Source organism: Amycolatopsis ruanii (assembly GCF_003385175.1).
Taxonomy (GTDB): Bacteria; Actinomycetota; Actinomycetes; order Mycobacteriales; family Pseudonocardiaceae; genus Amycolatopsis_E; species Amycolatopsis_E thermalba.
On the sequence record NZ_PQHY01000051.1, the window covers coordinates 1 to 50,391 of the forward strand.

A 50,391-nucleotide genomic window follows, 5' to 3' on the forward strand; every position below is an offset into this window, starting at 1 on the left:
TTGTGTCACCCGACGACCAACCAGCGACACGAAGTCTCACAACTCCGATTACACTGTGGTTTCGTCCGGCGGCGGTCACCCACTCTACCACCATCGGTGGGAGCTTGGTTCGTGACCCCCCGCCCGGTACCCCGTGCTCCTGGGCCTCTCGGCTCCGGCCCGGTCTCCCTGGCGACGAAGAGAAGATTACATGGTCGGAAACCCCCCTTGCACAGGGGGGTCCCTTAACCGCGTTTCCCCTGGTCAGGCCAGCAATTTGACCCCGGCGGTGTTCCGCTTGCCGCGGCGCACCACGAGCCACGTGCCGTGCAGGGCGTCCGTGCGCTCCGGCCGCCACTCCTCGTCGGCGATCTTCGCGTTGTTCACATACGCGCCGCCCTCCTTCACGGTGCGCCGCGCCGCGCCCTTGCTGTCGACGAGACCGGTGGCCACGAGGAGGTCGACGATCGTCGGCTCGTCCGCGAGCCGCACCTCGCCGACCGGCACCTCGGCCATGACCGCCTCGAGCGTGCGCGTGTCCAGCTCCGCCAGCTCACCACGGCCGAACAGGGCCTGGCTCGCGGCAATCACCTGACGCGTCTGCTCTTCGCCGTGCACCAGCGTGGTCAGCTCTTCGGCGAGCCGGCGCTGCCCGGCCCGCAGATGCGGCTTCTCCTCGGTCAGGCGGGCGATCTCGTCGATCTCCTCGCGCGGGACGAACGTCAGCATGCGCAGGTAGGGCAGGACGTCGGAGTCCGTGACGTTGACGAAGTACTGGAACCACGCGTACGGCGAGGTCATCTCCGGGTCGAGCCAGAGGTTGCCGCCCCCGGTGGACTTGCCGAACTTGCGTCCCTCCGAGTCGGTCACCAGCGGTGTCGTCAGCGCGTGCACGCTCGCGCCGTCCACCTTGCGGATGTAGTCCACCCCGCCGACGATGTTGCCCCACTGGTCCGAGCCGCCGATCTGCAGCTTCGTCCCGTACTTCCGGAACAGCGTCAGGTAGTCGTAGGACTGCAGGAGCAGGTAGCTGAACTCGGTGTAGGAGATGCCGTCGGAGGCCAGGCGCCGCTTCACCGTCTCCCGCGCCAGCATCACGTTCACCGAGAAGTGCTTGCCCACGTCGCGCAGGAAGTCCAGCGCCGAGACGTCCTTGAACCAGTTCAGGTTGTTCTCCACGATCGCCCCGGTCGGCGAGTCGTCGAAGGTCACGAACTTCTCCAGCTGCACCCGGATCTTCTCCAGCCGGGCGGCGGTCACCTCGGGCGTGACCAGCGAACGCTCACCGACGTCGCGCGGGTCGCCGATCTGGCCGGTGGCTCCCCCGCCGAGCACGATCGGCCGGTGCCCGGCCTGCTGGAACCGCGCGAGCGTCAGCAACTGGACGAGGTGGCCGGCGTGCAGGCTGTCCGCGGTCGGGTCGAAGCCGCCATAGAGGGTGAGCGGACCGGCGTCCAGATCCTTCCGCAGCGCATCGAGGTCGGTGGACTGCGCGATCAGCCCGCGCCAGGACAGTTCGTCGAGGATGTGTTCGCTCACGGCTCGATACTCTCCTACGAGGTCAACCGACTATTTCGCGGGGCGCACCCGCCCGCCGCGCCGGTAGAGCGACACGGCCGGGGAGTCGTCGATCCAGAACCGCCACGGCGTGTCCATCGCCGCCGCCACCCCGACCCGTGGGCCCGACCGGACGCGCTCGGCGGGGATCTCCTCACCCGTCAGCAGGCGCACCGGCGACTCCGGGTCGACCAGGTCGGCGCCGTTGTGCTGGGGGCCGATGCCGAGCGCGGAGGTCAGCCGGGCCGGCCCGCGGGCCAGTTCGACGTCCTTGCGCGCGGCCTTGCGGCGGGACCGCGCCAGGTCGGCACCCTCGGTGATCTCCGCGGCGCGCAACAGCACCGCTCCCGCCTCGCCGTCCTCCCGGCCGACCACGTTGGCGCAGAAGTGCATGCCGTAGACGAAGTACACGTACAGGTGACCCGCCGGGCCCCACATGACGGTGTTGCGCGGGGTGCGTCCGCGGTAGCAGTGCGACGCCGGGTCGTCCTCCCCGCGGTAGGCCTCCACCTCGACCAGCCGGGCGCGCACGGTGCCCTCGGGGCCCGTCGCCTCCAGCACCGAGCCGAGCAGCACGTACGCCAGGTCGACCGGGTCGATCGCCAGCTCCTCGCGCTTGAACAGACGCCCGGTCATCGCAGCACCACCTCGCCACCGGGGGTGGCGAGCACCGCCTCCAGCCGCGGGCCGGGACCGGTGACGACCGTCAGCGCGGCCCCGAGCGCGGCGAGCGGGCCGGCGACCAGGCCCGGATCCGGGTGAACGCCGGTCAGCGACACGAGCGTGACGCCGCCGGGCAGGCTCTCGGCCGGGTGCGGCGACTCCTGCCAGTCGATGAGGAACGGCACCACTCCCCCGTCCTGGCGCGGGAAGGCCAGCGACCAGCTCAGCAGCGCCCCGTCGGGTCGCCGGCGCGACATCGGCAGCTCGTCGCCGAACGGGTAGCCGGCCGCGCCCGACCGCTCCCGTGCCGCGCCCAGGTCCGGCACCCGGATCGCCCAGGTGACCAGCCGCGGGGCGGTCAGGTCGTCGATGCCGAACCAGCGCGGCCCGTCCGGCGCGTCCTGCTCCGGGTCCGGGCCGATGACCTCCAGGTACGCCCCGTCGCCGAGGCCGGCCAGGTGGTTGCGGGTGCCGCGACCGGGGTGCGCGCCGCCGGGCACGAGGCCGATCCCGCGCCCGCGCAGCTCCGCCACCGTCCCGGCGAGGTCCGGTGTCGCGTAGACGAGGTGGTCGAGGTTCACCCGATCCACTGCCGGTGGTCGGCGGCCCGACCGACGAGCCGGTCGAGCTGCTCGGCCACGCGAGCCGGGGCGGTGCCGCCGCGGGCGTCCCGGGAGGCCACCGAGCCCTCGACGGTCAGCACCTCCCGCACCCGTGGCGTGAGCGCCGGGCTGATCTTCTCCAGTTCCTCGTCGGTGAGCTCGTCGAGGCCGGCCCCGCGCGCCTCCGCGACCCGCACGCACTCCCCCGCGGCCTCGTGCGCGACGCGGAACGGCACGCCCTGCCGCACCAGCCATTCGGCGATGTCGGTGGCCAGGGTGAAGCCGGCCGGGGCGAGTTCGGCGAGCCGCTCGGTGTGGAAGGTCAGGGTGCCGACCATCCCGGCGATGGCCGGGAACAGCAGCTCCAGCTGCTCGACCGAGTCGAAGACCGGTTCCTTGTCCTCCTGCAGGTCCCGGTTGTAGGCCAGCGGCATGCCCTTGAGCGTGGCGAGGAGCCCGGTCAGGTTGCCGATCAGCCGTCCGGACTTGCCGCGGGTCAGCTCGGCGACGTCCGGGTTCTTCTTCTGCGGCATGATCGAGCTGCCGGTGGCCCACGCGTCGTCGAGCGTGACGTAGCCGAACTCGGCCGTGTTCCAGATGATGACCTCTTCGGCGATGCGGGAGAGGTTCACGCCGAGCATGGCCAGCACGAACGCGAACTCGGCGGCGAAGTCGCGGGAGGCAGTGCCGTCGATGGAGTTCTCCACGCTGGTGGCGAACCCCAGCTCGGCGGCCACGGCCTCCGGGTCGAGTCCGAGGGACGACCCGGCCAGCGCGCCCGAGCCGTAGGGCGATTCCGCGGTGCGGGCGTCCCAGTCCCGCAGCCGGCTCACGTCCCGCAGCAGCGACTGCGCGTGCGCCAGCAGGTGGTGCGCCAGCAGGACCGGCTGCGCGTGCTGGAGGTGGGTGCGGCCCGGCAGGATCGCGTCCGGGTGCCGCCGCGCCTGCGCGACCAGGGCGTCGACGACGTCCAGCGTGCCCGCGGCGACCCGCTTGCCCGCGTCGCGCAGCCACATCCGGAACAGCGTGGCGACCTGGTCGTTGCGGGAGCGTCCGGCGCGCAGCTTGCCGCCCAGCTCGGCGCCCGCGCGCTCGATGAGGCCCCGCTCCAGCGCGGTGTGCACGTCCTCGTCGGCGACCGTCGGCGTGAACGCGCCGGAGGAGACGTCCGCGGCGAGCGTGTCCAGGGCCGCGAGCATGCGGGTCAGCTCGTCCGAGGTCAGGAGACCGGCCTGGTGCAGCACCCGGGCGTGGGCGCGGGAGCCGGCGATGTCGTAGGGCGCCAGCCGCCAGTCGAAGTGCGTCGACGCGCTCAGCGCCGCCATCGCCTCGGCCGGGCCGCTGCTGAAGCGCCCGCCCCAGAGCGCGATCCCCGGTTGGCCGTTGTCTGCCATGTGTTCGTCTCAGCCTTCGCTCATTCGTGGTCGTCCAAGTCCAAAGTAGAGGAACGCCGCGCCAGCGCCGAGAACCGGTCGGCCAGGTCCCGGCCGGTGAGCGGCTCGCGCGCGATCACCGCCACCGTGTCGTCCCCGGCGATCGACCCGACCACCTCCTCCAGCGCGGCCCGGTCGATCGCGCTGGCCAGGAACTGCGCCGCGCCCGGGGGCGTGCGCAGCACCGTCAGGTTGCCCGAGGAATCCACCGACACCATCAGCTCGGCCAGCAGCCGGGACAACCGCGACGTGCCGCCCTGGACCCCCCGCACCGGGCTGCCGTCCTCCGGGATCACGTACACCGGCGCACCGGAGTCCGCGCCCCGCAGCTTGACCGCGCCCAGCTCGTCGAGGTCCCTGGACAACGTAGCCTGCGTGACGTCGACGCCCTCGGCGGCCAGCAGCTTCGCCAGCTCCGTCTGGCTGCGGATGGCCATCGACGAGACCAGCTCGACGATGCGGGCCTGCCGGGCGGCGCGGTTCATCGTCGTTCGTTCATGAGCCATACCAACAGCGCCTTCTGCGCGTGCAGACGGTTTTCGGCCTCGTCCCACACCGCGCTGGCCGGGCCGTCGATCACCTCGTCGGTGATCTCCCAGCCGCGGTGGGCGGGCAGGCAGTGCAGCACGATCGCGTCGTCCCCGGCCTCGGCCAGCAGCTCGGCGTTGACCTGCAGCTTCTTGAAGGGCGTGACGCGGTCCATGCCGTCGTTCTCCTGGCCCATCGAGGTCCAGGTGTCGGTGACCAGGACGTCGGCGCCCTCGACCGCGGCGTGCGGCTCGGTGAACACGCCGACGCTGCCGCCGGTCTCCGCCGCGCGCTTCTTCGCGTCGGTCACCACGTCCGCGTCCGGCTGGAAGCCCTCCGGCGCGACGACCCGGACGTGCAGGCCCGCGGTCACCCCGCCCAGCAGCAGCGAGTGGGCCATGTTGTTGGCGCCGTCGCCGAGGTAGGTCAGCGTCAGCCCGGCCAGCTTGCCCTTGCGCTCGCGGATGGTCTGCAGGTCCGCCAGCACCTGGCACGGGTGGAACTCGTCGGTCAGCGCGTTGACCACCGGGACCGTGGCGGCCGAGGCCATCGCGACGATGCGCTGCTGGGCGAAGGTGCGCCAGACGACGGCGTCGACGTAGCGCGAGAGCACGCGCGCGGTGTCCTCGATCGTCTCCTCGCGGCCGAGCTGCATCGAGCGGCCGTCCACGATGATCGGGTGGCCACCCAGCTGGGCGATGCCGACCTCGAACGACAGCCGCGTGCGGGTCGAGTTCTTCTCGAACAGCACGGCGACCGACTTGGGGCCGGCCAGGGCCCGGTTGGACAGCGGGTCCTGCTTCAGCTCGGCGGCCAGGTCGAGGACGGCCAGCTGTTCGTCCGGGGTCAGGTCGTCGTCGCGCAGGAAGTGGCGGAGCATCGGGCAGTCAGTCCTTCGTGGTGGTGGTGTCGAGCGCGCCGGGCAGCGCGGCGAGGAAGCCCTCGGCCTGCTCCTGGCTCAGGATCAGGGGCGGGGCCAGCCGGATCGTGTCCGGAGCGACCGGGTTCACCAGATAACCCGCGGCCTGGGCGGCCTGCGCGACGGCGGGCGAGACGGGCTCGTTGAGCATGATGCCGATCAGCAGCCCGGCGCCGCGCACGCCCTTGACCAGCGGGTGGGCCATGTCCTCGACGCCGGCGGCGATGTCCTTGCCGACCCGGGACACGTGGTCGATCAGGCCGTCGCGGGAGATGGCGCGCAGCACCGCGAGCCCGGCCGCGCAGCACACCGGGTTGCCGCCGAAGGTGGTGCCGTGCTGGCCGGGCTTGAGCAACTCGCCCGCCTCGCCGACGCCGATCACCGCGCCCAGCGGCAGCCCGCCACCCAGCCCCTTGGCGAGGGTGATGAGGTCCGGGACGATGCCGGCCCGCTGGAAGGCGAACCAGTCGCCGGTGCGGCCGATGCCGGTCTGCACCTCGTCGAGCACCAGCAGGGTGCCGGTCGCCTTGGTGATCTCGCGGGCGGCCTGCAGGTAGCCGTCGGGCGCGGGGATGACGCCGCCCTCGCCGAGGATCGGCTCGAGGAACACCGCGGCCGTGTCGGTGTCGACCGCCGCGCGCAGGGCGTCGGCGTCGCCGAACGGGACGTGCACGACGCCGGGGACCAGCGGCTCGAACGGCTGCTTCTTGCCGGGCTGACCGGTCAGCGACAGCGAGCCCATGGTGCGGCCGTGGAAGGCGCCCTCGCAGGCGACCACCTTGGTGCGGCCGGTGAGCCTGCTGATCTTCAGCGCCGCCTCGTTGGCCTCCGCGCCCGAGTTGACGAACAGGACCTTGCCCTGCGCGGCCAGGCCGGCGACGTCGAGCAGCGCCTCGGCCAGCTCGACGGTGACCGGGTTGACGTAGAGGTTGGAGGTGTGGCCGAGCTTGGTGATCTGCTCGGTCACGGCGGCCACGATGTCCGGGTGGGCGTGCCCCAGTGCGTTGACCGCGATACCGCCGACCAGGTCGACGTACTCGGCGCCGTCGGCGTCCCAGACGCGGGCGCCCTCGCCGCGCACCAGCGTCAGGCCGGGGGTGCCGTAGTTGTCCATGAGGGCGGACTGCCAGTGCTGCCGTCCGTCGGCGTTGGAGGAGAGCGCGTCCATCAGGACTCCTGTTCGGGGAGGACCATGGTGCCGATCCCGCGGGAGGTGAAGACCTCCAGCAGGACCGAGTGGGCGATGCGGCCGTCGATGACGTGGGCGCGGCGGGTGCCGCCGCGCACCGCGCGCACGCAGGCCTCCATCTTCGGGATCATGCCGCTGGCCAGGGTCGGCAGCAGTTCCTCGAGCCGGTCCACGCGGATCCGGTCGATGAGCGACGAGCGGTCCGGCCAGTTCGCGTAGAGGCCCTCGACGTCGGTGAGCACGACCAGCTTCTCGGCGTCCAGCGCGGCGGCGAGCGCGCCGGCCGCGGTGTCGGCGTTGACGTTGTGCACCACGCCGTCGGCGTCCGGGGCCACCGTGGACACCACGGGGATGCGGCCGGCGTTGACGATGTCCAGCACCGCGTCCGGGTTGACCGAGGCGACCTCGCCGACCAGGCCGACGTCGACGGGCTCGCCGTTCACGGTCGCCTGCTTGCGTTCGGCGGTGAACAGCTGGGCGTCCTCGCCGGAGATGCCGACCGCGTACGGGCCGTGGGCGTTGATGAGCCCGACCAGCTCGCGGCTGACCTGGCCGACCAGGACCATGCGGACGATGTCCATGGTCTCCGGGGTGGTGACGCGCAAGCCGCCGCGGAACTCGCCTTCGATGCCGAGCCTCGCCAGCATCGCGGTGATCTGCGGGCCGCCGCCGTGCACGACGACCGGGCGCAGGCCGGCCAGCCGCAGGAACACCATGTCCTGGGCGAAGGCGCGTTTGAGCTCGTCGTCGATCATCGCGTTGCCGCCGTACTTGACGACGACGGTGGCGCCGTGGAACCGCTGCAGCCACGGCAGGGCTTCGATCAGCACGCCGGCCTTCTCGGCCGCGGTGGGCACCCGGTCGTCGGCCGCGACCAGTTCGGGAGGAGTCATGAGGAGTAGGCGCTGTTCTCTTCGACGTAGGCGTGCGACAGGTCGGTGGTGAAGATCGTGGCCTCGCTGGCGCCGATGCCCAGGTCGATCACGATCTCGATGGCGCGGCCGGACAGGTCGGCCGCGGACCGGTCGGCCGCCGTGGTGCCGTTGGCGAACAGGGTGACGCCGTTGATGCTGATCGACAGCGTGCCCGGGTCGATCTCGGCCTGGGCGCGGCCGACCGCCATCGCGACGCGGCCCCAGTTCGGGTCCGAGCCGAACAGCGCGGTCTTGACCAGGTTGTCCTCGGCGACGGTGCGGCCGACGTTGATCGCGTCCTGCTCGCTGGCGGCACCGCGTACGACGACGTCGACCTCCTTGGTGACGCCCTCGGAGTCGGCGCGCAGCTGCTGGACCAGGTCCATGCAGGCGGCGGTGAGGACGTCGGTGAACTCGTCCAGGCCCGGGGTGATGCCGCTGGCGCCCGAGGCGAGCACGAGAACGGTGTCGTTGGTGGACGTGCCGCCGTCCACGTCGAGGCGGTCGAAGGTGACGCGGGTGGCAGCGCGGAGCGCGGCGAAGCGCGCGTCCGGGTCGACGACCGCGTCCGTGGTGAGGACCGCCAGCATCGTCGCCAGGTTCGGCGCGAGCATGCCCGCGCCCTTGGCGAAACCGCCGACGCTCCAGCCGCCGTCGTGGCCGCGCAGTGTCTGCTTCGGCTTGCTGTCGGTGGTCATCACGGCGGTCGCGGCGGCCAGGGCCGACTCGGCGGTGGTGTCCAGGGCCTTGACCGCGGCGTCCACACCGGACAGCACGGCCGGCATCGGCAGCCGCTCCCCGATCAGGCCGGTCGAGCACACCGCCACGTCGATCGCGCCGACCTCGAGCAGCTCGGCGACCTTCTCGGCGGTGGCGTGCGTGTCCTGGAACCCGCCGGGGCCGGTGGCCGCGTTCGCGCCGCCGGAGTTGAGGACGACCGCACGCAACCGCTTGTGCCGCAGCACTTCCTGGGACCACAGCACCGGCGCCGCCTTGACGACGTTGCGGGTGAACACGCCCGCCGCCGCCTGCTCGGGCCCGTCGTTGACGACGAGCGCGAGGTCCAGGGCGCCGGATACCTTGATCCCGGCGGCCACGCCTGCGGCGCGGAACCCCTTCGGTCCGGTCACGGTCACGGTGCGACTCCTACTGTCGGAAGGCCGGTGGTCTCGGGGAGACCGAGTGCGATGTTCATGGACTGGATGGCGCCGCCCGCGGTGCCCTTGGTCAGGTTGTCGATCGCGGCCACGACGACCAGCCTGCCCGCGTCGGCGTCCACCGCGACCTGCAGCTGCACGTTGTTCGAGCCCAGCGTCGCCGACGTGACCGGCCAGCTGCCCTCGGGCAGGACCTGCACGAACGGCTCGGCCTGGTAGGCCTTCTCGTACACCGCGCGCGCCGCCGCCGTGTCGGTCTCGCCCGCCAGCGGCGCGCTCGCCGTGGTGAGGATGCCGCGCGGCATCGGCGCGAGGACCGGCGTGAACGACACGGTCACCGGCACCCCGGCGACCGAGCTGAGGTTCTGCGCGAACTCCGGCGTGTGCCGGTGCGCGCCACCGACCCCGTACGCGCTCGCCGAGCCCATCACCTCCGAGCCCAGCAGGTGCGGCTTGAGGCTCTTGCCCGCGCCGGAGGTGCCCGTGACCGCCGTGATGGTCACCTCCGGCCGCACCAGGCCGGCCGCCAGTGCCGGGGCCAGCGCGAGCGTGCCGCCGGTCGGGAAACAGCCCGGCACGGCGATGCGCTTGGTGCCGGCGAGCTTCTCCCGGGCGCCCGGCAGCTCGGGCAGGCCGTAGGGCCAGGTCCCGGCGTGGTCACCGCCGTACCAGCGCTGCCAGTCGGCCGCGCTGGTCAGCCGGTGGTCGGCGCCCAGGTCGACGACCAGCACGTCCGGCCCGAGCTGGGCCGCGATCTCCGCTGAATGACCATGCGGCAGCGCGAGGAAGACCACGTCGTGGCCGCCCAGCGTGTCCACGGTGGTTTCCTGCAGGATGCGCCCGGCCAGCGGGACCAGGTGGGGGTGATGCTGACCCAGCGGGGTGCCGGCACTGCTCGCCGCCGTCACCGCACCGATTTCGACCTCGGGGTGCGCCAGCAGCAGGCGGAGGGCTTCCCCGCCCGCGTACCCGCTCGCCCCGGCCACCGCGACCTTCACCGTCATACGAATGATTATGCATTGCGACGGAAGATCAATCAAACGAGTTCCGGCGGGGTCACAGTCGGCCGGGGCTGGGGCGGGCGTCAGCGCTCAGCTGCCACAGTCACCTCCGGCGGGCGGGGTGGTGCCGGTCGAGTGGGTCCGACATTCCGCGAGCGGTTCCGCCCCGAGGCGCGGGCCTGCCGTTGGCCGACGCTGCGCGAGCCGCCCGGCCTGAGCCACGGGCCTGTCCTTGGCCGGCATAGCGCGAGCAGCCCCGCCCGAAGTGCGGGCCTGTCCTTGGCCGACATTCCGGGAGGGGCCCCGGCCTCAGGCGCGGGCCTGCCGTTGACCGGCACTGCGCGAGCAGCTCAGACGCGAGCCTGTCCTTGACCGGCACTGCGCGAGCGGCCCCCGCCCGACGTGCGTGCCTGTCCCTGGTCGGCACTGCGCGAGCGGCCCGCCCGAAGCGCGTGCCTGCCGTTGACCGGCACTGCGCGAGCGGCCCCGGCGGCGCGAGGTGTGCGTCAGGCGGCATCGCCACTCCCCTCCGGTGCGGTTCGCATGCTCGGCGGGTCGGGCAAGTACTCCCCGCGGCGCTCGGGATCGCAACCCACCCGCGGCAGCCGTGCCCGGATGCCGCCAGGGCTGCGGCCGAGGTCGCGGGCGATGTCCGCCACGCTCTCGCCCGCGATCCACCGCCGCTCGAGTTCGGCGTCGAGTTCCGGCGTCCACGGTCGGCCCTGGCTGGCCGGCCGGTCGCGCCCTCTTCGCCCGCCCGGATCGGCCAGGGCGGCGTGATGTCGCAGTGTCTCCGACAGCACCGAGCCGAGTGTCTCCGCCGCACCGGCGGCGACTTCGATCTGCCCGTCGGCGACGGGCTCGCCCTCGGCTCCGGCGGCGCCGACCCGGATCACGAGGCGGTCGGCGAGCAGGTCACGGTCACCGCCCGGCAGCACGGTGACCTCGATGGAAAACGTGGTGTTGCCGGCCCGGAGGGTGCTCCGGTGCTCTTCGATGATGTTCATGCCCGGCACGCTAGCGACCCCCACCGACAATTCCGGATCACCGTCCGTCGCGCGGCGGTCGCGGACCGAAATTGTCGTACCCCCCGCCTAACGTTGTTCACCTCATCACGCACCACTGGGGGAGACATGAGGGAACACCAGTTCTGGCGGCTCGTCACCGGACGGCCGGTCGCGGAGATCGGCGAGCTTCTGCGAGGACGATCGGCGCTGGACATCATCCGGTTCCACCACCACTTCAGGCGCCTCCACCTGCGCGCCTGCCGGTGGGACGTGTGGACGGCGTTCGGCCTGGTCCTCGGGGGCGCCGGAGCCGGTCAGCTGCGCGACGGCGTGTGCTGGCTGATCCTGCGGGGCCGCCGCACCTACCACCGGGCGCTGGTGAACCCGGACGTGCTCGCGGAATTCCGGATCGACCCGCTGGAGATCACTCGATCCGGTGATCTTGCCGGCCTGGCACTGCGGTTGCTGACGCCGCCCGGTCGGGGCGAAGTGGCCACGGCGTGCGGCGAGGCGCTCGCAGCCGTCCTGGGCGAAGCCGGTCCACACGGATTGCCGCCAGGTGAGCGTCCCTCGCTCGACGCCGACACGCTGGCACGCTGCTACCCGCGGCTGACGGCGCGGTACGGGCTCGTCGCCGAGCCGATCACCGTCCTCACCGCGGTGAGGACGAGCCGATGAACAGCCACCAGCCGCCGACGCACGGCGACGCGACGAGCACCAGCCGGAGCTACCGACCGGGCACCCACCCGACGGGGACCGCCGCTTGCCTCCGGCTCGGACGCCGAATCGCCACCTCGCTCCGCAGCATCGCCAGCCCGGCACCGACGAACAGCGACGAACCGCCGAACCGCGGCGCCCCGACCGCCAGCCGAGGCGACCGCCGACCGGGCACCCACACGACGCGCACCGCCACTCACCTCCGGCTCGGACGCCGAATCACCACCACGCTGCACCGCAGCGCCAGCCCGGCACCGACGAACAGCGACGAACCGCCGAACCGCGGCGCCCCAACCGCCGGCCGCAGCTACCGCCGACCGGGCACGCGCATGCCGGGGACTGCCACCCGCCGCCGAATCGCCTCTACGCTCCGTAGCATCGCCTGCCCGGCACCAATGAACAGCCACGAACCGCAGGCGCACCGCAGCGCGCCGACCGCCAGCCGAGGCAGCCACCGACCGGGCACTGACGGGGCGGAAACCCCCACCCGGCGCACCACCCGCCGCCTGGTCCTGCGCCGCATCGCCTCCGCGCTTCGCGCCGCTGCCCGCCTGGCGCCGATGAGCAGCCGCGAACGGCTAACGCGCCGCGGCCCGCAAAGCCTCGGTCAGCTCCTCCGGCTGCCCCGTGCCCGCACGGTCCGCACGCGTGCCCGGCGCACCGTCCGGCACCGGTTCGGGCAGTGGGTCGCACACCGCGTCCGGGCCGGTGCCCCGCAGCCGCGGCGGCAGCGCGCCGGTCGCGAGGTAGTCCGCGATCCGGTCGTCCACACACGCGTTGCCGGACAGCGAGCCGGCGTGGGTGGTGCCGCCCGGCTGGCCGATCAGGCTCGCCTGCGGAAACCGCCGGCGCACCTCCAGGTTCCCGGCGAACGGGGTGGCCGCGTCCAGCTCCTCCCCGATCAGCAAGGCGCCCACACCACGACCGTCGACGTCGACCGGCTTGCCCGCGGGCACCGGCCAGGTGCGGCACGGCGCGTTGTACCAGGCGTTGCCCCACGTCTCGAACGGCGCCTTCGCGTAGGTGATCCAGTTGTCCACCTTCCACGTGGCCCAGTTCCGCGGCCACGGCGCGTCGGTGCACTGCACGGCGTTGTAGACGGCGAACCCGTTGTCGTCGCCGGGCGAGTTCGTCCTGTCGTAGCGGGTCTTGAGCGTCTGCCAGTCACCGCGGTGCACCCACCCGGCGAAGGCCTCGGCCAGGTCCACCCACGTCGACTGGTAGTACCCGGCCTGCAGGAAGATGTCGGTCCACTCGTCCGGCCCGATCACGCCGCCCGCCGGCGCGCGGGTCAGCTCGCGTTGCCGGGCGTACCACAGGTCCTCGACGGCCTTGCCCGTCGCACCCAGGTGGTACACGGCGTCGTGGCGGGCGATCCAGTCGAAGTAGATCTTGATGTTGCGGTCGAAGGCGACGTCCTGGTCCAGGTTGGCCTGGTAGAAGACCTTCCGCGGATCGACGTTGCTGTCCAGCACCATCCGCCGCACCCGCTGCGGGTACAGCGTCGCGTACACCTGGCCGAGGTAGGTGCCGTAGGAGAAGCCGTAGTAGTTGATCTGCTCCGCGCCCAGCGCCTCGCGCAGGCTGTCCAGGTCCCGCGCGACGTCGGTGGTGCGCATGTGCCGCAGCAGCGGGCCGTTCTTCTCGCAGGCCGCCGCGTAGTCGCGGGAGGTCTGCAGCCACGTCCGTTCCAGCTCCGGCGTGGTCGGCACGTAGGCGGGCCGGTTGTAGCGGAAGTGACCGGGGTCGCACGACAACGCCGGACGGCTCGCCCCCACGCCCCGCGGGTCGAAGCCGATCCAGTCGTAGGAGTCGCCGGCGTCCTTCGGCACGGCCCGGCCGAGCGCGGACAACCCGAGACCGGAGCCGCCGGGGCCACCGGGGTTGACGAGCATCACGCCCTGGTAGTCGGTGCTCGTGTGGCGCACCCGCGAGACGGCGAGCGAGATCCTCGCGCCGCCGGGATCCTGGTAGTCCAGCGGCACCTCGAGGAAACCGCATTCGGCGCCGGCGCGCGCCAGGCCGGCCGAACCACACGGTCCCCAGCTGATCGGGGCCGGGGTGAACCGCGGCGGGGCCGCGGCGGCCGCGGGCACGGCCACCAGGCAACTCGCCAGCGCACCGGCCGCGAGGATCGCGGGCACGAGCTTGCTCACAGTGCTCCTTCTCGTCGACTGTGCGGTCAGAACCTCACCACAAGATCGTGGATCACGGCGCTTCCCGCCAGCCGACGCGCGGCGGAACCCGGGATGCCACCCGACGGGGAAAGGAGCTCGGATGGACGAAGCGGACGAACTGGTCCAGGCGGCGCGGTCGGGACTGGCGGAGCTGGCCGATCCCGTGAAGGCACCGGAGATGCGCCGGTACATGAAGTCCGAGATGGACTTCCGGGGTGTGCCGAAACCGGAGCGGGCCAAACTGGCGCGGCGCGTCTTCGGCGAGCATCCCCTGCCGGACCGGGAGGCGTTCGTCGCGGCGGTCCGGACCCTGTGGCGGGAGGCCGCCTTCCGGGAGGAGCGCTATCTGGCGATCGACCTGACCGGGCACCGGGCGTACGCGCGGTGGCAGGACCACGAACTGGTGCCGCTCTACGAAGAGATGATCGTCACCGGAGCCTGGTGGGACTACGTGGACGAGATCGCCATCCGCCGCATCGGGCCGATCCTGCGGGCCGACCGAGACCGGGTGACGCCGGTGCTGCGGCAGTGGGCGCGCGACGCGGACAGGTGGCGGCGCCGGGCCGCGGTGATCTGCCAGGTGACCGCCAAGGCGGACACCGACCGCGACCTGCTGACCGCGGCGATCGAGGCCAACCAGGACGACCGGGACTTCTTCCTGCGCAAGGGGATCGGCTGGGCGTTGCGCGACTACGCGCGCACGGAGCCGGACTGGGTGCGTGCCTTCGTCGAGGCGCATCCCGCACTGTCGCCGTTGTCAGTGCGGGAAGCGCTCAAACACCTCGGCGGTGGAACTCGCTAGGCGCGGAGCTCCGCGCCGTAGCGCGAGCCGGCTTCGGCGACGGCGGCGTCGCGCGCCTGCGTCGCCTCGTCCACGGTGAGCGTGCGGTCCGGAGCGCGGAAGCGCAGCTTGTAGGCCAGCGACCGCTTCCCGTCACCGACCTGGTCGCCGGTGTAGACGTCGAACAGCGACGTGTCCTCGAGCAGGTCGCCGCCCCCGGCCACCAGGGCCTCGGCCAGGTCGCTGGCGGGCACCTTCGCGTCGACGACCAGCGCGACGTCGAGCAGCACCGGCGGGTACGGCGAGATCACCGGGGCCGGCCTGCGCTCCCTCAGCGGGATCGCGTCCAGGTCGAGTTCCATCGCGACGGTCCGCTTGGGCAGGCCGAGCGCCTCGATCACCTTGGGATGCAGCTCACCGGCGTGCCCCACCGGCCAGTCGCCGACGAGCAGCTCGGCGCACCGGCCGGGGTGCCACGGCGCCAGCTCGGCGTTGCGCACCCGCAGTTCGACACCGGCGGCCTGACCGACCAGGCGCGCGGCCTGGACGGCGTCCGCCCAGCCGGCCTGCTCGCCCTTGCCCCACCAGCCGGCCTGCTCGCGCTGACCGGCGAGCACCACCGCGACGTGCTGCGGCTGGGCCGGCACCGCGGCCATCAGCTGCGCCAGGTCCTCGTCCGACGGGCGTCCCGCGACACCCAGTTCCGGCATCGGGACGGGGCTCGCGCCGGGCAGGACGACCTGTCCGATGTGGAACAACGCGAGGTCCTTGAAACCACGGGAAGCGTTGCGCTGCAACGTGTCCAGCAGACCGGGCAGCAGGGTCGTCGCCAGCCGGTCCTTGTCCGCCTCCAGCGGGTTCTGCACCCGCACCGTCTTGCGGCGCACGTCGTCGGCGGGCAGGCCGAACGCGTCCCACACCGGCTCGCCGACGAACGGGAACGGCTGGACCTCGACGTACCCCGCCTCCGCCAGAGCACGCGACACGGTGCGGCGGCGGCGCTGCGCGGCGGTCAGGCCGGTCCCGGCCGGGGCGGTGGGCAGCACCGACGGGATGCTGTCGTAGCCCTCGAGCCGCAGCACCTCCTCGACGAGGTCGGCGGGCTGCTTCAGGTCGGCACGCCAGCTCGGCGGGGTCGCGGTCACCGTCGCGACGCCGTCGTCCCCGGCGCCGACCGTGACCTTGCACCCGACCTGGTTCAGCCGCCGGACGGTCACCCCACGGTCGTAGCGCACGCCGGCGATCCGGTCGGGCAGGCTGATCGGCATGGTGATGGGCGACAGCGGCTCGACGGAGCCGACGTCGGTGCGGCCGGGCTGGATGCTGCCGTCGCCGTAGGTGCGCAGCAGCCGGGAGGCCCGCTCCACCGCCGCCGCGCAGACCTGCGGGTCGGTGAACCGCTCGAACCGCTTGGCGGCCTCGGAGAACAGCTTGTGCCGCCGCGCCGTGCGGCTGATCGACGGCGGGTCCCAGTGGGCGCCCTCGATCAGGACGTCGGTGCTCTCGATGCTGATCTCGGTGCTCGCGCCGCCCATGGTGCCGGCCAGCGACACCGGGCCGCGCTCGTCGGCGATCACGACGTCGTCGGCGTCGAGCGTGCGCTCCACGTCGTCGAGCGTGGTGAGCTTCTCCCCCGGCTTCGCGCGCCGGACGACCAGGCCGCCCTGCAGGGACGCGGTGTCCCACGCGTGCAGCGGCTGGCCGAGCTCGAGCATCACGTAGTTGGTGACGTCCACGGCCAGCGAGATCGACCGGATCCCGGCCAGCAGCAGGCGGCGGCGCATCCACCACGGGGTCGGGGCGCCGGCGTCGAGACCGGTCACCCGGCGCACGACGAACCGGTCGCAGCCGGTGGGGTCCTCGATCTCGACCGGCCACGCCTCGCCCTCGGCGGCGGGCAGGTCGAGCGCGGCCGGGTCGCCGAAGGGCACGTCGAGCGCGGCGGCCAGCTCACGCGCCAGCCCGCGCACCGACAGGGCGTAGCCGCGGTCGGGGGTCGGCGTCACCTCCAGCACGGTGTCGGCGAGGCCGAGGACCTCGTGGCCGGAGTCGCCGGGGCTCGCCGTGGACGGCGGCAGCACCAGGATGCCGCTGTGGTCCTCGCCCAGGCCCAGCTCGCGGGCCGAGCAGATCATGCCGTCGCTGACGCGGCCGTAAGTCGTGCGCGAGGAGATCTCGAACGGCCCGGGCAGCACGGTGCCCGGCAGCGCCACGACGACCAGGTCGCCCTCGACGAAGTTCGTGGCCCCGCAGACGATGCCGCGGGTGCGGATGCCGGACGGGCCCTCGTTGTCCGCGGGCTCGTCCTCGGACGCCTCCTCACCGACGTCGACGCGGCAGAACCGGATCGGCTTCTTGAAGCCGGTCAGCTCCTCGATCTCGGCGACGCGGCCGACCACGAGCGGCCCGGTGACCTGGTCGAGCGGGCGGACCTCGTCGACCTCGATGCCGATGCGGACGAAGGCCTCGGCCAGCTCCTGCGGTCCGACCTCGCCGGCATCCAGATGCTCGAGCAGCCAGCTGACGGGGACTCGCACTTAGGCCTCCGTTCCGAAGGGAAGGGTGAAGCGCACATCGCCCTCGACGATGTCGCGCATGTCCGGGATGCCGTTGCGGAACTGCAGGGTCCGCTCGATGCCCATGCCGAACGCGAAGCCGGAGTGGACGTCCGGGTCGACGCCGCACGCGCGCAGCACGTTCGGGTGCACCATGCCGCACCCGCCCCATTCGACCCAGCCCGGGCCGCCGGCCTTCTCCTCGAACCACACGTCGACCTCGGCCGAGGGTTCGGTGAAGGGGAAGAAGTGCGGGCGCAGCCGTGTCCGGGACTTCTCACCGAACATGGCGCGGGCGAACGCGTCCAGGGTGCCCTTGAGGTGGGCCATGGTGAGACCCTTGTCCACCGCGAGCCCCTCGACCTGGGAGAACACCGGGGTGTGGGTGGCGTCCAGCTCGTCGGTGCGGTAGGTGCGGCCGGGGCAGACGACGTACACCGGCACGTCGCGATGCAGCAGCGTGCGGGCCTGCACCGGCGAGGTGTGCGTGCGCAGCACCAGTCCGGAGCCGGGCTCGCCGGCGTAGAAGGTGTCCTGCATCTGCCGCGCCGGGTGGTCCTTGGCGAAGTTGAGCGCGTCGAAGTTGAACCACTCGGCTTCCAGCTCGGGGCCCTCGGCGACCTCCCAGCCCATGGCGACGAAGACGTCGGCGATCCGCTCGCTCACCGTGGTGAGCGGGTGCCGCGCGCCACGCGGGATCCGGTCCCACGGCAGCGTGACGTCGACGGCCTCCTCGCGCAGGACGCGCTCGTCGCGCTCGGCCAGCAGCGTGGCCCGCCGGGCGTCGAAGGCGGCCTGGATGGACTGGCGCGCCTCGTTGACCCGCTTGCCGACCTCGGCCTTCTCCTGCTTGGACAGGGAGCCGATGGCGCGGCGGGCGAGCATCAGCGGCGAGTGGTCACCCAGGTGGGCCGGCTTCACCGCGGCCAGGGCGTCCAGGTCGCCGGCGGCCTGGAACTCGGCCTCGGCGTGCTTCACCGCCGCCCCCAGGGTCTCGGGCGAGGTGGCCTCGGCCGGGGTCAGGTCCTGCTTCTCGGTGGCTCCGGACATAACTCCTCGGTGTCCGCTGGACGGGATCCGCCGTGCGAGGTGCACACGTGACGATTACCGGTGGATTCTAGGCGATCGCGATCCGGCGCCGGCGCGTCACCCGGCCGGACGACGGGCCGCCATCGCGCTGGTGTAGAGGCACACGGCGGCCGCCGTGGCCAGGTTGAGGCTCTCCGCCGCGCCGTAGAGCGGAATCCGCACCGGCAGGTCCACCGCGGCGAGGACCTCGGCCGAGAGCCCGTGGGCCTCGTTGCCGAAGACCCAGGCGGCCGGGGCGGCGGCGTCGATCGAGCCCAGCTCGGTCTCGGCGTAGCCGTGGGCGCCGAGCAGGCGCAGCCCGGCCGCGCGGCAGGCGGCGAGCGCGGCGGCGGTGTCCCGCACGCGCGTGAGAGGGAGGTGGAAGACGCTGCCCGCGGAGGCGCGGACGCATTTGCCGTTGTGCGGGTCGACGCTGTCACCGGTGAGGATGACCGCGTCGGCGCCGGCCGCGTCGGCGACCCGGATGACGGTGCCGGCGTTGCCGGGGTCGGCCACGCCGTCGAGCACCGCCACCAGCCGGGCGGTGCCGTCGAGCAGGCCCTCCAGGGGCCGGTCGAGCAGCGAGCAGACCGCGACGATGCCCTGCGGGGTCACGGTTTCCGACAGCCCGGCGGCGGCGCGGTCGGTGATCGGTGAGACGCGCACGCCCGCCTCACCGGCCGCGGCGACCAGCTCCGGGTGGGCCTGCGCGGCGCGTTCGGTGACGAACAGCTCGTGCACGGCGCCGGGATCGCGGGCCAGGGCCGCGCCGGCGGCGTTGGCGCCCTCGGCGAGGAACCGGCCGGTCTTGTCGCGCTCGGCGCGGCGGGTGAGGCGCCGCGCAGCAACGACCCGGGGGGTCCGTTCGGTGAACGGAGCCGCCCCGGGCCGGGTCAGATCAGCGTGCTTGCTCAGGCCGACTTCTTCTCGTCGCTCGGCCCGGTCGTCACGTTCTGCTTGGCCAGCTCGGCCAGCGCGGTGAACGCCGCGGGGTCGTTGACGGCGAGGTCGGCGAGGATCTTGCGGTCGACCTCGACACCAGCGGCCTTGAGGCCCTGGATGAAGCGGTTGTAGGTCACGCCGTTCTGCCGCGCGGCCGCGTTGATGCGGGTGATCCACAGCTGGCGGAAGTCACCCTTGCGGGCACGGCGGTCCCGGTAGGCGTAGTTGAGCGAGTGGAGCATCTGCTCCTTCGCCTTGCGGTACAGCCGCGAGCGCTGGCCGCGGTAACCGCTGGCCAGTTCGAGAGTTGCGCGACGCTTCTTCTGGGCGTTGACCGCCCGCTTGACGCGTGCCACGGGTCCGTCCTGTCGATCTCAGGGGGCGCGATCGGCGCCCCGGGGGTTTACGGCGGAAGAGGAGAGCTTCAGCGGCCGAGCAGCCGCTTGATCCGGCCGACGTCGTTCTTGGCGACCTCGCCGGTGCCCTCCAGGCGACGGGTGACCCGGCTGGACTTCTTCTCCATCAGGTGGCGGCGGCCGGCCTTCTGGCGGCGAAGCTTGCCGGAGCCGGTGACCCGAATCCGCTTCGAGGTCCCGCTGTGCGTCTTCATCTTCGGCATTGAGTGCTCTCTTTCATGGTGCAGCACACCGGAGTTCCGGTGTGCTGCGAACTGCGTCGGTCGCGGCGCCCGTCAGGAGTCGACGGGTTCCTTGGCGGCCTTCTGCTTGGGCTTGGCGTTCTTGTGCGGCGCCAGCACCATGATCATGTTGCGGCCGTCCTGCTTCGGGGACGCCTCCACGTAACCGAGCTCGGCCACGTCTTCGGAGAGCTTCTGCAGCAGCCGGAAACCCAGCTCCGGCCTCGACTGCTCACGACCGCGGAACATGATGGTCACCTTGACCTTGTTCCCCGCGGCGAGGAAGCGGGACACGTGCCCCTTCTTCGTCTCGTAGTCGTGCTGGTCGATCTTCGGGCGCAGCTTCTGCTCTTTGATGACGGTGAGCTGCTGGTTACGGCGTGACTCGCGGGCCTTCTGCGCGCTCTCGTACTTGAACTTGCCGAAGTCCATGAGCTTGCAGACCGGCGGGCGCGCCTGCGGGGCGACCTCGACGAGGTCGAGATCCGCTTCCTGGGCGAGCCTGAGCGCATCCTCGATGCGGACGATGCCGACCTGTTCCCCGTTCGGTCCGACGAGCCGGACCTCGGGAACGCGGATGCGTTCGTTGATGCGTGTCTCGGAGCTGATGTGGCCTCCTTGGTCCGAGGTGTGTTGTCTAGCCTGCTCGACCTGGTGCCCACATACCACGGGCCCCGTCCCTGGCGTACCTGCCCGGGATGCGGGGCCCAGCTTTTCCGATCACATCCGGCAACGAATGCCGAACGTTCCGCCGCCATCGGCCAACGCCGGTGACGGGACCGGACCCGGCCGCCTCGTGCGGCGACTCGGGTGGGAGCGGGGCTCCACTTGCCGCCCCCGATTCCTCGGGGACTGGTCGCACGTGGAAGGGTACCAGACGTGCTTGACGATGGTTCCAACGCGCCCGACCCGGGCGATATTTCCCCGCCCGTCCGCGACCTGCAGGACATCCCCAGCGTCGAGGTCATCAGCCGGGCCGCGGTGATGCTGCTGTCCGCGGCGGCCGAGCGGCTCGGGCTCGCCGACGAGGACCCGGACACCAGCCCGCACCGCGACCTCGACGAGGCCCGGCGGCTGATCACCGCGCTGGCCGGGCTGGTCACCGCCTCCGCCGAGTACCTCGGTGTGCACGCCGCTCCGCTGCGTGACGGGCTGCAGTCACTGCAGAAGGCGTTCCGGGAGGCCTCGGCGGTGCCGGACGCGCCCGGGCAGGGGCCCGGCGAGAAGTACACCGGGCCGGTGATCTGAGGATCCCCGGTCAGCGGGCCGGCCGGGGGCGGATGAGTTCGGGAGGAACGCCCCGCGCGGGGGTGCCCTGCCGGGCGTTCAAGTGCGCGGCGGGGCCCGCTAGTGCCAGGTAGGCAGGCCCGACGAACCACGACAGGCCCAGCCCGGTCCAGCTGCGCTGTGTCGGCCGGCCGACGAGCCGTGCTGCGACGGCCAGCCGCGCAGGCACTCTGAGCCAGCGCGCAGGCGCTCTCAGCCAGACGGCAGGCTCGGCCGGCCACGACAGGCCCGGCCGGGCGAGCCGCGCTGGGCCGGCCGGCCCGGCTGGGCTCCGCCGGCCCGGCTGGGCTCCGCCGGACCGGCTGGGCTCGGGCGGGCGGGCTCGGCCGAGCCCCGGCTCCACTCCACCCGCCGGGCGCGCCGGGTCAGTCCACGACCGCCAGCAGGTCGATCTCCACCAGCAGGCCCTTCGGCAGCCCGACGTACACCGTGGTGCGGGCGGGGTACGGCTCGGGGATCAGCTGGTTGTAGACCTCGTTGAACTCGGCGAAGTGGCCGGTGGCCGTCAGGTACGCGCGCACCATCACGACGTCCTCCCAGCCCGCGCCCGCCTCGGTGAGCACCGCCTCCAGGTTCTTGAACACCTGGCGCGTCTGCTCGCCCACGGAGGCGCCCACCACCTCACCGGTCTTCGGGTCGAACGCGACCTGCCCGGCCAGCTGGAGGATGTTGCCCTTGCGCACCGCCGGCGAGTAGTTCGCCGCCGGTTTCGGGGCGTTCTCCGTGCTGATCGCGACCTTCGCCATGTAGGGGTTCCTTCCTCACCTGCTCCATCCATTGTGGATGGACGCGTCCTCGGCGGCGGCCCGCAGGTCCGGCAGCAGCGCCAGCAGGCCGTCGCGGTCCAGCAACACCTTCGGCACCGACAGCGACACCGCCGCCAGCACCGCACCACCCGGTCCGCGCACCGGCGCGGCGATGCAGTGGATGAAGTCCTCGTGCTCGGCGTCGTCCACCGCGTACCCGCGCTCGGCGACCGCAGCCAGCTCGGCCAGGTACGCCTCCGCCGTGGTGATCGTGTTCGCGGTCAGCCGCGGGTAGTCCAGCCCGCGCGCGATCTTCTCCCGCTGCGCCGGCGGCAGCGCGGCGACCAGGACCTTGCCGACCGCCGTGCAGTGCAGCGGCGCGCGTTTGCCCACGCGGGAGTACATCCGCACGCTGTGCCGGCCCTCGTACTTGTCGACGTAGACGACCTCGCCGTCCTCGTAGGTGGCCAGGTGCACGGTGTGCCCGGTGCGCTCGTTGAGCGCGGCCAGCGCGGGCGCGGACTCGCGCCGCACGTCGCGGCCCTCCAGCGCCCGGCTGGCCAGGTCGAACAGGGCGCTGCCGAGCCGGTAGTGCCGCGCCCCCTCGCGCCGCACGAAGTGCTGCGTCTCCAGGGTGCGCAGCAGCCGCAACACCGTCGACTTGTGCACCCCGAGCTCACCGGCCAGCTCGTCGAGCGTGCTCGCGCCGCCGGCGAGCGCGGTCAGCAGGCTCAGCCCGCGATCAAGACTCTGGCTCACGCTCACTCCATTGACCCGCCACGAACCGGATGCTACACCTATCGCATTCATTCTGCGCAACGTACGTTGCACAACACGCAACGGAGCTCGAATGGCTTCCTCCGACTGCACCCTCGATCCGGACGCGCTGGCGGCGATCGCCGGCGAACGGCTCGACTGGCGGTTCAAGTCCGTGCCCGCCGACCTGTGGGGCGCCACGCTCGCCGAAGCCGCCGCACGGCGGCCCGGCCTGTTCACCGGCGGATTCGTCGGGCCGGTCGTGGTGCTGGAGGCGGACGCGCTGGAGCACAACCTGCGGACCATGGCGGACTGGTGCGCCCGCGCCGGCGTGCGGCTCGCGCCGCACGGCAAGACCACCATGGCGCCACAGCTGTTCGCGCGGCAGGCCGAGCACGGCGCGTGGGGCATCACCGCGGCCAACGCGAGCCAGCTGCGGGTCTACCGCGCCTTCGGCGTGTCCCGGATCCTGCTGGCCAACCAGCTCGTCGACCCCGCGGCCCTGCGCTGGCTCGGCGCCGAACTCGACGCGCACCCGGAGTTCGAGTTCAGCTGCTGGGTCGACTCGGTCGCCTCGGTCGAGCTGATGACCGGGGCGCTGCGTGGCACGCGCCGCCAGGTCGACGTGCTGGTCGAACTCGGCGGCGACGGCGGGCGCACCGGCGCACGCGGCCTCGACACGGCGCTGAAGATCGCCGAGGCCGCGCACGCCAGCCCGGCCCGGCGCATGGCCGGCACCGGCGGCTACGAGGGCGCGCTGGCCCACGACCCGAGCCCGGCGTCCCGGCAGACGGTCGACGGCTACCTGGCGCGCCTGCGTGACCTCACCGTCGCGATCGCCCGGCGCGGCCTGTTCGCGGGCCTGGACCAGGTGATCGTCACCGCGGGCGGCAGCGCCTACTTCGACCAGGCCGCCGCCGCGCTCGCCGGGGACTGGGACGGCCTGCCGGTCGTGCCGGTCCTGCGCAGCGGCGCCTACCTGACCCACGACGACGGCTTCTACCGGGGCATCTCCCCGCTCGGCGAGCAGCCGCGCATCGCCGGGACCCCGCGGTTCCGCTCCGCGCTGCGCGCCTGGGCGCAGGTCACCTCGCGCCCCACCGGCGACCTCGCCCTGCTGACGCTCGGCAAGCGGGACGCCTCCTTCGACGAGGGCCTGCCCGAACCGCAGTGGCACCGGCGTCCCGGCGAACCACCCGCGCAGCTGACCGGCCACACCGTCACCGCGCTCAACGACCAGCACGCCTTCGTCGCGCTGCCCCCGGATTCGCCGCTGCGGGTGGGCGACTGGGTCGGGCTGGGCCTGTCCCACCCGTGCACGGTGTTCGACAAGTGGCCGCTGCTGCCCGTGGTCGACGGCGACACCGTCGTGGACTTCGTCCGCACCTACTTCTAGGAGGCCGGAATGGACCTCGTCCTGCGGGGCGCGCGGATCGCCGACGGCACCGGCGCTGCCCTGTTCCGGGCCGACGTCGGCGTCGCGCGCGGCCGGATCGCGGAGATCGGCCCGGGCCTGACGGGCAGGCGGGTGATCGACGCGGACGGGCTCGTGCTCGCGCCCGGGTTCGTCGACATGCACTCGCACTCCGACCTGCAGCTGCTCGCCGCGCCGGACCACCTGGCGAAGGTCTCCCAGGGCGTGACCACCGAGGTGCTCGGCCAGGACGGCCTGTCCTACGCCCCGGTCGACGACACCACCCTGGCGGCGCTGCGTGAACAGCTCGCCGGCTGGAACGACGACCCGCCCGGGTTCGACTGGAACTGGCGCTCGGTCGGCGAGTACCTGGACCGGCTCGACCGCGGCATCGCCGTCAACGCCGCCTACCTGGTCCCGCAGGGCACCGTCCGGATGCTCGCCGTCGGGTTCGGCGACCGGCCGCCGTCGGAGTCCGAACTGGACCGGATGCGCGAGCTGGTCGCGACCGGTCTCGACGAAGGCGCGGTCGGCATGTCCTCGGGCCTGACCTACACCCCGGGCATGTACGCCGACGACGACGAACTGGTCGCGTTGTGCGAGGTGGTCGGCGCGCGCGGCGGCTACTACAGCCCGCACCACCGCAGCTACGGCGCCGGCGCGCTGGAGGCGTTCGCGGAGATGGTCGAGGTGTGCCGCCGCGCGAAGTGCCCGCTGCACCTGGCCCACGCCACGATGAACTTCTCCGTCAACAAGGGGAAGGCACCGGATCTGCTGCGGCTGCTGGACGCCGCGCTCGACGACGGCGTGGACATCACCCTCGACACCTACCCGTACCTGCCCGGCGCGACCTACCTGGCCGCGCTGCTGCCGAGCTGGGCGGCCGAGGGCGGGATCGCCGCGACCCTGGAGCGCCTGGCCGATCCGGGCACGCGCGAGCGGATCCGGGCCGAGATCGAGGAAACCGGCTCCGACGGCGCCCACGGGGTACCGATCGACTGGGAGTGCATCGAGATCAACGGCGTCCGCAGGTCCGAAAACGCCCATCTCGTCGGGCATTCGGTGGCCGAGTCCGCGCGGCGCGCCGGGGTGCCCGCCGCGCAGCTGTACTTCGACGTGCTGCTCTCCGAGCGGCTCGGCACGTCGTGCCTGATGCACGTCGGGCACGAGGAGAACGTGCGGGCGATCATGCGGCACCGCACGCACACCGGCGGCAGCGACGGGCTGCTGGTGGGCGACCGCCCGCACCCGCGCGCCTGGGGCACCTTCCCCCGCTACCTCGCCCGGTACGTGCGGGAACTGGGCGTGCTGGACCTGGCCGAGTGCGTCGCGCACCTGACCGGTCGTGCCGCCCGGCGGCTGCGGCTGGCCGATCGCGGGCTGGTCAAGCCGGGGTACGCGGCCGACCTCGTGCTGTTCGACCCGGACACGGTCGCCGACACGGCCACCTTCGACGACCCGCGGCAGCAGGCCGCGGGCATCCCCTACGTCTTCGTCAACGGCGTCGCGGCCATCGACGACGGCAGGCCCACCGGCGCGCTCGCCGGTCACTCCCTCAGGAGGTCCGCTTGATCGACTGGCTGCAGCACTCGACTCCAGGGCTGCTCACGCTCGCGGCGGTGTCGATCGCCGTCCTGCTGGTCATGATCATCCGGTTCAAGACCGAACCGTTCATCGCCCTGATCATCGTCGGGCTGCTCACCGCGCTGGCCGCCGGGCTGCCGGTGGGCACGATCGTCGGCACCGCGCAGAAGACGTCGGACTCGTTGCTGGAGAAGGGTTTCGGCGGCATCCTCGGGCACATCGCCGCGATCATCGGGCTGGGCACGCTGCTCGGCGCGATCCTGGAGAAGTCGGGCGGGGCGCGGGTGCTGACCGGCGCGCTGCTGCGTGCGTTCGGCGAGAAGCGGGCGCCGCTGGCGATGGGCCTGGCCGGGTTGATCTTCGGGGTTCCGGTGTTCTTCGACATCGGCATCTTCGTGCTCGCGCCGCTGGTCTACGTCGCCGCGCGGCAGGGCGGCCGGTCGCTGCTGCTGTACTGCCTGCCGCTGCTGGCCGGGCTGTCGATGACGCACGCGTTCATCCCGCCGCACCCGGGACCGGTGGCGGCGGCCGGCCTGCTGCACGTCGACCTCGGCTGGATCATCCTGATGGGCGCGGTCTGCGGTCTGCCGGCGTGGTTCCTCGCCGGGGTGGTGTTCCCGTCGTGGATCGGCAAGCGGATGCACATCGAGGTGCCGGCCGAGATGATCGTCGAGGAGGACGGCGACGAGGGCCCCGGGCCGTCGCTGGCGCTGGTGTCGGCGATCATCGCGGTGCCGCTGGTGCTGATCCTGGCCGGCACGTTCGGCAGCATCTGGCTGCCGAAGAACTCGGCGCCCGCGGGTGTGGCGGCCTTCGTCGGCACGCCCGCGGTGGCGCTCACGATCGCCGTGCTGCTGGCGTCCTGGCTGCTGGGCGCGCGCCGCGGGATGACCGGCAAGGAGCTGTCGGCGCTGTCCGCGGCCGCGCTGCGTCCGGTGGCGATGCTGCTGCTGGTGGTCGGCGCGGGCGCGTTCTTCGGCGCGGTGCTGTCGGCGACCGGGATCGGCAAGGCGGTCGCCGACTCGCTGCAGGCCGGTGGCCTGCCGGTGATCGCGGCCGCCTACGTGATCAGCTGCGGGCTGCGGCTCGCGCAGGGCTCGGCGACGGTGGCGATCGTGACCACCGGTGGCATCGTCGCGCCGACCGTGGCCGGACTCGGGTACTCGCAGGCGCAGCTGGCGCTGATCGTGGTCTCGATCGCCGCCGGGTCGATCATCGCCTCGCACGTCAACGACGGCGGGTTCTGGATCGTGTCGCGGTACTTCGGCCTGACCGTCGGCGAGACGCTCAAGACCTGGACGGTGCTGGAAACCATCCTGTCCGTGTCCGGGTTCGCCATGGCCGCGATCCTCATGGCCGTCGTGTAGACCGCGGGCTCGCCGCCCCGGGGCGGCGAGCCCGCGTCCGTCACTGCTGCGGGAACTGGCCCTGCGGCTGCTGCTGGTACTGCTGCTGCGCGGCCTGCTGGGCGTTGGGGTCGACGCCGTCGGGCACCACGTACACCGCGGTGCCGTAGGCGGCGATCTCGCTCGCGGTCTGGGCGATCTCGTTGCAGTCGAAGCGCATGCTCAGCACCGCGTTCGCGCCGAAGGACATCGCCTCCTGGCAGAGCCGCCCCAGCGCCTCGTACCGGGAGTCGGACAGCAGCTTAGACAGGCCCTTCAGCTCACCACCCGCCATCGCCTTGAACCCGGCGCCCAGGTTGGAGAACATGTTGCGGCTGCGCACGGTCAGCCCGAACACCTCGCCGTACACGCGCACGACCCGGTAGCCCGGCAAATCGTTCATGGTGGACAGCAGGATCGGAAACCGCGGCTGCTGCTGGTAAGGCTGGCTCATGCCGCGGATCGTAGCGCCCGTCACGTGACGGCCCGGTACCAAACCTCGGGGCGCCCGACCTGTCCGTATCGCGGCTCTCGTCGCGCGAGTCCGTTGTCGGCCAGGTATTCCAGATAGCGCCGCGCGGTCACCCGGGACACGCCGGTCGCGGTGGCGGCCGCGCCCGCGGACAGCCCGTCCGGTTCCTCCCGCAACGCCGAGACCACCGCGTCCAGGGTCTGGCCGCTCATCCCCTTCGGCAGGGCCGTCGCCACCGGTGAGCGCAACGCGGCGAACGCCCGGTCCACCTCGGACTGCCCCACCTCGCCGGTTTCCCCGAAGCTGTCCCGGAACTTCGCGTACCGGTCGAGCTTGTCCCGCAGCGAGGCGAACGTGAACGGCTTGATCAGGTACTGCACGATGCCCACCGACACCGCGGCCTTGACCACCGCCAGGTCCCGGGCGGAGGTCACCGCGATCACGTCCACCGGGTCGCCGGCGGCCCGCAGCGCCCGGCACACCGCGAGGCCGTGCGTGTCGGGCAGGTAGAAGTCGAGCAGCACCAGGTCGGCGGTGTCACGCTCGAAGAACCGCAACGCCTCCGCCCCGGAGTGGACGACCGCGGCGACCGTGAACCCGGCGACCCGCTCCACGTAGGTGCGGTGCGCCTCGGCGGCGACCGGATCGTCCTCGACCACGAGCACCCGGATCACCGCGGCACCTCCTGCCGCACCGGCAGCCGCACGGTGAACACCGCGCCTTCCCCAGTCGTCACGTCCACACTCCCGCCGTTGCGCCGGACCACCTGCCCGACCAGCGCCAGCCCCAGGCCGTGACCGTCCGGTTTGGTCGTCCAGCCCCGCTCGAACACGCGCCGCCGCACCTCGTCCGGCACACCCCGGCCGGTGTCGGCGACGCGCAGCAGCAACTCCGGCCCCTCGATCTTCGCGGTCACCGTGACCCGCGGCCGCCCGGGGCGCTCCCCCGCGGTTTCGATGGCCGCGTCGATCGCGTTGTCGATCAGGTTGCCCAGCACGGTGATCAGGTCGCGGGGCTCGATGCCGGTGTCGGTGTCCTCGATCGCGGTGTCCTCGGTCAGCACCAGCTCCGCGCCGCGCTCGCTGGCCTCGGCGGTCTTGCCGAGCAGCAGCGCCGTCAGCACCGGTTCGGACACCGCGCCCACCACCCGGTCGGTGAGCCGCTGCGCGATCTCCAGCTCGGCGGTGGCGAACTCGATCGCCTCCTGCGTGCGGCCCATCTCCACCAGGGACACCACCGTGTGCAGGCGGTTGGCCGCCTCGTGCGCCTGCGACCGCAGCGACTCGGCCAGCCCGCGGGCGGTGGTCAGCTCGCCGGTGAGCAGCTGCAGGTCGGTGTGATCGCGCAGGGTGACGACCGTGCCGTGGTCGTTGGCGCGGGCGCGGGACCGCACCGGCGCGGTGCTCACGACCAGCACCCGCACGTCGGTCAGGTGGATCTCGTCGCGCCGCGGCTCCTGCCCGCGCAGCGCCTCGACCAGGCTCGGCGGCAGGCCGAGCCCGGTGACCGGGGCGCCGGTGGGATCGGTGTCCAGCCCGAGCAGCTCGCGGGCGGCGTCGTTGCACAGCACCACCCGCTCGTCCGCGCCGACCAGCACCAGCCCCTCGCGCACCGCGTGCAGGGTCGCCTCGTAGTAGGCGAAGACGCTGCTCAGCTCGGCCGGGGCGAGACCGCGGGTCTGCCGGCGCAGGCGGCTGCTCACCAGGTAGCTGCCCGCGATCCCGACCGCCAGCGCGGCGCCGGCCACCGCGGCGAGCGTCCAGATCCGCTGCGCCAGCGCCGCCGAGATCGCGTCGACCTTGATGCCGACCGAGACCAGCGCGACCACCCGGCGCTCGCCGTCGAACACCGGTACCACCGCGCGCATCGACGGGCCGAGCGTGCCGGTGTAGGTCTCGGTGTAGATCCGGCCCTGCCGGGCGACGTCGATCGTGCCGAGGAACCGCTGGCCGATCAGCTCGGGATTGGGGTGGGTGTAGCGGATGCCGCCGGGGTCCATGATCGTGATGAAGTCGACCCCGGTGTCGCGCCGCACCTGCTCGGCGAAGGGTTGCAGCTCGGTGCCGGGCGCGGGCAGCCGCACCGCGGACAGCACCGTCGGCGAATCGGCGAGGGTGCTCGCGATGGCGACGACCTTGTCCCGGGCGCGGGCCTCCACCGCGCGGGCGGCGTCGAAGTAGGCCAGCAGCGCGCCCACCGCGACCAGCACGGCCACTCCCGCCACCTGCAGCAGGAGCAGCTGCCGCGCGAGGCTCCAGCGCCTGCTCGTGAACCGCATCCCGCCATCCCAGCACACGGAACGTGCGGCCGGACGCGCGAACTCTATGAACACAACGGTGACCGCGGTCATAGCGGTGACTGATAGTCACTCGCAAGCTGCGCCGGACAGGGCGCGCCTCGTCCCCACAGGAGGCAACGTTGCCTACGGCACAACCGGCCGGCGCGAAACCGCGCCGCGACCGGATGCACTACCTCTACCTCGCGGTCGTCGCCGCGGTCGTGCTCGGTGTCGCGGTCGGGATCCTCTTCCCCGACTTCGGCAAGAGCCTGGCCTGGCTCGGCACCGGGTTCGTCAACCTGATCAAGATGATGATCTCGCCGATCATCTTCTGCACGATCGTGCTCGGCATCGGGTCGGTCGCCAAGGCGGCCAAGGTCGGCAAGGTCGGCCTGATGGCCATCGGCTACTTCCTGGTGATGTCCACGTTCGCCCTGGCGATCGGGCTGATCGTGGGCAACCTGCTGCACCCGGGCAGCGGCCTGCACCTGGACCCGTCGTCGATCGCGAAGGCGCAGGAACAGGCCAGCAAGGGCAGCGAGGGCACCACGGACTTCGTGCTCGGCATCATCCCGACCTCGCTGGTGTCGTCGTTCACCGAGGGCTCGGTGCTGCAGACCCTGCTGGTCGCGCTGCTCGCCGGGTTCGCGCTGCAGAAGATGGGCGACGCGGGCAAGCCGATCCTGCGCGGCATCGAGCACATCCAGAAGCTCGTGTTCCGGATCCTGGCGATGATCATGTGGGCCGCGCCGGTGGGCGCGTTCGGCGCGATCGCCGCCGTCGTCGGCGCGACCGGGTGGAACGCGTTGAAGAGCCTCGCGGTCGTGATGGTCGGGTTCTACGTGACGTGCGCGTTGTTCGTGGCGATCGTGCTCGGCGCGATCCTGTGGCTCGGCGCGCGGATCAGCATCTTCAGCCTGCTGCGTTACCTGGCCCGCGAGTTCATCCTGATCGTGTCGACGTCCTCGTCGGAGTCGGCGCTGCCGCGGCTGATCGCGAAGATGGAGCACCTGGGCGTGTCCAAGCCGGTGGTCGGCATCACGGTGCCCACCGGGTACTCGTTCAACCTGGACGGCACCGCGATCTACCTGACGATGGCGACGTTGTTCATCGCCACCGCGCAGGGCAGCCCGCTGTCGGTCGGTGAGCAGATCTCCCTGCTGGTGTTCATGATCATCGCGTCGAAGGGCGCGGCCGGCGTGAGCGGCGCGGGCCTGGCGACCCTGGCCGGCGGTCTGCAGTCGCACCGGCCGGACCTGGTCGGCGGCGTCGGGTTCATCCTCGGCATCGACCGGTTCATGTCCGAGGCGCGCGCGGTGACCAACTTCGCCGGCAACGCGGTGGCTACCGTCGTCATCGGGTCGTGGACCAGGGAATTCGACCGGTCGCGGGCCCAGCGGGTGCTGTCCGGGCAGGACCCGTTCAACGAGACCACGCTGGTGGACGACCATCCGGCCGCCGAACCGGAACGGGAGCCCGTGAAGGCCGGCGTCTGACGCGCGCGGCTGGTGATCGCGATCACCAGCCGCCGGGATCACCGGCTTCCCCGTGCCCTCCGCCGGCTGCGGTCACCCGTGCCGGCGGGGCAGAGCGTGACCCCGCGCCGTCACCTCGGGGCGGGCTCACGCGCAGCTACCGGTGGGTCCGGCCCGACCGGCCGGATCCACCGGTTCTGTCCTGCGCCGGGGCGCGGGCCGCCGTCCACTCCGGACTGACCGGCGAGCTGGGCCGCGCGGGGTTCGTCAGCGCGCCCCCGCCGCGCTGAGGTGGGATTCCAGTCCGCGCCGGCCGCGCCGCATCATGAGGGCGTGGTTGGCGCGGAACACCGGCCGGGCCAGCGGCGAGAGCGTGCGCAGCAACGGTTTCGTGGCGATGACCCGTTGCGTGATCTCCAGGCGGGTGCCGCCGGGGAGCTGGAGCGCGGTGGCGGCCAGCGAACCCTCCAGGTCGCCGGTGAGGTGGACCCGCATGCGGCCGGTGTCGCGGTCCTCCTCGGCGCGCCGCATCCGGATGACGAGCGCGTACGGCAGAACCGCGCGGCAGACGAGCTGGGCCGTGTTGTCGTCGACCCGGGTCACCTCGCGCACGTCCGGCCACCAGCGCGGATACCCGGCGACATCGGTGACCGCGTCGAAGACGGTGCGCGCGGGTGAGGACAGCAGCCAGGTGTCCCGGAAGTGATAGGCGTTGACCCGCATGGACCAAGTATGCGAAGAAACGGCGCCCGCCGCTGATCTTGCACGCAGGCAGTGGCTCACGGACGTACCCGTGCGGGAGGCCGCCGCGGGACTTGCGACGGCCCTCCGCCGGGCTCGTCTCAGTTGAGCAGGTCCCGCAGGAACTTGCCCGTGTAGCTCTCGCCGACCTTGGCGACGTCTTCGGGCGTGCCCTCGGCGACGATCGTGCCGCCGCCGGAACCGCCCTCGGGGCCGAGGTCGACGACCCAGTCCGAGGTCTTGATCACGTCGAGGTTGTGCTCGATCACGATCACCGTGTTGCCCTTGTCGACCAGCCCGTTGATGACGCCGAGCAGCTTGCGGATGTCCTCGAAGTGCAGGCCGGTGGTCGGCTCGTCGAGGATGTACACCGTCTTGCCGGTCGAACGCTTCTGCAGCTCGCTGGCGAGCTTCACGCGCTGCGCCTCACCACCGGACAGCGTCGGCGCGGGCTGGCCCAGCCGGACGTAGCCCAGGCCCACGTCCACCAGCGTCTGCAGGTGCCGGTGGATCGCCTTGATCGGCTCGAAGAACTCGGCGGCCTCCTCGATCGGCATGTCGAGGACGTCGGAGACCGTCTTGCCCTTGTAGTGCACCTCGAGCGTCTCCCGGTTGTACCGGGCGCCCTTGCAGACCTCGCAGGGCACGTACACGTCGGGCAGGAAGTTCATCTCGATCTTGATCGTGCCGTCGCCGGCGCACGCCTCGCAGCGGCCGCCCTTGACGTTGAACGAGAACCGGCCCGGCTGGTAGCCGCGCACCTTCGCCTCGGTGGTGGCCGCGAACAGCTTGCGCACGTGGTCCCACACGCCGGTGTAGGTGGCCGGGTTGGACCGCGGGGTGCGGCCGATCGGCGACTGGTCGACCCGTACCAGCTTGTCCACCTGGTCGAGGCCGCGGACGCGGGTGTGCCGTCCGGGCACCTGGCGGGCGCCGTTGAGCTTGTTCGCCAGCACGGTCGCGAGGATGTCGTTGACCAGCGTCGACTTGCCCGAACCGGACACGCCGGTGACCGACACCAGGCAGCCCAGCGGGAACGACACGTCCACGCCGCGCAGGTTGTGCTCCCGCGCGCCCACCACGGTCAGCTGCCGCTTCTTGTTCACCGGGCGCCGGATCGCCGGCACCGGGATGACCTCCTGCCCGGACAGGTACGCGCCGGTCAGCGACTTCTTGTTCTTCAGCAGCTTCGTGAACGGTCCGCTGTGGACGATGTGCCCGCCGTGCTCGCCCGCGCCCGGCCCGATGTCGACCACCCAGTCGCTGGCGCGGATGGTGTCCTCGTCGTGCTCGACGACGATCAGCGTGTTGCCCAGGTCACGCAGCCGGGTCAGCGTGTCGATCAGGCGGCGGTTGTCCCGCTGGTGCAGGCCGATCGACGGCTCGTCCAGCACGTAGAGCACGCCCACCAGGCCGGACCCGATCTGGGTGGCCAGCCGGATGCGCTGGGCCTCGCCGCCGGACAGCGTGGCCGAGGCCCGGTCCAGCGACAGGTAGTTCAGGCCCACGTCGAGCAGGAAGCGCAGCCGCGCCTGGATCTCCTTGAGCACCGCGCCGGCGATCATCGCCTCGCGCTGCCCCAGCTTGAGGCCGTCGAGGAACTCCGAGGCCTCCTCGATGGACAGGGCGCACACCTCGGCGATGGACCGCTCGCCGCGCTCGGCGTGCTCGAGGGTGACCGCGAGGATCTCCGGCTTGAGCCGGCTGCCCTGGCACGCGGGGCACGGCACCTCGCGCATGTAGCCCTCGTACCGCTCGCGCATGTACTCGGACTCGGTCTGGTCCAGCCGCCGCTCCAGGAACGGGATGACGCCCTCGAAGCTCGCGTAGTAGCTGCGCTGGCGGCCGTACCGGTTGCGGTAGCGGACGTGGACCTGCTCGTCGACGCCGTGCAGGACCGCCTTCTGCGCCTTGGCCGGCAGCTTGCGCCACGGCGTGTCCATGCGGAACCCGATGGTCTCCGACAGCGACTCCAGCAGCCGCTGGAAGTACTCGGCGCTCTGCCCGCCCGACCACGGCGCGATCGCGCCCTCGGCCAGCGACAGCTCGTCGTCGGGCACCACCAGCTCCGGGTCGACCTCCTTGCGGATGCCGATGCCGGTGCACTCCGGGCACGCGCCGTAGGGCGAGTTGAACGAGAACGAGCGCGGTTCGAGGTCCTCGATCGCCAGCGGGTGGCCGTTCGGGCAGGCCAGGTTCTCGGAGAACCCGCGGATGCGGTGCGGGTCACCCTCCGGCAGGTCGACGAACTCCAGCTCGACCAGGCCGTCGGCCAGGCGCAGCGCGGTCTCCACCGAGTCGGTCAGGCGCTGCTTCGCCGAGGCCTTGACGGTGAGCCGGTCGACCACGACCCCGATGTGGTGCTTCTCCTGCTTCTTCAGCTTCGGCGGGTCGGTGAGCTGGTACACCTGCCCGTCGATGCGCGCCCGCGAGTAACCCTGCTGCTGGAGGTTGCTGAACAGGTCGAGGTACTCGCCCTTGCGGCCGCGCACGACCGGCGCGAGCACCTGGAACCGGGTGCCCTGCTCCATGGCCAGCACCTGGTCGACGATCTGCTGCGGGGTCTGCTTGCTGATCGGCTCACCGCACTGCGGGCAGTGCGCCTTGCCGGCGCGCGCGTAGAGCAGCCGGAGGTAGTCGTAGACCTCGGTGATGGTGCCCACGGTGGAGCGCGGGTTGCGCGAGGTGGACTTCTGGTCGATCGACACCGCGGGCGAGAGGCCCTCGATGAAGTCGACGTCCGGCTTGTCCATCTGCCCCAGGAACTGCCGGGCGTAGGCCGACAGCGACTCCACGTACCGCCGCTGCCCCTCGGCGAAGATCGTGTCGAAGGCCAGGCTCGACTTGCCCGACCCGGACAGGCCGGTGAACACGATCAGGCTGTCCCGGGGCAGGTCGAGGTCGACGCCGCGGAGGTTGTGCTCGCGCGCACCGCGAACAACGAGGCGATCAGCCACGGATGAGGTCCCTTCCCTGGAATGTGACGGCCGGATCAGCCAGCCGCATCCATGCTAGGACGACCCACCGACAGAAACCGGAGCCGGACCGGTCGGCTCCTCGCGGACGAGGTCGTCCGGAGCCGTCCGGGGTGGCGGTGCGGTGGCACCGCGCGGCGTGGTCAGCCAGCGGTGGGCCGGCCGTTCGACGAGTTTCGTGAGCAGCCACCCGGCGCCGATCGCCGCCCCCAGCACCAGCGGCAGCCGCGCCCAGCCCGGCAGTCCCGCGAGCTGCAGCGCCTTGGCCAGGATGTAGCCCAGCTCCTGGTGCAACAGGTACACGCCGTAGGAAATTCCGGCGAACCAGGTGATCACCGGGGTCAGCGGGCGCAGGAACGTCCAGTCCGGGCCCTTGGCCGCCGCGCACACGAGAACCAGCACGAGCGCGAACCCGACGTCGGAGGGCACCCGCGCGGGGTCGGTGGGCAACGCCACGTGGAACGGGTAGAGGTGCAGGTCCTGGGCGACGGGCACGGCGACGAGCAGCAGCGCCAGGTGCGGGGTGGACAGCCGGTTCCGCGACCACAGCCAGACCGCGATACCGGCCGCGAACGCGTGCAGCCGGTGCAGCCCGAACCCGAACACCACCGCGAACGCCCAGGGGGCGGGGTTGGTGACGCCGAACACCCAGAACCGCAGGACGAGCGGGACGACGATCATCGCCCACGTCAGCACCTTCGCGTGCCGGGCCGCGTGCGGCGAGCGGAACCAGCGGGTGCGCGACCACAGCAGCGCGGCGCCGGCGAAGACCATCAGCTGGACGGGCAGCGTCCAGTAGGAGCCGTCGAGCCAGATGAACCCCTGGTGCCAGCCCTGGATCATGGTCAGGTTGACCAGGAGGTCCCAGCCGACGGGCACGTACCAGCTGCTGACCCAGGCGAGGCCGTCGGTGGTCGGGCCGAACAGCTTGTCCCACCAGTGGCCGCCGAACTCCTGGCCGTTGAACGAGGCGTCCGCGCAGCGCATCACGAAGTAGGTGAGCAGCACCGCGACCAGGTACGGCGGGACGAGCCGGGCCGCCTTCTTCCACATCCACCGGCGGGGGTCGCCGCGCCGGATCGTCTGGCAGACGAAGAACGCCGAGACGACCATCAGGATCGCGGCGCCGAACTGGGCGGTGACCTTGACCGGGTAGTCGTCCAGCTCGGTGTGGGCGAGCGGGCCCTGGTGGGTGATGTGACCGAGCATCACGGACAGGACCGCCAGGACGCGCACGGCGTCCCAGCTGATCCGCCGGGTGCTGGTGCGGGGGGTTTCGGGGAGGAAGCTCGGCACTGTCTCGGGGCGTCTCACAAGATCGGGTCGGGGACGCAGCGGAGCCTACGTTACCGATCTGAGATCAACCTGAACGGGTGGAACGGTGCGTGGCGCGGCGGCTACGGTTGGCGGCGTGAACGTCGTAGAGGACTACACCGGCCACGTCGAGCCGGGCGGGGACGCGGCCCGGCGCGTGCTGGACCGGCTGACCATCACCAAGCTGTCGGTCGGCCCGATGGACAACAACGCCTACCTGCTGGTTTGCCGTCGGCAGAACGAGGCGCTGCTGATCGACGCCGCGGCCGACCCGGAGCGGATCTCGGATCTCATCGGCCACGGGCCGGACCGCCCGGCGCTGCGCACGATCGTGACCACCCACCAGCACGCCGACCACTGGCAGGCGCTGGGCGCGGTGGCCGGCGCGTACGGAGCGAACACGGCGGCTCACCCGTTGGACGCTTCGGTGCTGCCGGTCCCGCCGGACTTCCTGGTCGAGGACGGCGACACGCTCACGGTGGGTGACTGCACCCTGGAGGTGATTCACCTGAGGGGGCACACTCCGGGCTCGATCGCGTTGTTGTACCGCGACGCGGACGGCAGCACACACCTCTTCACGGGCGATTCGCTCTTCCCGGGCGGCGTCGGGAAGACGACCTCGCCGGAGGACTTCCAGTCGCTCCTGGGCGATGTCGAGACGCGGGTGTTCGACCGGCTCCCGGACGAGACGTGGTTCTACCCGGGCCACGGCGACGACTCGACGCTGGGCGCGGAGCGCCCGAAGCTCCCGGAGTGGCGCGAGCGGGGCTGGTGACGTGCCGGACGGGCTGCTGTCGACGTGACGGACAGCCCGTCCGCTCCGCAGATCGACCCTGCGCCGAGCTCACCGATGGCACGTCGTCACACAAGGCAACCGCGGCACGGCGGTCAACTAGGCCGTCCGAATGAGCACCCGATGAAATGAGCTCTCTTCTCCCCGAGCAATTGGAGCAGGCATTACGCCGGAAAGCGTAATCAGCCGGATTCCACTACGCCATTCTGCTGAGCCGCGATCCGAATTGGCGCACTACTTGACGCGCCACCCAGTCCACGACGAATCTCGAAAGAGGTTCGCACAGGGAACTGGGAGGCGTAATGACGGTCCCCCGCGCCGGGTCACGACGGTTATCACGGAGCGAGGGCCGTTTCCTCGACATCATCAGCCAGTTCGGCAGGGAGCTCGCACCGAGGATGCGGGGTGACGGACGGAGCGAGGATCGCCTCCGGACCCCCGTCGCGGGGCTCATCCAGCGCCTCGGCGACACCTACGGCATCAGCCTCGTCGTTCACGACGAAGTGGTGCTGACTGAACTCGATTCACGCCCCGACATGGCCGTGGATGCCCCGAGCGGGCGCATCGGCTACCTGGAACTCAAAGCACCCGGAAAGGGAACACCCGAAACCTGGCGCCCGAACCAGCACGACCGGCGGCAATGGGAAAACCTGAAATCGCTGCCCAACCTGATTTACACCGACGGGACCTCCTGGGCGCTGTATCGGAAAGGAAACCTGGTCGGCAGGGTCGGCACCCTTGACGGGGACCTGGCCCGCGCGGGAGGGCGCCTCAAGCCGGCGGACGCGTCACTCGAACGACTACTCAAGGATTTCCTCGAGTGGCGACCCGAACAGCCGCGGTCCCTGCGTGCAGTGGTCAACGAGGTCGCGCCACTGTGCCGCCTGCTCCGGGAGCAGGTTCTGGAGACTCTGACACTGGAGAGAACGTCCCCGGAGCAGCCCTTCACGATCCTGGCCCTGGAGTGGCGCAGCATCCTGTTCCCGGCAGCGGGCGACAAGAAGGACGAAGCCGATCAGAACTTCGCGGATTCCTATGCACAAGCCGTCACGTTCGGGCTGCTCCTGGCACGCGTCGACGGAGTGCCCTTCGAAGGTCGCTCACCGGCCGGCATCGCCGAACAGCTCGCCAAACAGCATTCGCTCCTCGGGGAAGCGTTGCTCATCCTCGCGCACCCGAGATGGGTCGGGCACCTCAACGTCGTCGACACCCTCGTTCGAATCATCGGCAACATCGACTGGTCCCTGGTCGACATGGGCGACGCGGACACCTACGCGAAGCTGTACGAGACTTTCCTGGACAGCTACGACCCAGCGCTGCGCCGACGCAGCGGTACGTACTACACGCCGGCACCCGTCGCACGGGCCATGGTCTCGTTCGTCGACGAGATCCTCAAACTGCGCTTGGGCAAACGGCGTGGTTTCGCCTCACCCGACGTCGTGGCCTTGGACCCCGCCATGGGCGCCGGAACCTTCCTCGCGGAGGTGCTGGAAAGCGCGGCCGGCACGTTGCGGGCAGAACGAGGCTCCAAGGCCGTCCCCGCAGCCCACATCCGTGAGCTGTTCGCCAAGCGACTGGTCGGTTTCGAGCTACAGGCGGCGCCCTTCGCGGTTGCGGAGCTACGCCTGCATGCGACGCTCCGCACCATTTACGGGGTGGAGCTCCCCGCTGAGGAGCCCCGTTTCCTGACCGACACTCTGGATGACCCGTACGCCATGCCGTTCGATTACGGACAGGTGTACAACGAGTTGAAGAAGTCACGTAAGCGCGCGAACCAGGTCAAGATCGACGCCCCGGTGATGGTCGTCATCGGCAACCCACCCTGGCGGGAACGAGCACGTGGCGCGGCCAAGTGGCTGGAGGAGCGACGGGATCCCCGACGGCCCGTGGACGTGAGCAAACGTCCCTCGCTGGACGAATTCCGGACTCCCGGCCTGGGGAAGTTCGCCTTCAACCTCAACAACATGTGGACCTACTTCTGGCGGTGGTCCGCATGGAAGGCATTCGAGTCCAACGACCCGGTGGGGGTGGTCGCCCTCATCACCCCGAGCGCTTACCTCACTTCCAGGTCCTACGCGGGTATGCGTCAGTACCTGAGAAAGACCGCTGACGAAGGCTGGATCATCGATCTGTCGCCGGAAGAACACCGGCCGGACATCAGGACCCGGATCTTCCCGGAGACCCAGCACAAGATCTGCATCGGCATCTTCATGCGCACCGGGAACCCCGATCCGAAGACCCCCGCCAGGATTCATTACATCGCGCTGGCCGGTACTCAGCGACAGAAGTTCGACGCGCTGAGCACGTTGTCGACGCAAGCCCCGGGCTGGGAGGACTGCCCGGCAGACTGGCAGGCCGCATTCCGGCCCGGCGACTCCGACTGGGAAACCTTTCCGGCGCTCGGAGACCTGTTCCCCTGGCAGCAACCTGGCGTCAACTCCAACCGCAACTGGGTGTGGGCACCGGACGCCGAGACCCTGCAGAAACGGTGGGCGCGGCTGGTGCACGCCACACCTGCCGAGAAGCCGATCCTGTTCAAGGAGACAGGAGATCGCAAAATCGACCAACAGTACTCTTTGATGCCTGGGCAGCAAGGTCCGATCGTACCGATACTCGACGACAAGCGCACGAAGGTCGAAACCGTGCCCATGGCTTTCCGCAGCTTCGATCGTCAACGACTGATCTACGACCGCCGGGCCATTGACCGTCCGCGACCCGAACTGTGGTGGAGCTACGGAACCAAGCAGATTTACATGTGCGAGCAGCACGCTCACGCCATATCGGGCGGGCCCGCCGTGGTGTTCACCTCCCTGGTTCCGAACGTCCATTGCTTCGATGGCCGCGGTGGCCGGGTACTTCCCCTCTTCCGCGACGCCGAAGGCTGCGTGGCGAACCTTCCGCCGAAACTGACCAGAGTGCTCGCCAGGTTCCTCGGGCACCGGATCAAGGCGGAAGATGTTCTCGCCTATGTTGCCGGCGTGGTGGCACATCCGGGGTTCACACAGCGTTTCCAGCGACAACTGAAGACTCCGGGAATTCGCGTGCCGCTCACCCTGGATCCGGAGTTGTGGCGGGAAGGAGTCGAACTGGGCCGGCGGATCCTGTGGTTGCACACGTATGGCGAGCGCATGATCAACCCCGCGCAGAAACGTCCGAGAAGCCTCGGTCGCGTCAGACGAGCCGGATACATCGAGCCGGTGCCCTCCGGGGACGACCAGCTTCCGACGTCGGTGAGGTATGAGGAGGAGACACAAACACTCGTCCTGGGGGAGGACACGCTCTTCGAGCGAGCCGGACGAGTTCACCCCGTCCGCAAGGAGGTGTGGGAGTACCACGTCGGTAATCTCCAGATCGTCCGCAAATGGTTCAGCTACCGGCATCCGGATCCGCGCCGGCGAAGGCGCACCTCGCCGCTGGACGACATCAACCCCAGCCGCTGGACTGCGGAATTCGACGACGACCTGCTCGACTTGCTCGAGGTCCTGGAGGGCTGTGTCGAGCTCGAACCTGCTCAGCGCGACCTTCTGGAGCGAATCCTGGCCGGGCCGCTCATCACCGCGGACGATCTCGAACGGGAGGAGGTGCTCCCGGCACCTCCTCCCTATCAGCGGCCACCGAATGAGCGACAATCGGAACCGCTCATCCAGTACGACGCTCAGTAGAAGAACACGTCCTCCGTCAGGCCGGCGTGCAGCGTGCGGTACGAGCCGGTGTAGAAGAGCAGCGGGGCGCCGTCCCGGTAGGTCAGGTGTTCCACCTCGCCCAGGAACAGCGTGTGGTCACCCGCCGGGTGGCGGTCGACGATCCGGCAGCCGATGGCCGCCAGGCCGCCCGGGATGAAGTCGAACCCACCCTGGGTGTCGAAACCGACGTCGACGCAGGGGCGGCCGCCGAAGTGGCGGGACACGTCCTCCTGGTCGGCCGACAGCACCGTCACCGCGTACCGGTCGCCCTCGGACAGGTGCCGCGCCATCGTGCACGCGCCCAGCGACACCAGGATCAGCGGCGGCTCCAGCGACACCGACAGGAAACCGTTCGCCGTCATGCCGTGGACCCGGCCCTCCGCGGTGCGGGTGGTGATCACCGTGACTCCGGTGGCGAACCGGCCCATCGCCGTGCGGAACCGGCGCGGGTCGGTCGCCACGCCCGCCGTCACGGGCCTTCGACGGGCGCGTAGTGCAGGATCCGCGCGCCGCCCGTCGCGTAGTTCGGTACGTCCGCGGCGACGGCCCGGCCCTGCTCCGACGACATCGCCGCGGCCATCGCGTCGGCCGAGTCGAACTCGCCCTCCCAGATCGCGAAGTACGGGCTCTCCCCGTCCATCGCGGCCACGTCGAAGCCGTACCGCATCGCCCGCAGGCCCGGCAGCTTCGCCGCCAGCGGCAGGTGCGTGCTCACGTAGTACTGCTTGAAGTGCTCCGGATCGGCCGGCGGCGGGTACAACACAGTCAGGCGGTACATGGGCAATTCCCTTCCTCAGGCCTTCGCCCGGCGGGCCAGGAACTCGCCGGTGCGCTCGGCGGTGGCGAGGATCCGCCACTGCCGGTCGGGGTAGTCGAAGTTGTTGGTGAACTCGTCGGCGATCGCCTTGTCCGCGTACATCGCGCCGAACAGCCGCAGCAGGTGCTCCGGCGGCGGGCCGATCATCAGGTTCGTCCAGTTCGCCGCGCCCAGCACGACGTCGGCCCGGCGCGCCGCCACGTCCTGGCAGAACAGCTCGTCGAAGCCGTAGTCGGCCAGGATCGCCTGCCCGGTGACCCACGCCGAGTGCGACGCCGAGTTCGCGCCCTGCCCGACGACCGGGTCGACCACGGTGTGCACGTCGCCGATCGCGAGCGCGAACTTGCCGTTGGGCAGCTTCGCGTAGTCCTGCCGCACGGTCGGCGTCAGCGCGCCCTGCAGGATGTCCAGCGGCCCGGTGAGCGCGAAGCGAGCCGGGTCGACGCGCTCGAACGTCCGCGGGTGGTGCTTGGCGAGCTTGTCCAGCACGAGCCGCTCGTACGCCTTCGGGTCCGCCTCGTAGGACTGGCGGCCGAGGATCTCCAGGTCACCGCCCGGCACGTTCTCGAACAGCAGCGCGGTGGTGAACCCGTCCCGGCCGTACATCGGGATTTCCAGCAGCTCGCCGTGCCCGGGCGAGACGCTGATCGTGACGCCCTTCGGCTCGGAGTAGGTGATGCCGTGGTAGAGGCCGACGGACAGGATCCGCTGCGGCCCGTCGTACGGGCTCAGCTCGGGGCGGCGCGGGAACAACCCGGCGAACGCGCCCCGGCCGGCGGCGACGACGAGCAGGTCGTGCCGGTCGGCGATCGGTTCGATGTCCTCGGCCTGCAGCGTGCGGATCTCCAGCCGCCCGCCGCGTTCCTCGAACGTCTCGGTCAGCTTGGGCAGGTAGAGGCGGTAGTCGATGGCGCTGGACCACTCGTCGAAGTCGCCGCGCCAGGACATCGGCTCGGGGCCGCCGACGTAGTGGTGGTGGCAGGAGTAGCCGTACTCCGCCACCGGCCAGAAGTCGATGCCCAGCTCCCGCTCGCGCTTCAGCGTCGGCGCGTGGTGGGCGACGCTGTTCAGCAGGCGGCCGTTCGCCAGCTGGGCCGCGGTCTTGTCGGTGAAGACGGTGACCGGGACGTCGTGCCGGCGCAGCAGCAAACCCAGCTGCAGGCCGGCGATCCCGGCGCCGATGATGCCGATGTTGGGCATGGGCGCTCCTTTCGGTGGTGGCGGCGAAGGCACTGTCCACATCGGCCGGACGCGTGGGTCCGGCCGGGTCGATGGCACCATCCTGCCCGCCGCGGCCGCGCCGGTCTTTCCCTCAGGCGAACGCTTCTTGACGATCCGCGAACCGTCAGGACAGGGCCCGGGCGCGGAACTCCCGCGGGCTCAGGCCGTACGCGGCCTTGAAGGAGCGGCTGAAGTGCGCCGCGTCCGGCAGGCCCCACGCGGCGCCCACGGCGCTGACCGGGCGGGTCAGCCCGGGCCGGGACAGGTCGCGGCGGCACTGCTCCAGCCGCCGGTTCCGGATCCAGCCCGCCACGCCCGTGCCCTGCTCCGCGAACAGCTTCTGCAGGTACCGCGTCGAGATGTGCAGCGCGGCGGCCACCGAGTCCGGGCACAGGTCCGGATCGGACAGATGGCTGTCGATGTAGGACTGGGCCCGCAGCACCAGGGAATCGGGGGTGGCGCCGGTCTGTTCGGACAGCAGCGCGGACAGCAGGTCGAGCACCGCGTCGGCCAGCGGCATCGGTGAGGTGGCGCTGCCCAGCAGGCCCACCAGGCGGCGGAACAGCGGTGCCAGCAGCGAACCGGGTTCGTCGTCGCCGCGGAGGGGCTGTCCCAGGATCTGCCGCGCTCCCGCGGCGGTCAGGCGCAGCCGCTCCCGGGGGAACATGAACACCGCCATGGCGGTCGGCTCGGCGAAGGCCAGCGTGTAGGGCCGGTCGGTGTCGTACAGCGCGAAGTCGCCGGGCCCGAGCAGCGCCTCGCGCCCGTCCTGCACGAGCAGGCAGCTGCCCCGCACCTGCAGGCCCAGCTTGTAGTAGCCACGCTCGCTCGCGCCGATCATCGCCTTGGTCCGGCGCACGCGGTGCGGGCCGGCGTCCACCCGGGACACCAGCGTCGAGCCGAGGCGGTCGATCCGCACCTCGCCGCGGAACGACGGCTCCGGCGCGGCTGCCTCCAGCGGCACGAACGCGTCGGAGATGACGTGCCGCCAGTAGTCGACGCTCTCGCCGCCGGGCACCGCACGCGTGCTCAGGATCTTCGTCGCTGTGTGGACCACGTTGTCCTCCGCTCTCCCGGTCAGCTTCCGTCGAGGAACGCCCGCACCCGGCGCCGGGTGGCGAGCACGCGCCACTGCCGGTCCGGGTGGTCGAAGTTGTCGGTGAACTCGTCCGCGCGGCGCGGATCGCCGGCCAGCCCCTGCCACAGCTCGCCGAGCCACGGCGGCGGGTCCAGCACCAGGTTCGTCCACGCCGACGCCCCGAGCAGCACCTCCTCGCGCGCCCGCGCGACGCGGCGGCAGAACACCTCGTCGTAGACGGTGTCGGCGGCGATCTCCGCGGCTGCCACGGCCGCGCTGTAGGAGGCGATGTTCGCGCCCTGCCCCATCACCGGATCGACCACCACGTGCGCGTCGCCCAGCGCGAGGGCGAACTTGTCGTCCCCCAGCGGCAGGAAGTCCTCCCGCACCGCGGGCGTGACCGCGCCCTGCAGCAGATCGCGCGGATCGGTGAGGGCGAAGTCGTCGAGCACACGCTCGGCGGTCGCCGGGTGGTGCTCGCGCAGCTTCTCCAGGACGGTCTTGCGGAACAGCGCGGGATCCTGCGCCGGGGACAGCTCGTTCAGCACCGCGAGGTCGCCGCCGGGCACGTTCTCGAACAGCAGCGCCGTGACGCGTCCATGCCGCGACAGCAACGGGATCTCCAGCAGCTCGCCCTGCCCGGGCGCGACCCCGATGGTGACCGCGGCCGGTTCGGCCGGTGCGATGCCGGTGTACAGGCCCGCGCACACCAGCCGCCGGGGCGCGTCGTGCGGGCTGTGCCCCGGACGGCGCGGGAACAGGCCGCTCAGCGCGCCCCGCCCGGTCGCGACGACGAGCAGGTCGTGCCGCGCGGCCAGCTCACCGAGGTCGCGCGGGCCGACCGCGCGCACTTCGACGCGCCCGCCGCGGCCGGCGAGGTCCTCGGCCAGCCGCGGCAGGTAGAGGCGGTGGTCGACGGCGCACGACGGGTGGGTGAACCGGCCGGTGAAGCGGACTCCCCCGATCCAGTGGTGGTGAGCCGCGTAGCCGAACTCCGCCGCCGGCCAGTGGTGCACCCCCAGCGCCCGCTCGCGCTCCAGCAGCGGGTGGTGGTGCGCGACCGTGTTGAGCAGCGGCCCGGCGGCCAGGTCGTCGAACGGCCGCTCGGCGTACAGCGTGACCGGGATGCCGGCGGCACGCAGCGCGAGGCCGAGGTGCAGCCCGGCTATCCCCGCTCCGACGATGCCGACCGTGGTCACGACGCTGTCCTTACTCTATTATCGAGCAGCGAGTTCTATTTCTGAGAGAACAGTACGAGGAGCGCATGGCGGAAGGCAAGGTCGTCGGCGGCGCGGGCCTGCAAACACTCGAACGGGGTCTGGCCGTGCTGGAGGCCGTCGCCGCGCACGCGCCATGCACGACCGCCACGATCGCCGAGGTCACCGGCCTGCACCGGTCGATCGCCTACCGCGTGCTGTGCACCCTGGAGGCGCACGGCTACCTGCAGCGCGACGCGGCCGGACGCTACGAGGTGGGCCTGGCCGTGCTCACCGTCGCCTCCGCCGTGCGCTCCGACCTGCAGTCGCTCGCGCAGTCCGTGCTCGCGCCGGTCGCCGAGGCGGCCGGGACGGTCGCGTTCCTCGCGGTTCCGCACGGCGAGGAGGCGCTCACGCTGGTGACCGTCGAACCACCGGCCGCCGCCGGCCCGGTGTCCTACCGGCCCGGGGTGCGCCACCCGCTCACCCGCGGCGCGCCCGGGCTGGCCATCCTCGCCGCGCTGCCGCCGAGGCCGAACGAGCGGCCTGAGGTCACGCTGGCCCGCGACCTGGGCCACGTGCGCACCACCGGCGAGGTACTGCCCGGCATCGCCTCGCTCGCGGTGCCCGTCTCCCTGCGGGCCGGGCGGGTGGCCAGCGCCTGCGTGCTGTTCGTCCCCGGCCGCCTGGACGAGGACGCGGCGCTGACCGGCCTGCACGCCGCGGCCGGGCAGCTCACCGGCCGCTGACCAGCGCGGTCGCCGGAACCGAGAAGTGCAGGTAGGCTGTGGCCACGGTTGAGCAGGTAGCCGGCAGACGTACCCGACATGCGCTCACCGCTGCAGTGTGGAGGCCCTGCTGATGGCACCTCCGGAAACCCGCCCCGCACCGGTCACGCAGCGGGGCATCCCCGCCCCGCGGTCCACACCGGCCGCCGACGCCGGCGCGTTCACGGTCGACGTCGCCCAGCCCGCGCGGCACACCCTGCTCGTCACCGTCGGCGGCGACGTCGACCTGGGCACCGCGCCCGAGCTGTCCCGGGTGATCGGCCACCGCTTCCGCGGACCGGTGACGCTGCTCGTGCTCGACCTGTCCGAGGTCACCTTCCTCGGCACCGCCGGGCTGACCGTGCTCGTGGAAACCCAGCAGGCCGCCGCCCGCCGCGGCGCCGCCCTGCGGATCACCGGCACGGGCGCCCGCCCGGTCGAACGCGCGCTGCGCGCGGCGGGGATGCTGCACAGCCTGCCGGCCGCAGACGAGCCCGCCGAGGACATCGTGCTGCGGCACGTCACGGAGCAGCACGTCGGGCGCGCACCCTGGTGACGGCTTCACGGCCTGACGCTCGCGCGCCGCTCGGTCCGGTGCTGGCGGACCGGGCGCCGGGCACTGCCTGGATGAGTGAGTCTGAGCTTGATCAGTGGTCGTAGGCGATCAGGGATCGGGTGCTGCGTTGGCCGGTGGCGGGGTCGTGCCGGATCGCGGCGGTGAGGGCGAGCGGTCGTTGTGCGACACGGCCACGGTGTGATTCGAGATCGAGTTGGCCGTTGAGGGTGTCGTTGACCGATTCGATCAGTTGCCGGACCGGCTTGAGCAGGTGCGGGGTTCGGTTGCGGTAGGACGGTTGCAGCAGCCGGGCCGGGGTGCAGATCAGGCGCAGGCCCAGAAGAAGCGGGAGTGGCGGCGGTAGCCGTAACCGGCCCTGCCGGGCAGGTAAGGGAACGCGTCGGGCAGGTGGCGGGGCACACACCGCAACCATCGGGCCTCCGAGCGCACAACCCAGCAGCACCCGCGCGACCGCCGGCGCCAGCAGTTCAGCATCCGGCAGCCGGGGTGGCCTGCCGACACGAGCGGGCTTACCGAGGTGGTCACCGATCTCGACCTACAGTGCGGCCAGAAGGGTGTTCGGGCCGGCGTCACAAACTGATCTTGACCACCCTCCCCCCATCCCCGGACACTGCCCAGACTTGGACTCGCTCATCTAGAGGACCAGGTCCGCCGGCCCGCCGACCTCCTTCGCGGTCGTCGCCGATTCCCGCTGGGCCAGCGGGTCGGCGTCGGTGAGGATGCCGAACGACAGACCGGTCAGGCTCTCGATGCGCCGGACCGGCACCTGGAACGTGCGGTAGGCGCCGTAGGAGAACTCCGCTGGCGCCGCCTCCAGCCCCTCCAGCAGCTGCTCCTGGCTGAGCAGGTAGCCGGTGGCCGACAGGCTGCCGTCCTGCCGGACCATCGCCACCACCTTGAAGTACTGCCGCGGCAGCCGGACGCCCCGGTACTGGTCGTCGTCGGCGGCCAGGACCGGGCCGGTGACGACGCTGACCCGCAGGTCCCGGTTGTCGGCGTTCTCCAGGACGTAGTCCTCCAGCCCCGCCCACGTGCTCCGGTTCTGGTTGAAGTCCTCGTGCTGGGGCGTGCAGTTGGTGAAGTGGAACGTGTCATCGTTGGCCGCCTTCGCCGCCTCACGCGACGGGCCCCACGCCGGGTCGAGCCTGCGGACGAGGTGACCGCGGTCGAGCGGGTTGTCCTCGTAGACCCGCTCGCCGGTCTGCTCCTCCTCCGCCACCCGCGGGTCGAGCGACCACTTGTCCTTCTCCCGGCGCAGCCGCACGCTCGTGGTGCCGTCGATGTTGACGGCCGTGAAGAACGCGAGCCGGCGCTGCTTGTTCAGCACCACGCTGAAGTGGTGGTAGGGCAGCACGTACCTGGGCTCGCTCGTGGCCTGCCGGTTCACCGCCGCCAGCGGCACGAGGTCCGGCGACAACGCGGGCAGCGGAATCCGGTGCCCGGCCAGGAAATCCGGGTCGTAGCCGCCCCGGTTGGCGTAGTCCGGGTCGATGCGGATCGCCTCGGTGACCGGGGCGACGACCACCGGGGACGGCTCGCCGAACACCCCGGCCAGCAGCGCCTGCTGCTCGGGCGGGAAGGCGCGGGCGCGCAGGTCGGCCAGCAGGCGGCTGACGCGGACACCCTCGTTGACCACGCCGCCCAGCTCGCCGTGCCGCGGCGCGCGGACGCTCGCGTGGTGCAGCGCCACGACCTCCCACTGGTCGTTGAAGACCGGCGAGCCCGACGAACCGGGCTCGGTGTCGGTCTCGTAGTGCAGGAAACGCTCCAGCACGTCGACGATCCGGTTCTCCCGCAACGCGATCTGCTTCCGCTCCCCGTTCGGGTGCTGCACGATCGTCACGTAATCGCCGATGATCGCCTTGCCCTCGGCCTCGACGAGCCGGTTGAAGCCGAACGGCGCCAGCGCCGCGACGGCGGCCCGGACCGCGACGAGCGCGAAGTCGAGGCCCTGGTCGGCGGCGAAGAACCGCCGTGGATCGAGGGCGAACAGCTTCACCGGCAGCGGCAGGCCGTCCGGGCCGTCCTGGTAGTCGAACTCCACGACGCTGCACGCGGCGGTCGCGGCGTCGCCGAGCACGTGGTGGTTGGTCAGCAACAGCTCCGGCGACACCAGCGACCCGGTGCCGTAGCCGCGCAGCCGGCCGCGGTCGTCGCGGATGGAGATGCGGCCGACCGCCTTCGCCGCGCGCACCCCGCCCTCCAGGTAGCCGACGCCGAGCAGGTCGTCGGTGCGGATGATCCGCTCCAGCACGGTGCCCGCGTCGCGCAGCGCGTCCTCCTCGCCGCGCGCGATCGCCCCGGGGTTGACCGGGCGGACGTCCGGGCGGGACCGGCTCAGCCGGTCGATGCGGGTGGCGACCCGGCCCGGCTCGTCGGCTCGCGCGAGCCCGAACGGCTCGGCCAGGATGGCGATCTTGCGCTGCCGATCGTCCTCGCGCTCGTGCACACGCTTCTCGACCGCGTCGCGGTCCGGATAGGACGCCATGTCAGCGGTCCGTCGGAATCGCGACTTCGCCGTCCTCGCCGATGAGCCGGTCGAGGACCGCGTCCGGCATCCACACCCGGTGCGGGTAGTTCTCGCCCCACGAGTTGAGGATCGGCACGGCGTTCAGCTCGTCGGCGCGCGGGTTGGCCAGCACCTGGTGCACCTCGGCGGCCGAGGTGGCCCAGCGGAACGCGAGGATGCCGTCCGACACGTCCGGCTCGTAGCCGGCGCGTTCACCCGAGTCGTCGTCACCGAACACCGGGTCCCAGTCGACGTGGCCGGCCGAGAGGAGCACCTCGGCGGCGGCGCGGACGGAGGTGCCGTCGTCGTCGCCGGGGTTGGTCTGCGGCCACTCGTCGCGTTCCTTCGCGCGGTCCCACAGCCAGCGCGCGGCGTAGAGGCCCTTGTTCAGCAGGGTCATGCAGCGCGACCAGCCGAAACCGACGCACGCGCCCTCGCGGCCCTGGTCGTAGAAGCGGTACCAGTCGTCGGTGTCCGGCTCGCCGCCCGGCTCCAGGCAGACGCAGTGCCCGCCCCGGATCGGGCCGAGATCGCCCCGGTGGCCGATGAAGATCTCCCCGGACCGCTCGTCGCGCTCCGGCTCGTCGAACGCCGCGTACCAGTTCACCCCGATCACCACGGGCACGGCGCTGGGACGGTCCACCTCCGGCAGCGCCGAAATCGGGTAGGTCTCCAGGTGGCGCCAGTCGTCCGGGATGTAGCGGCCGAGCCGCCCGTCCAGGGGATCGCTGCCGATGGGGCGATAACGCATGATCACTCCCGCGGGTGAGTCCGGAGGGCCTCGCCCTGGAGTCGCAGCCGGGGCGCAGAAGTTACTTGATCCGTGTTTCGTTGCCGCTGCTACGCTTCCGCGCGTGCAGGAGGACGGGCCGGTCGTCGACATCTACACCGACGGGGCGTGCAGCGGGAACCCCGGGCCCGGCGGGTGGGGCGCCGTGCTGCGCTACGGCCGGCACGAGAAGGAACTCTACGGCGGCGAGCCCGGCACCACGACCAACAACCGCATGGAACTGATGGCGCCGATCCGCGCACTGGAAGCCCTGACGCGGCCCTCGGTGGTGCGGGTGTACACGGACTCCAGTTACGTCCGCAACGGCGTCACGCAGTGGATGCCCCGCTGGAAGACGAACGGCTGGCAGACCGCGAGCCGCGAACCCGTGAAGAACGCCGACCTGTGGCAACGCCTCGACGCGGCGATCGGCGCGCACGAGGTGCAATGGCACTGGGTGAAGGGCCACGCGGGGCACCCGGAGAACGAACGAGCGGACCGGCTGGCGGTGAAGGGCGCGAAGGAAGCCGCACGGCGCGGGTGAGGGTAGGGGCCGGGCCGGAGGCCGGAGGCGGGAGGTGGGAGGCGGGCGGCCGCCGCAGGCGGGAGGCCGCCGCAGGCCGCAGGCCGCCGCAGGCCGCAGGCCGCAGGCCGCAGGCCGCAGGCCGCAGGCCGCAGGCCGCAGGCCGCAGGCCGCAGGCCGCAGGCCGCAGGCCGCAGGCCGCAGG

The 50,391-nt window shown here is 71.7% G+C and carries 45 protein-coding genes and 1 pseudogene; 12 read left to right on the forward strand and 34 right to left on the reverse strand.

Annotation, left to right across the window (positions count from 1 at the left end; genetic code table 11):
• Nucleotides 1–243 precede the first annotated feature (243 nt).
• From tyrS to D0D28_RS24110, 11 genes are all read right to left on the reverse strand, one after another.
• Nucleotides 244–1,518, reverse strand: coding sequence for a tyrosine--tRNA ligase (gene tyrS / locus D0D28_RS24060; protein ID WP_094009098.1), 1,275 nt, complete (start codon nt 1,516–1,518; stop codon nt 244–246).
• A gap of 30 nt (nt 1,519–1,548) precedes the next feature.
• Nucleotides 1,549–2,172 carry a DNA-3-methyladenine glycosylase gene (locus tag D0D28_RS24065; protein WP_116112594.1) on the reverse strand — a complete coding sequence of 208 codons (624 nt, stop codon included), beginning with the start codon at nt 2,170–2,172 and terminating at the stop codon, nt 1,549–1,551.
• A complete protein-coding gene (locus D0D28_RS24070; RefSeq protein ID WP_094009100.1) occupies nt 2,169–2,780 on the reverse strand; it encodes a VOC family protein in 612 nt (203 codons plus the stop codon). The genes D0D28_RS24065 and D0D28_RS24070 overlap by 4 nt, the downstream gene beginning before the upstream one ends.
• A complete protein-coding gene (argH, locus tag D0D28_RS24075) occupies nt 2,777–4,195 on the reverse strand; it encodes an argininosuccinate lyase (protein ID WP_116112597.1) in 1,419 nt (472 codons plus the stop codon). The genes D0D28_RS24070 and argH overlap by 4 nt, the downstream gene beginning before the upstream one ends.
• 20 nt (nt 4,196–4,215) lie before the next feature.
• Entirely contained in the window at nt 4,216–4,719 is a 504-nt protein-coding gene (locus D0D28_RS24080) for an arginine repressor (protein ID WP_233157550.1), read from the reverse strand.
• On the reverse strand, nt 4,716–5,642 hold the full coding sequence (gene argF, locus D0D28_RS24085; RefSeq protein ID WP_116112600.1) for an ornithine carbamoyltransferase: 927 nt from the start codon (nt 5,640–5,642) through the stop codon (nt 4,716–4,718). The genes D0D28_RS24080 and argF overlap by 4 nt, the downstream gene beginning before the upstream one ends.
• Before the next feature lie 7 nt (nt 5,643–5,649).
• Nucleotides 5,650–6,849, reverse strand: a complete 1,200-nt coding sequence (locus tag D0D28_RS24090) for an acetylornithine transaminase (protein WP_094009104.1) — start codon at nt 6,847–6,849, stop codon at nt 5,650–5,652.
• Nucleotides 6,849–7,763 carry an acetylglutamate kinase gene (gene argB, locus D0D28_RS24095; RefSeq protein WP_116112603.1) on the reverse strand — a complete coding sequence of 305 codons (915 nt, stop codon included), beginning with the start codon at nt 7,761–7,763 and terminating at the stop codon, nt 6,849–6,851. The genes D0D28_RS24090 and argB overlap by 1 nt, the downstream gene beginning before the upstream one ends.
• Nucleotides 7,760–8,920 (reverse strand): bifunctional glutamate N-acetyltransferase/amino-acid acetyltransferase ArgJ, encoded by a 1,161-nt coding sequence (argJ, locus tag D0D28_RS24100; RefSeq protein ID WP_116112605.1) that lies wholly within the window; start codon nt 8,918–8,920, stop codon nt 7,760–7,762. Before argJ ends, argB begins: the two co-directional genes overlap by 4 nt.
• Complete coding sequence (argC, locus tag D0D28_RS24105; protein ID WP_116112608.1) at nt 8,917–9,945, reverse strand: N-acetyl-gamma-glutamyl-phosphate reductase; 1,029 nt, start codon at nt 9,943–9,945, stop codon at nt 8,917–8,919. Before argC ends, argJ begins: the two co-directional genes overlap by 4 nt.
• A 503-nt stretch (nt 9,946–10,448) precedes the next feature.
• Nucleotides 10,449–10,949 (reverse strand): helix-turn-helix domain-containing protein, encoded by a 501-nt coding sequence (locus tag D0D28_RS24110; RefSeq protein ID WP_116112610.1) that lies wholly within the window; start codon nt 10,947–10,949, stop codon nt 10,449–10,451.
• Between the two features lie 126 nt (nt 10,950–11,075).
• On the opposite strand from D0D28_RS24110, the gene D0D28_RS24115 reads away from it, so the two are divergent.
• Nucleotides 11,076–11,627 carry a DUF4240 domain-containing protein gene (locus D0D28_RS24115; RefSeq protein WP_116112613.1) on the forward strand — a complete coding sequence of 184 codons (552 nt, stop codon included), beginning with the start codon at nt 11,076–11,078 and terminating at the stop codon, nt 11,625–11,627.
• A 617-nt stretch (nt 11,628–12,244) separates the two neighbouring features.
• Here the strand turns inward: D0D28_RS24115 and D0D28_RS24125 are convergent.
• Nucleotides 12,245–13,822, reverse strand: coding sequence for an alpha/beta hydrolase (locus D0D28_RS24125; RefSeq protein ID WP_116112617.1), 1,578 nt, complete (start codon nt 13,820–13,822; stop codon nt 12,245–12,247).
• Between the two features lie 121 nt (nt 13,823–13,943).
• On the opposite strand from D0D28_RS24125, the gene D0D28_RS24130 reads away from it, so the two are divergent.
• On the forward strand, nt 13,944–14,645 hold the full coding sequence (locus D0D28_RS24130) for a DNA alkylation repair protein (protein ID WP_116112619.1): 702 nt from the start codon (nt 13,944–13,946) through the stop codon (nt 14,643–14,645).
• Here D0D28_RS24130 and pheT read toward each other — a convergent pair.
• The 6 genes from pheT to infC form a co-directional block, all read right to left on the reverse strand.
• Complete coding sequence (gene pheT / locus D0D28_RS24135; protein ID WP_116112623.1) at nt 14,642–17,161, reverse strand: phenylalanine--tRNA ligase subunit beta; 2,520 nt, start codon at nt 17,159–17,161, stop codon at nt 14,642–14,644. The two genes, D0D28_RS24130 and pheT, sit on opposite strands and share 4 nt — an antisense overlap.
• On the reverse strand, nt 17,162–18,229 hold the full coding sequence (pheS, locus tag D0D28_RS24140; protein ID WP_094009114.1) for a phenylalanine--tRNA ligase subunit alpha: 1,068 nt from the start codon (nt 18,227–18,229) through the stop codon (nt 17,162–17,164).
• 96 nt (nt 18,230–18,325) lie between these two features.
• Nucleotides 18,326–19,144 (reverse strand): TrmH family RNA methyltransferase, encoded by an 819-nt coding sequence (locus D0D28_RS24145; RefSeq protein WP_116112660.1) that lies wholly within the window; start codon nt 19,142–19,144, stop codon nt 18,326–18,328.
• Nucleotides 19,145–19,158: 14 nt separating this feature from the next.
• Entirely contained in the window at nt 19,159–19,545 is a 387-nt protein-coding gene (gene rplT, locus D0D28_RS24150; RefSeq protein WP_017981981.1) for a 50S ribosomal protein L20, read from the reverse strand.
• Between the two features lie 68 nt (nt 19,546–19,613).
• The gene (gene rpmI, locus D0D28_RS24155; RefSeq protein WP_116112626.1) at nt 19,614–19,808 is read right to left on the reverse strand and encodes a 50S ribosomal protein L35; all 195 of its coding nucleotides are present in this window, start codon (nt 19,806–19,808) and stop codon (nt 19,614–19,616) included.
• Nucleotides 19,809–19,880: 72 nt separating this feature from the next.
• Nucleotides 19,881–20,495, reverse strand: a complete 615-nt coding sequence (gene infC / locus D0D28_RS24160; RefSeq protein WP_094009115.1) for a translation initiation factor IF-3 — start codon at nt 20,493–20,495, stop codon at nt 19,881–19,883.
• Nucleotides 20,496–20,705: 210 nt separating this feature from the next.
• Here infC and D0D28_RS24165 point away from each other — a divergent pair, with 210 nt between their 5' ends.
• Nucleotides 20,706–21,074: a DUF1844 domain-containing protein gene (locus D0D28_RS24165; RefSeq protein WP_094009116.1), complete on the forward strand. Its 369-nt coding sequence runs from the start codon at nt 20,706–20,708 to the stop codon at nt 21,072–21,074.
• 404 nt (nt 21,075–21,478) lie between these two features.
• Here the strand turns inward: D0D28_RS24165 and D0D28_RS24170 are convergent, their stop codons facing one another.
• Both D0D28_RS24170 and D0D28_RS24175 read right to left on the reverse strand, forming a co-directional pair.
• Nucleotides 21,479–21,859: a RidA family protein gene (locus D0D28_RS24170; protein ID WP_094009117.1), complete on the reverse strand. Its 381-nt coding sequence runs from the start codon at nt 21,857–21,859 to the stop codon at nt 21,479–21,481.
• Between the two features lie 15 nt (nt 21,860–21,874).
• Nucleotides 21,875–22,618, reverse strand: a complete 744-nt coding sequence (locus D0D28_RS24175; RefSeq protein ID WP_094009118.1) for an IclR family transcriptional regulator — start codon at nt 22,616–22,618, stop codon at nt 21,875–21,877.
• 91 nt (nt 22,619–22,709) lie between these two features.
• Between D0D28_RS24175 and D0D28_RS24180 the strand changes: the two genes are divergently transcribed.
• From D0D28_RS24180 to D0D28_RS24190, 3 genes are read left to right on the forward strand one after another with little or no spacing between them, the layout of a single operon-like run.
• Nucleotides 22,710–24,011, forward strand: a complete 1,302-nt coding sequence (locus D0D28_RS24180) for an amino acid deaminase (RefSeq protein ID WP_116112628.1) — start codon at nt 22,710–22,712, stop codon at nt 24,009–24,011.
• Nucleotides 24,012–24,020: 9 nt separating this feature from the next.
• Nucleotides 24,021–25,601 carry an N-acyl-D-amino-acid deacylase family protein gene (locus tag D0D28_RS24185; RefSeq protein WP_116112631.1) on the forward strand — a complete coding sequence of 527 codons (1,581 nt, stop codon included), beginning with the start codon at nt 24,021–24,023 and terminating at the stop codon, nt 25,599–25,601.
• On the forward strand, nt 25,598–26,980 hold the full coding sequence (locus D0D28_RS24190) for a GntP family permease (protein ID WP_116112633.1): 1,383 nt from the start codon (nt 25,598–25,600) through the stop codon (nt 26,978–26,980). The genes D0D28_RS24185 and D0D28_RS24190 overlap by 4 nt, the downstream gene beginning before the upstream one ends.
• Before the next feature lie 40 nt (nt 26,981–27,020).
• Here D0D28_RS24190 and D0D28_RS24195 read toward each other — a convergent pair whose 3' ends face one another.
• Genes D0D28_RS24195 through D0D28_RS24205 form a run of 3 tightly spaced genes read right to left on the reverse strand, consistent with a single transcriptional unit; the run spans nt 27,021 to nt 29,748 of the window.
• The gene (locus D0D28_RS24195) at nt 27,021–27,452 is read right to left on the reverse strand and encodes a YbjQ family protein (protein ID WP_116112636.1); all 432 of its coding nucleotides are present in this window, start codon (nt 27,450–27,452) and stop codon (nt 27,021–27,023) included.
• A gap of 20 nt (nt 27,453–27,472) precedes the next feature.
• Nucleotides 27,473–28,144: a response regulator gene (locus D0D28_RS24200; protein WP_116112640.1), complete on the reverse strand. Its 672-nt coding sequence runs from the start codon at nt 28,142–28,144 to the stop codon at nt 27,473–27,475.
• Nucleotides 28,141–29,748, reverse strand: a complete 1,608-nt coding sequence (locus tag D0D28_RS24205) for an ATP-binding protein (RefSeq protein ID WP_116112642.1) — start codon at nt 29,746–29,748, stop codon at nt 28,141–28,143. The genes D0D28_RS24200 and D0D28_RS24205 overlap by 4 nt, the downstream gene beginning before the upstream one ends.
• 185 nt (nt 29,749–29,933) lie before the next feature.
• Between D0D28_RS24205 and D0D28_RS24210 the strand changes: the two genes are divergently transcribed.
• On the forward strand, nt 29,934–31,244 hold the full coding sequence (locus D0D28_RS24210; protein ID WP_094009125.1) for a cation:dicarboxylate symporter family transporter: 1,311 nt from the start codon (nt 29,934–29,936) through the stop codon (nt 31,242–31,244).
• A gap of 246 nt (nt 31,245–31,490) precedes the next feature.
• On the opposite strand, the gene D0D28_RS24215 is transcribed toward D0D28_RS24210, so the two are convergent.
• The 3 genes from D0D28_RS24215 to D0D28_RS24225 all read right to left on the reverse strand — a co-directional run bounded on the left by D0D28_RS24215 (nt 31,491) and on the right by D0D28_RS24225 (nt 36,235).
• A complete protein-coding gene (locus tag D0D28_RS24215; RefSeq protein ID WP_094009126.1) occupies nt 31,491–31,946 on the reverse strand; it encodes an SRPBCC family protein in 456 nt (151 codons plus the stop codon).
• Between the two features lie 119 nt (nt 31,947–32,065).
• Nucleotides 32,066–34,921 (reverse strand): excinuclease ABC subunit UvrA, encoded by a 2,856-nt coding sequence (uvrA, locus tag D0D28_RS24220; protein ID WP_094009127.1) that lies wholly within the window; start codon nt 34,919–34,921, stop codon nt 32,066–32,068.
• Between the two features lie 54 nt (nt 34,922–34,975).
• Nucleotides 34,976–36,235, reverse strand: coding sequence for an acyltransferase family protein (locus tag D0D28_RS24225; protein ID WP_116112645.1), 1,260 nt, complete (start codon nt 36,233–36,235; stop codon nt 34,976–34,978).
• Nucleotides 36,236–36,350: 115 nt separating this feature from the next.
• Between D0D28_RS24225 and D0D28_RS24230 the strand changes: the two genes are divergently transcribed.
• Together D0D28_RS24230 and D0D28_RS24235 are read left to right on the forward strand one after the other, a co-directional pair.
• A complete protein-coding gene (locus D0D28_RS24230; RefSeq protein WP_094009129.1) occupies nt 36,351–37,028 on the forward strand; it encodes an MBL fold metallo-hydrolase in 678 nt (225 codons plus the stop codon).
• 320 nt (nt 37,029–37,348) lie between these two features.
• Nucleotides 37,349–40,708 carry a type ISP restriction/modification enzyme gene (locus D0D28_RS24235; RefSeq protein WP_116112647.1) on the forward strand — a complete coding sequence of 1,120 codons (3,360 nt, stop codon included), beginning with the start codon at nt 37,349–37,351 and terminating at the stop codon, nt 40,706–40,708.
• Here the strand turns inward: D0D28_RS24235 and D0D28_RS24240 are convergent.
• From D0D28_RS24240 to D0D28_RS24260, 5 genes are all read right to left on the reverse strand, one after another.
• Nucleotides 40,702–41,202: a flavin reductase family protein gene (locus D0D28_RS24240; RefSeq protein ID WP_094006043.1), complete on the reverse strand. Its 501-nt coding sequence runs from the start codon at nt 41,200–41,202 to the stop codon at nt 40,702–40,704. The two genes, D0D28_RS24235 and D0D28_RS24240, sit on opposite strands and share 7 nt — an antisense overlap.
• Nucleotides 41,199–41,507, reverse strand: coding sequence for an EthD family reductase (locus D0D28_RS24245; RefSeq protein WP_094006042.1), 309 nt, complete (start codon nt 41,505–41,507; stop codon nt 41,199–41,201). Before D0D28_RS24245 ends, D0D28_RS24240 begins: the two co-directional genes overlap by 4 nt.
• Before the next feature lie 15 nt (nt 41,508–41,522).
• On the reverse strand, nt 41,523–42,746 hold the full coding sequence (locus tag D0D28_RS24250; RefSeq protein ID WP_116112650.1) for a styrene monooxygenase/indole monooxygenase family protein: 1,224 nt from the start codon (nt 42,744–42,746) through the stop codon (nt 41,523–41,525).
• Between the two features lie 145 nt (nt 42,747–42,891).
• On the reverse strand, nt 42,892–43,824 hold the full coding sequence (locus D0D28_RS24255) for a helix-turn-helix domain-containing protein (protein ID WP_116112653.1): 933 nt from the start codon (nt 43,822–43,824) through the stop codon (nt 42,892–42,894).
• A gap of 20 nt (nt 43,825–43,844) precedes the next feature.
• Nucleotides 43,845–45,044, reverse strand: coding sequence for a styrene monooxygenase/indole monooxygenase family protein (locus tag D0D28_RS24260; protein ID WP_094006039.1), 1,200 nt, complete (start codon nt 45,042–45,044; stop codon nt 43,845–43,847).
• Nucleotides 45,045–45,109: 65 nt separating this feature from the next.
• Here D0D28_RS24260 and D0D28_RS24265 point away from each other — a divergent pair, with 65 nt between their 5' ends.
• Both D0D28_RS24265 and D0D28_RS24270 read left to right on the forward strand, forming a co-directional pair.
• Complete coding sequence (locus tag D0D28_RS24265) at nt 45,110–45,790, forward strand: IclR family transcriptional regulator (RefSeq protein WP_094006038.1); 681 nt, start codon at nt 45,110–45,112, stop codon at nt 45,788–45,790.
• 112 nt (nt 45,791–45,902) lie between these two features.
• The gene (locus D0D28_RS24270) at nt 45,903–46,364 is read left to right on the forward strand and encodes an STAS domain-containing protein (protein WP_233157305.1); all 462 of its coding nucleotides are present in this window, start codon (nt 45,903–45,905) and stop codon (nt 46,362–46,364) included.
• 91 nt (nt 46,365–46,455) lie between these two features.
• Here D0D28_RS24270 and D0D28_RS36980 read toward each other — a convergent pair.
• The 3 genes and pseudogenes from D0D28_RS36980 to D0D28_RS24285 form a co-directional block, all read right to left on the reverse strand.
• Nucleotides 46,456–46,914, reverse strand: a pseudogene (locus D0D28_RS36980) (hypothetical protein).
• Nucleotides 46,915–47,019: 105 nt separating this feature from the next.
• Nucleotides 47,020–48,873, reverse strand: a complete 1,854-nt coding sequence (locus D0D28_RS24280) for a DNA/RNA non-specific endonuclease (protein WP_116112655.1) — start codon at nt 48,871–48,873, stop codon at nt 47,020–47,022.
• Between the two features lies 1 nt (nt 48,874).
• The gene (locus tag D0D28_RS24285; RefSeq protein WP_116112658.1) at nt 48,875–49,645 is read right to left on the reverse strand and encodes a hypothetical protein; all 771 of its coding nucleotides are present in this window, start codon (nt 49,643–49,645) and stop codon (nt 48,875–48,877) included.
• A 103-nt stretch (nt 49,646–49,748) separates the two neighbouring features.
• On the opposite strand from D0D28_RS24285, the gene rnhA reads away from it, so the two are divergent.
• Entirely contained in the window at nt 49,749–50,207 is a 459-nt protein-coding gene (gene rnhA / locus D0D28_RS24290) for a ribonuclease HI (RefSeq protein WP_094006035.1), read from the forward strand.
• Nucleotides 50,208–50,391 lie beyond the last annotated feature (184 nt).

What these genes read in the sequence shown, in the direction of transcription:
- D0D28_RS24180 (WP_116112628.1), top strand. Translation starts at nt 22,710, where the DNA reads ATGGCTTCCTCCGACTGCACCCTCGATCCGGACGCGCTGGCGGCGATC.
- D0D28_RS24205 (WP_116112642.1), bottom strand. Translation starts at nt 29,748, where the DNA reads ATGCGGTTCACGAGCAGGCGCTGGAGCCTCGCGCGGCAGCTGCTCCTG.
- D0D28_RS24090 (WP_094009104.1), bottom strand. Translation starts at nt 6,849, where the DNA reads ATGGACGCGCTCTCCTCCAACGCCGACGGACGGCAGCACTGGCAGTCC.
- argC (WP_116112608.1), bottom strand. Translation starts at nt 9,945, where the DNA reads ATGACGGTGAAGGTCGCGGTGGCCGGGGCGAGCGGGTACGCGGGCGGG.
- D0D28_RS24115 (WP_116112613.1), top strand. Translation starts at nt 11,076, where the DNA reads ATGAGGGAACACCAGTTCTGGCGGCTCGTCACCGGACGGCCGGTCGCG.
- D0D28_RS24170 (WP_094009117.1), bottom strand. Translation starts at nt 21,859, where the DNA reads ATGGCGAAGGTCGCGATCAGCACGGAGAACGCCCCGAAACCGGCGGCG.
- D0D28_RS24215 (WP_094009126.1), bottom strand. Translation starts at nt 31,946, where the DNA reads ATGCGGGTCAACGCCTATCACTTCCGGGACACCTGGCTGCTGTCCTCA.
- D0D28_RS24250 (WP_116112650.1), bottom strand. Translation starts at nt 42,746, where the DNA reads ATGCCCAACATCGGCATCATCGGCGCCGGGATCGCCGGCCTGCAGCTG.
- pheS (WP_094009114.1), bottom strand. Translation starts at nt 18,229, where the DNA reads ATGTCCGGAGCCACCGAGAAGCAGGACCTGACCCCGGCCGAGGCCACC.
- D0D28_RS24265 (WP_094006038.1), top strand. Translation starts at nt 45,110, where the DNA reads ATGGCGGAAGGCAAGGTCGTCGGCGGCGCGGGCCTGCAAACACTCGAA.
- D0D28_RS24285 (WP_116112658.1), bottom strand. Translation starts at nt 49,645, where the DNA reads ATGCGTTATCGCCCCATCGGCAGCGATCCCCTGGACGGGCGGCTCGGC.
- D0D28_RS24080 (WP_233157550.1), bottom strand. Translation starts at nt 4,719, where the DNA reads ATGAACCGCGCCGCCCGGCAGGCCCGCATCGTCGAGCTGGTCTCGTCG.
- D0D28_RS24270 (WP_233157305.1), top strand. Translation starts at nt 45,903, where the DNA reads ATGGCACCTCCGGAAACCCGCCCCGCACCGGTCACGCAGCGGGGCATC.
- D0D28_RS24185 (WP_116112631.1), top strand. Translation starts at nt 24,021, where the DNA reads ATGGACCTCGTCCTGCGGGGCGCGCGGATCGCCGACGGCACCGGCGCT.
- D0D28_RS24245 (WP_094006042.1), bottom strand. Translation starts at nt 41,507, where the DNA reads ATGTACCGCCTGACTGTGTTGTACCCGCCGCCGGCCGATCCGGAGCAC.
- D0D28_RS24280 (WP_116112655.1), bottom strand. Translation starts at nt 48,873, where the DNA reads ATGGCGTCCTATCCGGACCGCGACGCGGTCGAGAAGCGTGTGCACGAG.
- argB (WP_116112603.1), bottom strand. Translation starts at nt 7,763, where the DNA reads ATGACTCCTCCCGAACTGGTCGCGGCCGACGACCGGGTGCCCACCGCG.
- argF (WP_116112600.1), bottom strand. Translation starts at nt 5,642, where the DNA reads ATGCTCCGCCACTTCCTGCGCGACGACGACCTGACCCCGGACGAACAG.
- D0D28_RS24065 (WP_116112594.1), bottom strand. Translation starts at nt 2,172, where the DNA reads ATGACCGGGCGTCTGTTCAAGCGCGAGGAGCTGGCGATCGACCCGGTC.
- D0D28_RS24110 (WP_116112610.1), bottom strand. Translation starts at nt 10,949, where the DNA reads ATGAACATCATCGAAGAGCACCGGAGCACCCTCCGGGCCGGCAACACC.
- D0D28_RS24235 (WP_116112647.1), top strand. Translation starts at nt 37,349, where the DNA reads ATGACGGTCCCCCGCGCCGGGTCACGACGGTTATCACGGAGCGAGGGC.
- rpmI (WP_116112626.1), bottom strand. Translation starts at nt 19,808, where the DNA reads ATGCCGAAGATGAAGACGCACAGCGGGACCTCGAAGCGGATTCGGGTC.
- D0D28_RS24210 (WP_094009125.1), top strand. Translation starts at nt 29,934, where the DNA reads ATGCACTACCTCTACCTCGCGGTCGTCGCCGCGGTCGTGCTCGGTGTC.
- D0D28_RS24130 (WP_116112619.1), top strand. Translation starts at nt 13,944, where the DNA reads ATGGACGAAGCGGACGAACTGGTCCAGGCGGCGCGGTCGGGACTGGCG.
- D0D28_RS24195 (WP_116112636.1), bottom strand. Translation starts at nt 27,452, where the DNA reads ATGAGCCAGCCTTACCAGCAGCAGCCGCGGTTTCCGATCCTGCTGTCC.
- argH (WP_116112597.1), bottom strand. Translation starts at nt 4,195, where the DNA reads ATGGCAGACAACGGCCAACCGGGGATCGCGCTCTGGGGCGGGCGCTTC.